The 56,812-nt window shown below is 43.5% G+C and carries 62 protein-coding genes, 4 tRNA genes and 1 other RNA gene (2 of these 67 cut by a window edge); 54 read left to right on the plus strand and 13 right to left on the minus strand.

Annotation, left to right across the window (positions count from 1 at the left end; all coding sequences use genetic code 11):
- The 4 genes in view from OKX56_RS05360 to rpmH are tightly spaced (at most 60 nt apart) and all read right to left on the minus strand, a layout consistent with a single transcriptional unit that may run on beyond the window.
- Window positions 1-9: the beginning of a YidC/Oxa1 family membrane protein insertase gene (locus OKX56_RS05360; RefSeq protein ID WP_019224902.1), read on the minus strand. Its footprint begins 711 nt before the window's first position; only the first 9 of its 720 coding nucleotides appear in the window; the start codon lies at window positions 7-9; its stop codon lies off the left edge, out of view.
- An 11-nt stretch (window positions 10-20) separates the two neighbouring features.
- Window positions 21-248 (minus strand): membrane protein insertion efficiency factor YidD, encoded by a 228-nt coding sequence (gene yidD, locus OKX56_RS05365; protein WP_034361735.1) that lies wholly within the window; start codon window positions 246-248, stop codon window positions 21-23.
- Window positions 232-576 (minus strand): ribonuclease P protein component, encoded by a 345-nt coding sequence (gene rnpA, locus OKX56_RS05370; protein ID WP_019224900.1) that lies wholly within the window; start codon window positions 574-576, stop codon window positions 232-234. The genes yidD and rnpA overlap by 17 nt, the downstream gene beginning before the upstream one ends.
- Before the next feature lie 60 nt (window positions 577-636).
- Window positions 637-771, minus strand: a complete 135-nt coding sequence (rpmH, locus tag OKX56_RS05375; protein WP_081580541.1) for a 50S ribosomal protein L34 — start codon at window positions 769-771, stop codon at window positions 637-639.
- Window positions 772-1,206: 435 nt separating this feature from the next.
- Here rpmH and dnaA point away from each other — a divergent pair, with 435 nt between their 5' ends.
- The 13 genes from dnaA to OKX56_RS05440 all read left to right on the plus strand — a co-directional run bounded on the left by dnaA (window position 1,207) and on the right by OKX56_RS05440 (window position 13,778).
- A complete protein-coding gene (gene dnaA / locus OKX56_RS05380) occupies window positions 1,207-2,544 on the plus strand; it encodes a chromosomal replication initiator protein DnaA (protein ID WP_019224899.1) in 1,338 nt (445 codons plus the stop codon).
- Between the two features lie 254 nt (window positions 2,545-2,798).
- On the plus strand, window positions 2,799-3,896 hold the full coding sequence (dnaN, locus tag OKX56_RS05385) for a DNA polymerase III subunit beta (RefSeq protein WP_019224898.1): 1,098 nt from the start codon (window positions 2,799-2,801) through the stop codon (window positions 3,894-3,896).
- 21 nt (window positions 3,897-3,917) lie between these two features.
- A complete protein-coding gene (gene recF, locus OKX56_RS05390; protein WP_019224897.1) occupies window positions 3,918-5,015 on the plus strand; it encodes a DNA replication/repair protein RecF in 1,098 nt (365 codons plus the stop codon).
- A gap of 3 nt (window positions 5,016-5,018) precedes the next feature.
- Entirely contained in the window at window positions 5,019-5,270 is a 252-nt protein-coding gene (gene remB / locus OKX56_RS05395) for an extracellular matrix regulator RemB (protein ID WP_019224896.1), read from the plus strand.
- Window positions 5,271-5,473: 203 nt separating this feature from the next.
- The gene (gene gyrB / locus OKX56_RS05400; RefSeq protein ID WP_019224895.1) at window positions 5,474-7,408 is read left to right on the plus strand and encodes a DNA topoisomerase (ATP-hydrolyzing) subunit B; all 1,935 of its coding nucleotides are present in this window, start codon (window positions 5,474-5,476) and stop codon (window positions 7,406-7,408) included.
- A 14-nt stretch (window positions 7,409-7,422) separates the two neighbouring features.
- A complete protein-coding gene (gyrA, locus tag OKX56_RS05405; protein WP_019224894.1) occupies window positions 7,423-9,891 on the plus strand; it encodes a DNA gyrase subunit A in 2,469 nt (822 codons plus the stop codon).
- 68 nt (window positions 9,892-9,959) lie between these two features.
- Entirely contained in the window at window positions 9,960-10,844 is an 885-nt protein-coding gene (gene pdxS, locus OKX56_RS05410; RefSeq protein WP_019224893.1) for a pyridoxal 5'-phosphate synthase lyase subunit PdxS, read from the plus strand.
- Window positions 10,841-11,431, plus strand: a complete 591-nt coding sequence (pdxT, locus tag OKX56_RS05415; protein ID WP_019224892.1) for a pyridoxal 5'-phosphate synthase glutaminase subunit PdxT — start codon at window positions 10,841-10,843, stop codon at window positions 11,429-11,431. The genes pdxS and pdxT overlap by 4 nt, the downstream gene beginning before the upstream one ends.
- 12 nt (window positions 11,432-11,443) lie before the next feature.
- A complete protein-coding gene (gene serS / locus OKX56_RS05420) occupies window positions 11,444-12,709 on the plus strand; it encodes a serine--tRNA ligase (RefSeq protein WP_019224891.1) in 1,266 nt (421 codons plus the stop codon).
- A 147-nt stretch (window positions 12,710-12,856) separates the two neighbouring features.
- Window positions 12,857-12,945: transfer RNA gene (locus tag OKX56_RS05425), tRNA-Ser, on the plus strand.
- A 12-nt stretch (window positions 12,946-12,957) separates the two neighbouring features.
- Window positions 12,958-13,036: transfer RNA gene (locus OKX56_RS05430), tRNA-Arg, on the plus strand.
- 157 nt (window positions 13,037-13,193) lie between these two features.
- Window positions 13,194-13,649, plus strand: a complete 456-nt coding sequence (tadA, locus tag OKX56_RS05435) for a tRNA adenosine(34) deaminase TadA (protein ID WP_019224890.1) — start codon at window positions 13,194-13,196, stop codon at window positions 13,647-13,649.
- Window positions 13,650-13,689: 40 nt separating this feature from the next.
- Window positions 13,690-13,778: transfer RNA gene (locus OKX56_RS05440), tRNA-Ser, on the plus strand.
- A 107-nt stretch (window positions 13,779-13,885) separates the two neighbouring features.
- Here the strand turns inward: OKX56_RS05440 and OKX56_RS05445 are convergent.
- A complete protein-coding gene (locus OKX56_RS05445) occupies window positions 13,886-15,292 on the minus strand; it encodes a sensor domain-containing diguanylate cyclase (RefSeq protein ID WP_287895792.1) in 1,407 nt (468 codons plus the stop codon).
- Between the two features lie 285 nt (window positions 15,293-15,577).
- On the opposite strand from OKX56_RS05445, the gene OKX56_RS05450 reads away from it, so the two are divergent.
- Both OKX56_RS05450 and OKX56_RS05455 read left to right on the plus strand, forming a co-directional pair.
- Window positions 15,578-16,852: a hypothetical protein gene (locus OKX56_RS05450; RefSeq protein ID WP_019224888.1), complete on the plus strand. Its 1,275-nt coding sequence runs from the start codon at window positions 15,578-15,580 to the stop codon at window positions 16,850-16,852.
- A 183-nt stretch (window positions 16,853-17,035) separates the two neighbouring features.
- A complete protein-coding gene (locus OKX56_RS05455; RefSeq protein ID WP_019224887.1) occupies window positions 17,036-18,643 on the plus strand; it encodes an L-lactate permease in 1,608 nt (535 codons plus the stop codon).
- A 158-nt stretch (window positions 18,644-18,801) separates the two neighbouring features.
- Here OKX56_RS05455 and OKX56_RS05460 read toward each other — a convergent pair whose 3' ends face one another.
- Both OKX56_RS05460 and OKX56_RS05465 read right to left on the minus strand, forming a co-directional pair.
- Window positions 18,802-20,163, minus strand: coding sequence for an MATE family efflux transporter (locus tag OKX56_RS05460; protein WP_019224886.1), 1,362 nt, complete (start codon window positions 20,161-20,163; stop codon window positions 18,802-18,804).
- Window positions 20,164-20,426: 263 nt separating this feature from the next.
- Window positions 20,427-20,630, minus strand: coding sequence for a helix-turn-helix domain-containing protein (locus tag OKX56_RS05465; protein WP_015042261.1), 204 nt, complete (start codon window positions 20,628-20,630; stop codon window positions 20,427-20,429).
- Between the two features lie 220 nt (window positions 20,631-20,850).
- Between OKX56_RS05465 and OKX56_RS05470 the strand changes: the two genes are divergently transcribed.
- Both OKX56_RS05470 and OKX56_RS05475 read left to right on the plus strand, forming a co-directional pair.
- Complete coding sequence (locus tag OKX56_RS05470; RefSeq protein WP_019224885.1) at window positions 20,851-21,219, plus strand: helix-turn-helix domain-containing protein; 369 nt, start codon at window positions 20,851-20,853, stop codon at window positions 21,217-21,219.
- Between the two features lie 284 nt (window positions 21,220-21,503).
- Window positions 21,504-22,145, plus strand: a complete 642-nt coding sequence (locus OKX56_RS05475) for a hypothetical protein (RefSeq protein ID WP_019224884.1) — start codon at window positions 21,504-21,506, stop codon at window positions 22,143-22,145.
- A gap of 146 nt (window positions 22,146-22,291) precedes the next feature.
- On the opposite strand, the gene OKX56_RS05480 is transcribed toward OKX56_RS05475, so the two are convergent.
- Window positions 22,292-23,554, minus strand: coding sequence for an ammonium transporter (locus tag OKX56_RS05480; protein ID WP_019224883.1), 1,263 nt, complete (start codon window positions 23,552-23,554; stop codon window positions 22,292-22,294).
- Between the two features lie 308 nt (window positions 23,555-23,862).
- Complete coding sequence (locus OKX56_RS05485; RefSeq protein ID WP_019224882.1) at window positions 23,863-25,110, minus strand: CapA family protein; 1,248 nt, start codon at window positions 25,108-25,110, stop codon at window positions 23,863-23,865.
- 116 nt (window positions 25,111-25,226) lie between these two features.
- Here OKX56_RS05485 and OKX56_RS05490 point away from each other — a divergent pair, with 116 nt between their 5' ends.
- The 3 genes from OKX56_RS05490 to OKX56_RS05500 all read left to right on the plus strand — a co-directional run bounded on the left by OKX56_RS05490 (window position 25,227) and on the right by OKX56_RS05500 (window position 28,519).
- Window positions 25,227-25,907, plus strand: coding sequence for a polyphosphate polymerase domain-containing protein (locus tag OKX56_RS05490; protein WP_019224881.1), 681 nt, complete (start codon window positions 25,227-25,229; stop codon window positions 25,905-25,907).
- Window positions 25,908-26,005: 98 nt separating this feature from the next.
- The gene (locus OKX56_RS05495) at window positions 26,006-26,731 is read left to right on the plus strand and encodes a DUF4956 domain-containing protein (RefSeq protein WP_019224880.1); all 726 of its coding nucleotides are present in this window, start codon (window positions 26,006-26,008) and stop codon (window positions 26,729-26,731) included.
- Window positions 26,732-26,782: 51 nt separating this feature from the next.
- Window positions 26,783-28,519: a CotH kinase family protein gene (locus OKX56_RS05500; RefSeq protein WP_019224879.1), complete on the plus strand. Its 1,737-nt coding sequence runs from the start codon at window positions 26,783-26,785 to the stop codon at window positions 28,517-28,519.
- 182 nt (window positions 28,520-28,701) lie between these two features.
- On the opposite strand, the gene OKX56_RS05505 is transcribed toward OKX56_RS05500, so the two are convergent.
- Window positions 28,702-29,370 (minus strand): hypothetical protein, encoded by a 669-nt coding sequence (locus OKX56_RS05505; RefSeq protein ID WP_019224878.1) that lies wholly within the window; start codon window positions 29,368-29,370, stop codon window positions 28,702-28,704.
- A 252-nt stretch (window positions 29,371-29,622) separates the two neighbouring features.
- Here OKX56_RS05505 and OKX56_RS05510 point away from each other — a divergent pair, with 252 nt between their 5' ends.
- The 11 genes from OKX56_RS05510 (at window position 29,623) to OKX56_RS05560 (ending at window position 37,968) form a co-directional block, all read left to right on the plus strand.
- A complete protein-coding gene (locus OKX56_RS05510; protein ID WP_019224877.1) occupies window positions 29,623-30,411 on the plus strand; it encodes an efflux RND transporter periplasmic adaptor subunit in 789 nt (262 codons plus the stop codon).
- Window positions 30,404-31,318 carry an ABC transporter ATP-binding protein gene (locus OKX56_RS05515; RefSeq protein ID WP_019224876.1) on the plus strand — a complete coding sequence of 305 codons (915 nt, stop codon included), beginning with the start codon at window positions 30,404-30,406 and terminating at the stop codon, window positions 31,316-31,318. Before OKX56_RS05510 ends, OKX56_RS05515 begins: the two co-directional genes overlap by 8 nt.
- On the plus strand, window positions 31,319-32,242 hold the full coding sequence (locus OKX56_RS05520; RefSeq protein ID WP_019224875.1) for an ABC transporter ATP-binding protein: 924 nt from the start codon (window positions 31,319-31,321) through the stop codon (window positions 32,240-32,242).
- Window positions 32,243-32,257: 15 nt separating this feature from the next.
- Window positions 32,258-33,373: an ABC transporter permease gene (locus OKX56_RS05525; RefSeq protein ID WP_019224874.1), complete on the plus strand. Its 1,116-nt coding sequence runs from the start codon at window positions 32,258-32,260 to the stop codon at window positions 33,371-33,373.
- 17 nt (window positions 33,374-33,390) lie between these two features.
- Window positions 33,391-34,017 (plus strand): TetR/AcrR family transcriptional regulator, encoded by a 627-nt coding sequence (locus OKX56_RS05530; RefSeq protein ID WP_019224873.1) that lies wholly within the window; start codon window positions 33,391-33,393, stop codon window positions 34,015-34,017.
- Between the two features lie 127 nt (window positions 34,018-34,144).
- Window positions 34,145-34,238, plus strand: a tRNA-Ser gene (locus OKX56_RS05535).
- Window positions 34,239-34,315: 77 nt separating this feature from the next.
- Window positions 34,316-34,582: signal recognition particle sRNA large type (ffs, locus tag OKX56_RS05540), an RNA gene on the plus strand.
- 184 nt (window positions 34,583-34,766) lie between these two features.
- A complete protein-coding gene (gene dnaX, locus OKX56_RS05545) occupies window positions 34,767-36,443 on the plus strand; it encodes a DNA polymerase III subunit gamma/tau (RefSeq protein WP_019224872.1) in 1,677 nt (558 codons plus the stop codon).
- 108 nt (window positions 36,444-36,551) lie between these two features.
- Window positions 36,552-36,890 carry a YbaB/EbfC family nucleoid-associated protein gene (locus tag OKX56_RS05550; RefSeq protein ID WP_015042278.1) on the plus strand — a complete coding sequence of 113 codons (339 nt, stop codon included), beginning with the start codon at window positions 36,552-36,554 and terminating at the stop codon, window positions 36,888-36,890.
- 81 nt (window positions 36,891-36,971) lie between these two features.
- Window positions 36,972-37,568 (plus strand): recombination mediator RecR, encoded by a 597-nt coding sequence (recR, locus tag OKX56_RS05555; RefSeq protein ID WP_015042279.1) that lies wholly within the window; start codon window positions 36,972-36,974, stop codon window positions 37,566-37,568.
- Between the two features lie 145 nt (window positions 37,569-37,713).
- On the plus strand, window positions 37,714-37,968 hold the full coding sequence (locus tag OKX56_RS05560; RefSeq protein ID WP_019224871.1) for a pro-sigmaK processing inhibitor BofA family protein: 255 nt from the start codon (window positions 37,714-37,716) through the stop codon (window positions 37,966-37,968).
- Window positions 37,969-38,083: 115 nt separating this feature from the next.
- On the opposite strand, the gene OKX56_RS05565 is transcribed toward OKX56_RS05560, so the two are convergent.
- The 3 genes from OKX56_RS05565 to OKX56_RS05575 all read right to left on the minus strand — a co-directional run bounded on the left by OKX56_RS05565 (window position 38,084) and on the right by OKX56_RS05575 (window position 40,101).
- Window positions 38,084-39,196 carry a tyrosine-type recombinase/integrase gene (locus tag OKX56_RS05565; RefSeq protein WP_287895797.1) on the minus strand — a complete coding sequence of 371 codons (1,113 nt, stop codon included), beginning with the start codon at window positions 39,194-39,196 and terminating at the stop codon, window positions 38,084-38,086.
- 94 nt (window positions 39,197-39,290) lie between these two features.
- The gene (locus OKX56_RS05570; protein ID WP_287895798.1) at window positions 39,291-39,758 is read right to left on the minus strand and encodes an ImmA/IrrE family metallo-endopeptidase; all 468 of its coding nucleotides are present in this window, start codon (window positions 39,756-39,758) and stop codon (window positions 39,291-39,293) included.
- A 19-nt stretch (window positions 39,759-39,777) separates the two neighbouring features.
- Window positions 39,778-40,101 carry a helix-turn-helix domain-containing protein gene (locus OKX56_RS05575; protein WP_287895799.1) on the minus strand — a complete coding sequence of 108 codons (324 nt, stop codon included), beginning with the start codon at window positions 40,099-40,101 and terminating at the stop codon, window positions 39,778-39,780.
- Window positions 40,102-40,364: 263 nt separating this feature from the next.
- On the opposite strand from OKX56_RS05575, the gene OKX56_RS05580 reads away from it, so the two are divergent.
- The 23 genes from OKX56_RS05580 to OKX56_RS05685 all read left to right on the plus strand — a co-directional run.
- Entirely contained in the window at window positions 40,365-40,562 is a 198-nt protein-coding gene (locus OKX56_RS05580; protein ID WP_287895800.1) for a helix-turn-helix domain-containing protein, read from the plus strand.
- A gap of 7 nt (window positions 40,563-40,569) precedes the next feature.
- Complete coding sequence (locus OKX56_RS05585) at window positions 40,570-40,785, plus strand: helix-turn-helix domain-containing protein (RefSeq protein WP_287895801.1); 216 nt, start codon at window positions 40,570-40,572, stop codon at window positions 40,783-40,785.
- A gap of 49 nt (window positions 40,786-40,834) precedes the next feature.
- On the plus strand, window positions 40,835-40,939 hold the full coding sequence (locus tag OKX56_RS15030) for a DUF6906 family protein (protein WP_502850840.1): 105 nt from the start codon (window positions 40,835-40,837) through the stop codon (window positions 40,937-40,939).
- Between the two features lie 167 nt (window positions 40,940-41,106).
- A complete protein-coding gene (locus OKX56_RS05590) occupies window positions 41,107-41,397 on the plus strand; it encodes a hypothetical protein (protein ID WP_287895802.1) in 291 nt (96 codons plus the stop codon).
- 240 nt (window positions 41,398-41,637) lie between these two features.
- A complete protein-coding gene (locus OKX56_RS05595) occupies window positions 41,638-42,147 on the plus strand; it encodes a 3D domain-containing protein (RefSeq protein WP_287895804.1) in 510 nt (169 codons plus the stop codon).
- 2 nt (window positions 42,148-42,149) lie between these two features.
- Complete coding sequence (locus tag OKX56_RS05600; protein ID WP_287895805.1) at window positions 42,150-43,502, plus strand: ParB/RepB/Spo0J family partition protein; 1,353 nt, start codon at window positions 42,150-42,152, stop codon at window positions 43,500-43,502.
- Between the two features lie 21 nt (window positions 43,503-43,523).
- Entirely contained in the window at window positions 43,524-44,057 is a 534-nt protein-coding gene (locus OKX56_RS05605; RefSeq protein WP_287895807.1) for a hypothetical protein, read from the plus strand.
- Window positions 44,058-44,059: 2 nt separating this feature from the next.
- Window positions 44,060-44,323 (plus strand): AbrB/MazE/SpoVT family DNA-binding domain-containing protein, encoded by a 264-nt coding sequence (locus OKX56_RS05610; RefSeq protein WP_287895809.1) that lies wholly within the window; start codon window positions 44,060-44,062, stop codon window positions 44,321-44,323.
- Window positions 44,323-44,709 (plus strand): hypothetical protein, encoded by a 387-nt coding sequence (locus OKX56_RS05615; protein ID WP_287895810.1) that lies wholly within the window; start codon window positions 44,323-44,325, stop codon window positions 44,707-44,709. Before OKX56_RS05610 ends, OKX56_RS05615 begins: the two co-directional genes overlap by 1 nt.
- 15 nt (window positions 44,710-44,724) lie before the next feature.
- Window positions 44,725-45,231: a siphovirus Gp157 family protein gene (locus OKX56_RS05620; RefSeq protein WP_287895812.1), complete on the plus strand. Its 507-nt coding sequence runs from the start codon at window positions 44,725-44,727 to the stop codon at window positions 45,229-45,231.
- A gap of 15 nt (window positions 45,232-45,246) precedes the next feature.
- Window positions 45,247-45,894, plus strand: a complete 648-nt coding sequence (locus OKX56_RS05625; protein WP_287895814.1) for an ERF family protein — start codon at window positions 45,247-45,249, stop codon at window positions 45,892-45,894.
- 13 nt (window positions 45,895-45,907) lie between these two features.
- Window positions 45,908-46,552 (plus strand): single-stranded DNA-binding protein, encoded by a 645-nt coding sequence (locus tag OKX56_RS05630; RefSeq protein ID WP_287895816.1) that lies wholly within the window; start codon window positions 45,908-45,910, stop codon window positions 46,550-46,552.
- A gap of 2 nt (window positions 46,553-46,554) precedes the next feature.
- Window positions 46,555-47,940 carry a DEAD/DEAH box helicase gene (locus OKX56_RS05635; protein WP_287895818.1) on the plus strand — a complete coding sequence of 462 codons (1,386 nt, stop codon included), beginning with the start codon at window positions 46,555-46,557 and terminating at the stop codon, window positions 47,938-47,940.
- Window positions 47,915-48,277, plus strand: a complete 363-nt coding sequence (locus OKX56_RS05640) for a VRR-NUC domain-containing protein (protein ID WP_287895820.1) — start codon at window positions 47,915-47,917, stop codon at window positions 48,275-48,277. Before OKX56_RS05635 ends, OKX56_RS05640 begins: the two co-directional genes overlap by 26 nt.
- 5 nt (window positions 48,278-48,282) lie before the next feature.
- A complete protein-coding gene (locus tag OKX56_RS05645; RefSeq protein ID WP_287895821.1) occupies window positions 48,283-51,177 on the plus strand; it encodes a DUF927 domain-containing protein in 2,895 nt (964 codons plus the stop codon).
- A 330-nt stretch (window positions 51,178-51,507) separates the two neighbouring features.
- A complete protein-coding gene (locus OKX56_RS05650; protein ID WP_287895823.1) occupies window positions 51,508-51,882 on the plus strand; it encodes a hypothetical protein in 375 nt (124 codons plus the stop codon).
- 6 nt (window positions 51,883-51,888) lie between these two features.
- Complete coding sequence (locus tag OKX56_RS05655) at window positions 51,889-52,209, plus strand: hypothetical protein (protein WP_287895825.1); 321 nt, start codon at window positions 51,889-51,891, stop codon at window positions 52,207-52,209.
- Complete coding sequence (locus OKX56_RS05660; RefSeq protein WP_287895827.1) at window positions 52,199-52,594, plus strand: hypothetical protein; 396 nt, start codon at window positions 52,199-52,201, stop codon at window positions 52,592-52,594. The genes OKX56_RS05655 and OKX56_RS05660 overlap by 11 nt, the downstream gene beginning before the upstream one ends.
- Window positions 52,591-53,061, plus strand: a complete 471-nt coding sequence (locus OKX56_RS05665) for a TIR domain-containing protein (protein WP_287895829.1) — start codon at window positions 52,591-52,593, stop codon at window positions 53,059-53,061. The genes OKX56_RS05660 and OKX56_RS05665 overlap by 4 nt, the downstream gene beginning before the upstream one ends.
- Before the next feature lie 86 nt (window positions 53,062-53,147).
- Window positions 53,148-53,711, plus strand: coding sequence for a sigma-70 RNA polymerase sigma factor region 4 domain-containing protein (locus OKX56_RS05670; RefSeq protein WP_287895831.1), 564 nt, complete (start codon window positions 53,148-53,150; stop codon window positions 53,709-53,711).
- 241 nt (window positions 53,712-53,952) lie between these two features.
- Window positions 53,953-54,738: a phage terminase small subunit gene (gene terS / locus OKX56_RS05675; RefSeq protein WP_287895833.1), complete on the plus strand. Its 786-nt coding sequence runs from the start codon at window positions 53,953-53,955 to the stop codon at window positions 54,736-54,738.
- Window positions 54,704-56,086 carry a terminase large subunit domain-containing protein gene (locus tag OKX56_RS05680; protein ID WP_287895835.1) on the plus strand — a complete coding sequence of 461 codons (1,383 nt, stop codon included), beginning with the start codon at window positions 54,704-54,706 and terminating at the stop codon, window positions 56,084-56,086. Before terS ends, OKX56_RS05680 begins: the two co-directional genes overlap by 35 nt.
- 7 nt (window positions 56,087-56,093) lie before the next feature.
- Window positions 56,094-56,812 carry the 5' end (the start) of a phage portal protein gene (locus OKX56_RS05685; RefSeq protein WP_287895837.1) on the plus strand. 748 nt of this gene lie beyond the right edge of the window, so 719 of the gene's 1,467 nt are visible here — the first part of the coding sequence; the start codon lies at window positions 56,094-56,096; its stop codon lies off the right edge, out of view.

The following is a 56,812-nucleotide window of genomic DNA, read 5'->3' on the forward strand; positions in this document are numbered from 1 at the left end:
GATATCCACAAGAACCCTCCTTAAACTGGGTCATATCCGCCGGGATGAAAAGGGTGGCATTTGGTAATTCGTATGAGCGATTTACCAATCCCTTTGATGATCCCGTACTTTTTAACTGATTGAATCGCATAATCCGAACATGTAGGATAAAATCTGCAGGTTCGTCCTTTCAGAGGTGAGACAAATCGTTGATAGAAAACGATGATGGAAACAAAAACAGTTTCCATGATTTTACGCATTCTTTCCATCATAAATTCCCGCTTTTCTCCAAATATATAGTACAGATTTTTCAACTTCCTGCAAGGTTGCTTTGTTGATTGCCGCACGGGCAATCAAAATCATTTCACAGTCCATCTTCAATCCGTCTATATTCAAACGAACAGCTTCGCGCATAAGCCTCTTCGCCCGGTTGCGCTTCACTGCATTGCCAACTTTTTTAGAAGCAATAAATCCAAATTTTTTATTATGTCCTCGAAAGATGTATATGACAACTTGTCTTGAGGCATAACTTTTTCCATTGGTAAAGATACTTTGAAAATCGGTCTTTTTTTTCAACCTGTAAGACTTCAGCAGCATATGGCCCTCCTTGCTTTGCTAAAGGGCGTTCAGTACAAAAAAGGCCACAAACCTGCGGCCCTATACTGCTAACTTCTTACGACCTTTCAAACGACGACGTCTTAAAACGTTTCTACCGCCAGTACTTTTCATCCGTTCTAAGAATCCATGAACTCTTTTATGGCGACGGGATTTAGGCTGATATGTTCTTTTCAAAGCAAACACCCCCTTATAATTCCAAGAATAAAAACTCAGCTGGCGCCAAGCTATTAGCGGCAACCTTAGCTGCACTTAGATCTATCGAAAAGATGTTAGAGCATTTCTGATAGAACTAACAAAAACGAAAGACAGACTACAGAAAATTATACTCCAATTATTTTTATTATGTCAAGAAAATAACTGGTTAATAACTAGGTGAATATAATATGAAGAAGTTCCGGATTGTTTGTGAAGTTTCCTGGATACTCTGAATTAACTGTTGATAACGAAATGAAAAGTTGTTATGATAAATGTACATGTTCGCTCATATTTTGATGATTGGATGTGTATAATTTTTTCTTCTTTATCCGGGGTGTTATCCACAAATAACCTGATATTTGTGAATAATTTTTTTTTACTGATGACTTTGCACTATCAATAAGGGGGTTCTCTATGTCTCCTAATATTATATATTTAAACGCTTTCTGGGAAAATATCCTTGAGAAACTGAAAGATGAATTATCTAAGCCCAGTTTTGAAACTTGGCTGTCTTCAACGAAGCTGGTTGATTTCTCCAACAATCGGCTGACCATCAGTGTTTCCAATGAGTTTGCAAAAGACTGGCTGGAAAGCAGGTATTCCTCGCTCGTTAAATCCACTGTTCAAAATTACCTGAATGCACCGGTTACTCTAAACTTTATCGCAGAGCAAGATCCTTCCGATATTCCTCCAATAGAAACCCCTGGTGTTAATTTTGGCGTTTTGTCTCATTCCCTGAACCCAAAGTATACGTTTGATACTTTTGTAATCGGCAACGGGAATCGTTTTGCCCATGCCGCAGCACTTGCAGTTGCGGAATCTCCTGCTAAATCCTATAACCCTTTATTTGTCTACGGCGGCAGCGGGCTTGGCAAAACGCATCTAATGCATGCGATCAGTCACGTGATCAGCAAGAATTTTCCTTCGATGAAAATTCTCTATGTCACCGGCGAACAGTTCACGAATGAAATGATTGATTCTATCCGTTATGAAAGACAGGTCGAATTCCGGAACACTTACCGGAAAATTGACATCTTATTAATTGACGATATTCAGTTCCTGGCAGGCAAAGAAGGCACCCAGGAAGAATTCTTTCATACGTTTAACACTCTTTATGAGGCCAACAAACAAATCATTATTTCTTCAGACCGTCCCCCGAGAGAAATACCAACACTTGAGGAAAGACTTCGTTCGCGATTTGAATGGGGTTTAACAACTGATATTAATCCGCCTGACTACGAAACAAGAATTGCTATTTTACGCAAAAAAGCTGAGCTGGAAAATTTTATTGTACCTGATGAAATTATTATTTTTATTGCTTCCGAGATTCAATCCAATATCCGGGAGCTGGAAGGTGCCTTAAGTAAAATAACAGCTTACTGCATGCTCACTAACCAACCGATAACCGTTACCCTGGCAGAAGAGATATTGAAGGATATGATCCCACAGAAAAATCAAAAATTGATTTCTCTTGATATGATTCAAAAAAGTGTTGCTGAACATTATAAGATGTCCATTCAGGAATTCAAACAGAAGAAAAGAACAAGAACCATTGCTTTTCCCAGACAAATTGCGATGTTCCTATGCCGCGAGATGACGGATCTTTCTTTGGAACAGATCGGTGACAAATTCGGAGGCCGGGATCATACGACAGTCATTCATGCCTGTGAAAAGATCAGCGAACTGAAAAAAAATGATCCGCTGGTTGAAAAGAGCATCAATGACATTATCAGTAAAATTAAATCAAGTTAGAGTCTGATGAACCTTTATTTTATTTACTTAAACACACCGTAAATTAATAATTGTGGATATCTTTCCATCATTTCCACATGATATCAATACATTTATCCAATCAGACAGAAACCATATTTGGCTTTATATATCCTTTTATCCACAATTATTACCGCTATACTACTACGGTTACTACTAAATTAATATCTTATTATGAATAGTGAATAAATATGGTATAATTTTGAAATAGAGTCAGAATACATAGGAGGTATCCGATGAAAGTCTTATGCAAAAAGGAAGATTTGATTTTAGGAATAAACACTGTACAAAGAGCCGTGTCCTCCAAAAATACGCTTCCTATACTTCAAGGAGTCAGACTGAGAGCAGAAAACCAAAATCTCTGGTTTGAAGCCACTGATCTAGAAATTGGTATTCGATGCCAAGTCCCAGTCAATGTTCAGGAAGAAGGACAAGTCGTTTTACCGGCTAGGCTTTTTTCGGAAATTGCCAGGAAGCTTCCGGATACCGAAATTAGAATTGAAAGTACTGACAATAATATTAATATCTTTTACGATTCCTCTGATTTTGCGGTGAACGGATATGATCCTGAAGAGTATCCTGAGATTTCCGATATTACTTCCAATGAAAGCATTGAACTTCCGGCTTTACTTTTTAAAAGTATGATTCGTAAGACCATATTCGCTTGTTCAGTCGAAGAAACCAGACCTGTTTTTACCGGCGTGCTACTTCAGGTGAATAAAGAAAATATAACACTTGTCGGAACAGATACGCACCGACTGGCACTCAGCAATGAAGTTTTGCAGGGAAATCAAAAAGAGTTCAACGGGATTATTCCAGCCAAGACGCTGCATGAGATTTATAGGCTAATGGAAGATGATGACAGTATTTTAATCAGTTTTAACAATTCCAGAATTATTTTTAAATTTAGCCAGGTTCAAATTGTCACCCGTCTGATTGAAGGACAGTTTCCAAGCTACAAACAGGTTATTCCAGCAACATGCAACACGAAACTTTTGATATATACTCGAAAATTGATGGATGCAGTAGAAAGAGCCTCTCTTTTATCCAAAGACAATTACTTGAAGACCAATACGGTCCGTTTTAATATTGAGAATTCCCATATTAACATCAATCATTTTTCGGAAATGGGTAAAGTATTTGAACAGCTCGAAGTTGAACAGAATGGAGAGGACGTTGCAATTTCTTTTAATGCCAAGTATATCATCGACCTGCTTAAAGTTGTAGACACCGAAAACGTGGTTATGGAAGTTTCTGGACCATCTAGTCCCTGTATCTTCAGGCCCGAAAGTAATGATAAATATTTATGTTTAGTTCTGCCGCTAAGAAATTAGCATGATGATTCGTTTTTAAACATGTATATTAAAGAATTATATTTGGTTAATTTCAGAAATTATCAAGAACAAAAGATTGACTTCCAGCCGGGAATCAACCTGCTAATGGGTTCCAACGGTCAGGGAAAAACGAACATCCTTGAAGGAATCGGGTATCTTATTAGCGGTAAATCGGCCCACTGTAAGTCAGAAAATGATTTAATACGCTGGGGGGAGAAAAATTTTTATCTCTCAGGTTCTTTTCTAGTTTCAGAAAGGCTCTTCATGCTGGAGGGTTATTACGAGACCGGAAAAAAAGTCATGAAGATTAACCAATTGGCTTGTAAACGTCTTTCAGATTACGTTGGTACAGTCAATGGGGTTTCTTTTTATCCGGATGATTTAAATATTGTTAAAAAAGGACCCAACGAAAGAAGGCGTTTTATTGATCTGCTGATTGCCCAGATTAGACCTACGCATTTTGCCCTGCTAAATGCTTATTTAAGGGCTGTTCACCAGAAAAATATTCTTTTGAAAAACGAAAGGAATATTAATCTGTTAAGAATTCAGCTCCAGGCATGGAATGAGCAAATTTGTGAGATCGGTTCCAAGATTATCATTAATCGATCTGAATTTACAGATAAACTGAATACCCACTGCAGAAAGATATTTCAAAGCATTTTTTCGGATGAGGACCATCTCGATATCGTTTATCAAGCCTTAGGAAAAAAGGATTTAGAGCAGGCTTTACAAAGCTTTCCGGAGATACTTGAGAAAAAAATGATACAGGAAATTGAGAGAAAAGCTGTATTGTTCGGACCCCACCGCGACGAAATAATTATTTATCTTAATGGAAATGATACAAGAATATTTGCATCTCAAGGTCAGCAGCGTTCTCTGGTGCTCAGTCTAAAGCTGGCTGAAATGGAAATCATCCGGAATGAAAAAGATGAATATCCGATTTTACTGCTGGATGATGTTCTTTCCGAATTGGATGAATATCGGAGGGACTATTTGATTGAGTATATTAATACCCTGCAAAAACAGACAATCATCACCATGACTGGTGCAGATGACAGGATTACGAATCAGAACGCAGTGGTATATCAGGTATCTAATGGAAATATAAGGAGGAAATAGTTGATGTTTCTGCACATCGGTAATAATATTATGGTGAGAAAAGACAAAGTCATTCTGATCCTTGATTTGGATACAGCAGGAAGCAACCAGATTTCCCGCAGTTTGTTGAATAAAATGATGAAAAAGGGAAACGTACAGAATATTACTGAAAAAGGAAAAGAAAAGTCCTTTGTGATGACGGATTCGGAATATTATCTGTCTCCGATTTCTTCGTCAACGTTAATGAAAAGATCACAAAGCGGAAGTATTCTTTAGTGTATTAGCAAGTGTAAGCACTTTTTGATACATCTAGACTTCTAGGACTTCTGCCAAAGGATTGGCGCCAGCCAAGTTTTCTTTAAGGAAGACGATTCGTTGTTTTATTGACCTCCGGAAGCTGGGAGGTCTTCATATTTGAATGAAAGCAGATTTTATAGTATAATATTAAGGTTAAAGGATAAATTTGGGAGGGAACAGCTTTGCAAAATGAATCGGAATTAGCAAATCAAATAAATCCCGGATCTGATTATAATGCCGGCCAGATAGAAGTACTCGAAGGATTAGAAGCTGTTCGGAAACGCCCCGGTATGTACATCGGTTCCACCAGCAGCCGTGGTTTGCACCATCTGGTTTATGAGATCGTTGACAATAGCATCGATGAGGCTATGGCTGGTTACTGCGATGAAATAGAAGTTATTATTCATCAGGGAGAGAGTATTACTGTTCAAGATAATGGCCGCGGCATACCGGTTGATATGCATGCAAAGATGCAAAAGCCGGCAGTGGAAGTTGCCTTGACAGTATTGCATGCCGGCGGAAAATTTAATAACGAGGCTTATAAGGTTTCTGGTGGCCTGCACGGGGTCGGCATGAGCGTTGTTAATGCGCTTTCCGTTAATTTGCGTGTCGAGATCAAAAAAGATGGGAAAAAGTACAGCCAGGAATATTCCCGCGGCAAAACACTGACGGAACTTAAGGAAATAGGTACGTACCAAGGAAGATCCGGGACAATGATTACTTTCCAGCCTGATCCGGAAATCTTTGAAGATATCGTTTATGACTATGAAGTTCTGGCGCATCGTTTGAAGGAGCTTTCATTTCTGAATAAAAATGTCATGATTACTCTGATTGACGAGCGGAGCGAGGCCAAAGATGTCTATAATCACAATAATGGGCTGATTGATTTTGTAGAATATTTAAATAAAAATAAAGATCCGATTCATCAGAAAGCGATTGTATTTGAGACGGAGAAAGATAATACAAAGGTTGAGATCGCCCTTCAGTATAACGAAAGTTATACCGAAACCTTATTTTCGTATGCTAATAATATCAATACCACAGAAGGCGGGACGCACGAAGCGGGATTTAAAGCGGCCCTGACCAGAGTTGTTAATGACTACGCGCGTAAAAACAATATTTTAAAAGGCAATGAGAATAACTTAAGCGGTGAGGATGTCAGAGAAGGCCTTACAGCCATTATTTCGGTTAAGATCATGGAACCTCAGTTTGAAGGACAGACAAAGACCAAGCTGGGTAACAGTGAAGTTAGATCCATTGTCGACAGCGTGGTTGGCGAAGGTTTAACGACCTTTTTTGAAGAAAATCCAGCCGTTGCCAAGAAGATTGTTGAAAAAGGCTTGCAGGCTACCCGGGCAAGGCTTGCCGCCCGTAAGGCCAGAGATCTTACCCGCAGAAAAAGTGCATTGGAAAGTACTTCTTTGCCGGGTAAACTGGCCGACTGCACCTGGAAAGATCCAAGGTACTGTGAAATGTACATTGTCGAAGGAGACAGCGCCGGCGGCTCAGCCAAACAAGGCAGGAATCAGAAATTTCAAGCGATTCTGCCGTTGCGCGGTAAAATTTTAAACGTCGAAAAAGCCCGATTGGACAGGATTCTGGGAAATATGGAAATAAGAGCAATGATCACAGCGCTTGGAACCGGCATATCTGAAGATTTTGATATTGAAAAAGCCCGCTATCATAAAGTTGTGATTATGACAGATGCCGATGTCGATGGCGCACATATCCGGATTCTCTTGTTGACATTTTTCTACAGGTTTATGAAACCGCTGATTGAAAATCATTATGTTTATATTGCGCAGCCACCGCTTTTTAAGATTAAAAACGGTAAACAAATTCAATATGCTTATAGTGATAAAGAATTGAGTAAGGTTATGGAAACTGTCGGCAGAGAAAAGACAGAAATCCAACGCTATAAAGGTCTTGGTGAAATGAATCCCGAACAGCTTTGGGAGACAACCATGGATCCTGAATCGCGGACCATGTTCCAGGTCGAAATGGAAGATGCCATGAAAGCGGATGAATTGTTCACGATGCTGATGGGCGATAAAGTGGAGCCCCGTAAGGAATTTATTCAAAAACATGCCAGGGATGTACGAAATCTGGATATTTAAAGGAGCGTTGAACCATGTCCATGGAACTTTTTAGCGGCAAGGTTTTGCCCATTGAAATTTCCGATGAATTAAAAAAATCATTTATAGATTATTCCATGAGCGTTATTGTCAGCCGAGCCTTGCCGGATGTACGCGACGGACTGAAACCGGTTCATCGCAGAATTCTTTATGCGATGAATGAATTAGGGATGACGCCGAATAAAGGGTATAGTAAATCGGCCAGACTGGTCGGGGATTGCATGGGGAAATATCACCCACATGGAGATTCATCGATCTATGATGCGTCTGTCAGGATGGCGCAGAATTTTTCCAGTCGTTATCCTTTAATTGACGGACATGGCAACTTTGGTTCCATCGATGGCGATTCAGCGGCTGCCATGCGTTATACAGAGATGAAGATGGCTTCGCTGGCTACGTATATGCTGGCTGATATTGATAAGGATACCGTCAACTTTAGTCCGAACTATGATGAAAGAGAAAAAGAGCCGGACGTTTTGCCGGCGAAATTTCCGAATTTATTGGTTAACGGTTCTTCCGGGATTGCTGTCGGGATGGCCACGAATATACCGCCGCACAATCTGGGAGAAGTCATCGATGGCGTCGTATATTTGATGGACAGTGAGGATAACGAAGATGGAGCACCTCGACCTGGAATCAGAGATCTGATGAAATTTATTAAAGGACCTGATTTTCCGACCGGTGCCCAAATCATGGGCACGGAAGGAATCATCAGCGCGTACACGACTGGCAGGGGATCAATCAAGGTCCGGGCGAAGGCCAATATCGAAAAAATCGAAAAAAACGGGAAAATGCAGATCGTTGTTACGGAAATTCCGTATGTGGTCAATAAGTCCCGGCTGATTGAAAAGATAGCTGAACTTGTTCAGGAAAAGAAAATCGAAGGTATTACCGATTTGCGCGATGAGACCACAATGAAAGGGATTCGTATTGTGATTGAACTGCGCAGGGATGTTACACCTCAGGTCATTCTGAATCAGTTGTATAAGCATACCCAGATGGAAGATAGTTTCGGGATCAATATGCTGGCGCTGGTTGACAATACCCCGAAAGTACTCAACCTGCAGGAAATTCTGGAATATTTTATCAAACACCAAAAGGAAGTTATTGTCCGGCGCAGCCGGTTTGAACTGAAGAAAGCAGAAGATGAGGCACATATTGTTGAAGGACTGCGCAAGGCGCTGGACTATATCGATGAAGTCATTGAGATCATTCGTTCTTCCAAGGATGATGACATTGCCAAAGCCAAACTGATCCTGCGCTTTGATTTCAGCGACAGACAGGCCCAGGCGATTATGGACATGCGCTTAAAGCGCCTGACTGGTTTGGAACGTGAAAAACTGGATGCCCAGTATCAAAGGCTGATGGATGAGATTGCTTACCTGACGGCAGTTTTGAATTCGGACAAAATGGTTCGTGGAATTATTAAAACTGAACTGAAGGAAATCAGGGATAAATTTGCGGACCCGAGACGTTCAGAAATTACCTTTGATGCGACGAAGATGGAAATTGAAGATCTGATCGCGGATGAGGACGTCGTAATTACGGTCACACACAGAGGGTATATCAAAAGACTGCCCTTAAACACCTATCACAGCCAGAGAAGAGGTGGACGTGGTGTCAACGGCATGTCTACCGGAGAAAATGATTTTGTGGAGAGCCTGTTTATTGCCTCTACACATCATCATATTCTTTTCTTCACTTCACGTGGCAAGGTTTACCGTCTGCGGGCGCATGAAATACCTGAGGCAAGCCGGACCGCTAAAGGGACTGCGATTGTGAACCTTTTGAGTCTTGCGCAGGATGAAAAAGTCACTGCGACGATTGCTGTCAAGGAGTTTAAAGACCAATTCAACCTGCTGACAGCAACGAAAAACGGGATTGTCAAAAAGACTTCGCTCCAGGATTACGACACAAAAAGAAGTGATGGCTTGATTGCGCTGACGCTGGATGAAAATGACGAACTGATCGGCGTGCGCCTCACGAAACAAGATGATGATGTCGTGATTGCAACCCGTCTGGGTTTGGCGATTCGTTTCTCTGAGGAAGATGTCAGAGCCATGGGACGGACAGCCCGCGGCGTAAGAGGAATCTCTCTCAGGAAAGATGACTATGTCATTGCCATGGATGTCGTGGATAAAACCGCTAGTGATTTGGAATTGCTGACCGTTACCGAGAATGGCTTTGCTAAACGAAGCGAACTCAGTGAATTCCGGATCCAGGGACGCGGTGGCAAAGGCATTATCGGGCACAGAGTCACTTCTAAGACTGGGCCTCTGGCCGCCGTCAAGGTCGTCACCGCCGATCAGGAACTGATGGTCATTACCGATGAAGGCATTGTGATCCGTCAGGAAGTCAGCGGCATCTCCGTCCAGGGGAGATCGGCCCAGGGAGTCACTGCCATGAGAACCGGTGAAAGCAAGGTCGTGGCCGTAGCTAAATTTGTAAGCAAAGAAGAAGAATAAACGATTAATAAAATGATGTTAGCAGGGAACAATAGGACGATTAACAGATCTATTAGGAGGAATCATTCATGGTTGAGGTAGCTTCATGGAAAGTAAAAACAGGCTTGGCGGAGATGTTAAAAGGCGGCGTCATTATGGATGTCACAACACCCGAGCAGGCAAAAATAGCGGAGGAAGCTGGGGCCTGTGCAGTTATGGCCCTGGAAAGAGTGCCCTCTGATATCCGGGCGGCAGGCGGTGTGGCAAGAATGGCCGATCCTACCATCGTTAAAAAAATCATGGAGGCTGTAACCATTCCGGTTATGGCTAAAGCAAGAATCGGACACTTTGTCGAAGCCCGGATCCTGGAAGCACTTGGCGCGGATTACATCGATGAGAGCGAAGTTCTGACTCCTGCCGACGACCTTTATCACATTGATAAGCATAATTTTAAAGTGCCATTTGTCTGCGGTGCGCGCAATCTCGGTGAAGCCCTGCGTCGGATTGGCGAGGGTGCTGCGATGATCCGCACCAAAGGTGAACCCGGAACAGGCAATGTGGTTGAGGCAGTGCGTCATATGCGGACGGTTATGGCCGATATCCGCCGTCTGACCACCATGCCGAAAGAGGAACTGATGACCGCAGCCAAGGAAATGGCTGCACCTTACGATTTAGTTCTATATGTTGCCGAACACGGCAAACTGCCGGTTGTAAATTTTGCCGCAGGCGGAATTGCAACACCGGCTGATGCAGCCCTCATGATGCAGCTGGGTTGCGACGGTATTTTTGTTGGCTCCGGCATATTTAAATCCTCTGAACCAGCCAAGAGAGCCAGAGCAATCGTTCTCGCAACTACTCATCACAATGATCCGGACATACTGGCCAAACTTTCCGAAGAAATCGGTGAAGCAATGCCTGGTCTGGAGATTTCCTCGATTGCTCCGGCGGAAAGAATGCAGGATCGGGGCTGGTGAGCATGAAAAAGAAGATTGGTGTCCTGGCTATCCAGGGCGCTTTTCGCGAGCACTGCAAATCTTTGGAAAAACTTGGAGTTGAAGCAGTTGAAGTCCGCAGTGTCGATGATTTAAAAGGAATCAGTGGGCTGATTATTCCCGGCGGGGAAAGCACAGCAATCGGTAAGCAGCTTGAAATTGACGGTTTTGGCGATAAAATTGTAGAAATGGCTGGTGAAGGTTTTCCCATTTTTGGGACGTGTGCCGGTATGATTCTGCTCAGTAAAAAAATTGACCGGAGTAACCAGTATTCTTTGGGGCTTCTGGATATCTCCGTCAAACGAAATGCTTTTGGCCGGCAGATTGCGAGTTTTGAAGCGGATATCCCGGTTAAGGGACTAAAAGGCGGAAATTTGCGAGCCGTATTCATCCGCGCGCCGTATGTGACGGAAGCAGGTCCGGAGCTTGATGTGCTGGCCGCATATGCCGGCAAGATTGTCTTGGTCCAGGATGATCATATTCTGGCCAGCGCGTTTCATCCCGAGCTTACCGACGATACCAGAATTCATGAATATTTCATTAACATCGTTGATCAGTATCGAAAATAGGAGGGGCCCGTTATGCTCGATCTAAAATTTGTGCGCAGCAATCCCGAGATTGTCAAAGAAGCGTTAGCGAAACGCTGTGCCGATATCAACCTGGATGATTTTTTGCGCCAAGAGGAAAAAAGACGGCAAATCTTATTTGAGGCGGAAAATCTGAAAGCGGAACGCAATAAGGTATCTGAAGAAGTTGCCCGGCGGAAGAAAAGCGGGCAGGATGCCGAGGAGCTGATCCTTCAAATGCGTGAGGTTGGTCAGAACATCAAAACGCTGGATGACAGTTTAAACGAGATCGAGCAAAAAATGCTGGAAGTACTCTATTTGATCCCGAATATTCCCGATGCATCTGTTCCGGTTGGTAAAGATGAAAATGATAACATCCAAGTCCGCAAATGGGGTGAACCCAGGAAGTTTGAATTTCAACCACTGGCCCACTATGAGCTGGGGGAAAACCTAGATATTTTAGATTTTGCCCGGGCCGGCAAAGTAACCGGGACTCGATTTACGTTCTACAAAGGGCTCGGAGCGCGCCTGGAAAGAGCCTTGATCAATTTTATGATGGACAGGCATGCTGCCAAAGGCTATACGGAGGTCTTTCCGCCGTTTATGGTCAACCGGCAGTCTATGATTTCCACCGGCCAGCTGCCCAAATTTGAAGAAGACGCTTTTAAAGTAGAAAAAACTGATTATTTCCTGATTCCTACAGCGGAAGTACCGGTCACCAATATTTACAGAGATGAGATCCTTGAAGCAGATATGCTTCCAATTAAATTTTGTGCCTACAGTGCGTGTTTCCGCGCCGAAGCCGGAGCGTCCGGGAGGGATACCCGCGGGCTGATCCGCCAGCATCAGTTTAATAAAGTCGAGCTTGTAAAATTCTCCTTTCCGGAGAACTCTTTCCAGGAGTTGGAGATGCTGACCGCGGATGCTGAAGCGATTTTGCAGGAACTGGAACTCTCTTACCGCGTTGTTGCCTTGTCCACCGGCGATCTTGGATTCAGCTCTGCTAAAACGTACGACATTGAAGTATGGCTGCCAAGCTTTAATCTGTACAGGGAAATATCTTCCTGCAGCAATTTTATTGATTTTCAGGCCAGAAGAGCGAATATTCGCTTTCGGCGCGGACCTAAGGAAAAACCGGAGTTTGTGCATACCTTGAACGGCAGCGGACTGGCCATCGGCAGGACCGTATCGGCCATTCTGGAGAACTACCAGGAAGAAGACGGCAGAATCAGGATTCCGAAAGTACTGGTTCCGTACATGGGCACGGAATTTATTGGTTAGATTAGAATAAAAGTTTTTTAGATTATGTTGAGAGCATTAATTCAATTAGATTATTATATTATTTGTTGCTTCATTATTTAAAATTGGCGCAAACAGCTTCTTGTTTAGTTATAAAGTTTATGTTATACTATCTTTCGTCTTACTGCTGGAGGGGTGTCCGAGCGGTTTAAGGAGCCGGTCTTGAAAACCGGTGACTCCGAAAGGGGCCGTGGGTTCGAATCCCACCCCCTCCGCCATGCAATCCATATGGCCTCGTAGCTCAGGTGGATAGAGCGGGGGTTTCCTAAACCCTGTCTTGCGGGGGTTCGAGTCCTCCCGGGGCCACCATTATATTGCAAAGGTTTTAAGGCCTTTTTTTTATTAGATTTGCCGTTGCAAACGTTTAGAAGTACTCGTACTATGTCAATCCTGAATCTGTATTTCCTGTCCAGCATATTTTGATTTTTCTGCGGACCTGGCAGGATGGTATTCGAGGCTGAGAGAAATGAAACATGAAGATTGGATGAGACTTGCGCTTGACCAAGCCCAAAAGGCGTATGACTGCAATGAGATTCCGGTTGGTGCGCTCGTTGTCGTGAATCAGCAGATTCTCTCTGTCGCCTTCAATGAAAAAGAGCAGAAACAAGACCCGACCGGACATGCCGAAATCCTTGCCATCCGGCGAGCAGCTGAAGTGATGGGTCACTGGCGGCTGACGGATGCGACGTTGTATGTCACCTTGGAACCCTGCCCGATGTGTGCCGGCGCGATTCTTCAAGCTAGGATCAAACACCTGATCTACGGAGCGACGGATGCCAAAGGCGGCGCTGTTGAGTCCGTGATGAATGTACTGAACAGAAACTGCTGGAATCACAAAGTTGAAGTCACGGCAGGCGTCTTGGAAGAAGAATGCTCAGTACTGTTAAAACAATATTTTCGGGAAAAACGTACCAAAGCCTAAAGCAAAACCCCATAAAGCATAAAAATATTATATTTATCATGGAGAAGTAGCGAAGTGGTCATAACGCGCCGCACTCGAAATGCGGTTGTCCGCAAGGGCACGTGGGTTCGAATCCCACCTTCTCCGCCACTGAAGATAAAGCTTCATCGCAAGATGAAGCTTATTTTAATAAAGAAGAAGGTGGGATTCGAACGGGCGGCCGCTCCGGCAGTACCATGGCCTGACGGCAAAGTAAATTAGTTATTAAATAGTTTGTCCCCATACTTAGCATATAACGAGTTGAACCAAAGCTTGTATTGCTCTCGCTTTTCTTGTTTATTTTTATACATCTCATTATCAGCATTCCTATAAATGTGGTCTAAGCTGTCATTATGAGCATCCCCTAATGCAGCACCAATGGAAAAACTCACAGGCAAATAAGAGCTTTCTTTGTTATGTTTTTCGAGTTCAAATTCGATTCTCTGACAGACCTCTTTTAATGAGCCAGGTGAGCAATTTGGTAAAACAATTGTAAATTCATCACCACCTACCCGGGCAGCAACGTCGTTTTCCCGGATAGAACGACGAAGTATTGAAGCAGTGGAAGTAATAAGCAAATCTCCGGCATGATGTCCCAAAGTATCGTTTACCACTTTAAGCCCGTCAACATCACATTCTATAATCGCTACTGGATTAGACCTGCCTGAACACAGTCTTAACAATTCTTCATTAAAGAATGCTCTGTTGTATAATCCTGTAAGATCATCGTGAAAACTGATAAATTTTAACCTGTCCTCAATTTGTTTTCTATATGTTAAATCCGTAAATATGATCACTGTACCTTTATATTTTTCACTTACGTCCAACATGCGGTGAAAGTTTATAACCAGATTCCTGGTTCCTAATTCGAGCATTTTCAAATTCTTTTCAATGGATACTTCAATATCATTTCCGTTGATAAAAGCAGTAAATTCTTCTGCAAGCCAAGGGAATACATGTACTAAATATATTTCATGTTTTTCATTGGAATAATAAGATGTCCCATCAATTCCCGCAGACTTGAGGAACTCTTTAGCTGCATTGTTCATGTTGTCAATCATATTATTACTATCCAAAATGATTGAAGGAGTTGGAATACTTTCAAATATTGTTAAATACTTATTTTTTTCATTCGTCATCATACGATTCGTATTTTGAAGACTTAACGTAAGTACTTCCTTCTTCTCGTTGATCCACTCACTGCTAAAAGCTAATTCTACACGATCAAAAAACCGATTAATAAACAATAAAAAGTAATCACAATCTATATTTTGTTTCCTATAGGTTTCTATTATCAGATCGAGATAGGATTGACGATAATATTTCATCAATCCTAAAAACATTTCCAGGGTAACTCCACGTTTGCGATGAAGCTGTGCCTCAAGTATCCCAAAAGAACCAATTGGATCATTTGCATAATCTTCATCCACATTTAATTCAGGTATAGATTCACAGGACTTGAGAACTGAGATTAAAGCTTCGGATAACCCGTTAATTGATGTACGCCAAGCTTCTTCCAGAGTAGAGGTATATTTTGTATAATTATGCATTTTTGCATATTCTAAGGTACGTCTAATTAAAAATGTTTGATTTGATTGGATCAACTCAACCGGTTCTTTCATCATATTCCCTCCTCTCCTTTAGAAAAATTAATTAAGTTTATTTAGAATCAATGATTCGACATTAAATGACATACTCCTTTCCATCGTATCAAACTATACATTTGGGATTATGCAGATCCATATTTCCTAATTTGATGGGACTTAATTCCTAAATATTAAGGAAGAAAAAGGAATTAAATTAATACTGTAGAATTATAGATTTTACATAGTTGATCTTATTTTTTACGTTATTTTTAGTTGAGAGTAAGTTACTCGTATGCAAACGGTGGTATGAAAGGAGAAAAGACCATGAAACCTCGTTTATCCAGAAATATTGCAATCGCGATATGTGCAGTCATTTTTTGTTTAGGCATAGTCACCTATGGTTATGCGCAAAATGCTTCCTGGCCCGGATTAAAAATAGGCGAGGATAAAACTCCTTATGTTGCTGTGGCAGTGAACGGGGAGATTTCTGGCGATAAAATTATCTTACATTGGGATCAGGTTGATCACCCCAAATTTTCCGGCTATAAAGTGGTGATTTCAAAGAGCAATCCGAATCCGAAGTATCCAGATGACGGGTATTTATACTACATTACTGAAAGGACCATGACCAGTGCGGTGATCAATAACAGTGAAGCCTATAAAAACGGAGACTTTGGCGAGAAACTTGTCCCTGGTGAAAAATACTATTTTAGCATCACGGTGCTTTATTCGGATAAGACCGTTCCGGGTGACAGCCTGCAACTGACGTATCCGATCGGTACGGCTGTCTCTTCACCGGAACCTGCCGAGGAAGCTATCGCAACGCCGGCCGAAACAACACAACCCACCAAGGAAACACCGGCTACAGAAACAAAACCTGCTGTCAAACCAGTTGTATCCTCCTCTTCCTCTTCAAAGGCGCCTCAGGTAACCGTTTCTACGGACAACAACCGGCTTATTGTCAAATGGAATCCGATTTACAGTGAAAGCTTCCAGGGCTATAAGGTCATTATTTCCAAAAATAATTCCAGGCCGGCCTATCCCAGCAGCGGTTATTTGACTTACATTACCAATCAAAGCACCAGCCAGTGGGTAATCGACAACAGCACAGCGTATCACGGCGGAGACTTTGGCAGTTATCTGACTCCCGGACAGGCATATTACGTTAGTGTGACGGCTTTATACAGCGATGGCAGGGTTGCCGGAAATGCCGTCCATGTCACGTATCCGGCCGATGGATACGATTCACTAGCTGAGAAGGAAGGTGTCCGACAGAGCCTAGATCCGATTGCCATATCGGCAACAGCCAGCGGCAGTAATTTGATTTTAAGCTGGACAGCTTCAGAAGCAGCAAATTTTGAAGGCTACAAAGTGGTCATTTCAAAGAGTAATCCTAACCCAAAATATCCAAATGACGGTTATCTGGAATGGATTACAGACCGGAACAGGACTTCGGTGACAATAAACGCCGACACTTATTATCAGGGTGATATCCAGGGTAATTTAGTTTCCGGTGAGTACTACTATTTCAGTATCAGCATCATTTACGACGGATGGATCATTGTTCCGGGACCCGCGCAATATGTCATGATCCCTTAGTTGAGGAAATCTTCAGTTTCGGCCCGTTTTTCATGGTGAAAAGCGGGCCTTTCTATTGGCTCGAAACATATAATGCAAAAAGTAAAAAGCTAAAAAAGTGCTTTTTTTTTTGAGCAAAATCATATATTATAAAGTAGGTAGTTATAAAAAATTTATACTTGTAGAATGGAAGGATGGGAGAGAATGTTGCCACTGCTGCTTGCACTGCTGCCGATAGCAGTCATTGTTGTTATGCTTATTGTGTTTAAAAAGCCAGCCCATACCAGCGGAATTGTGGGTTGGCTTGCTGTTTCTCTTGTGGCGTTTTTGTTTTTTCAGACGTCGGGAGAAGTCATTGTACGCTCGACGCTGGCCGGTCTGATTAAATCTTTTTCAGTATCACTGATCGTAGCCACATCGCTGCTGCAAATGGCCTATATGGAAAAGACAGGGGCCTTAAAACGAATTATTATATTTATTAAGACCTTAGCCAGTGAAAACAGAGCCGTTCAGATCATGATGATCAACATTGGATTTGGAACGCTGATGGTTGCCGTCGGGGCAACTCCTGTATCTCTTCTGCCGCCTATCTTGATTGCGATGGGATACTCTACGTATGTGGCCATAGCTTTACCGGCGATCGGATATGACTCCCTGTGTACGTATGCTTTACTCGGCGCCCCGATCGTGGTGTTTGTGGATATCGCGAACAGCTTTTTAGGAAAAGGCAATGAAATTACCCTTTCTCAAGCCGGAAGCATCTTCTTTATGTTTTTGCCGGTTGTATCTACCCTGATCGGCTTTTCGATGCTTTGGATTGTCGGAAAGTGGAAAGCCGTCAAAGAAGGGATCGTCCCGGTATTGGTTACGGGCATTACCATTTCGATTGTCGCTTATTTTACCAATCATTATGACAATCTGGTTGTCCTCACAGGAGTCTTAAGTGGTTTTGCAGTCATTCTTGTAATGATCCTGTACCTTAAGCTAACGGGTAAAAAAATTATTGATCGAAGCCGGCTGACGCCAGAAGAACTTGCCTATGAAAAAGAATATCCTTTGTGGAAAGCCATTATGCCCTGGCTGCTTTTGATCGTTCTGATTCTGGCACTTAACCTGCCGAAGGAATCTTTCGATTATTTATACCGGACACTGACGCTCAGCATTCCCGGCTTATCTGCAGACGGCAAGCCGATAGCAACCCGAGCTTTATGGAATGCCTACACCTGGATTCTGGTCAGCATCTTGATTTCGATCCCGATTATGCGCCCAAAAGCCGCCCAAATTAAAGATTCGATAAAAGTTTGGTGGCGAAGGGCACCAAAACCTGTTTTCTCAGCAGCGATCTTCTTTGCGATTGGTGAAGTCATGAATATGTCTGGATTTAATATGGCTTCCAATCTCAATGCCGCACTGCCGAAAACACTGTGCCCAAGTATGGTGAAAGTACTCGCAGACTATTCCGCGCAGGCTTTTCATGGAGCCTACGGAGCTATTGTAAGCTTTATTGGATTATTCGGAGGATTCATTACCGGAAGTGAAGCTTCGACGATTGCGATGTTTGCGAAATATACCATGTCAACAGCAACGAATCTTGACTGGGGACTTAAGGGTATTATCATCGTTACAGCCGGGTTAGCCTTTGGTGGAGGACTAGCCAGCGTAATTTCCCCGGCAAAACTCCAAAATGCGGCCGCATCTATTGATAAACTTGGTGAAGAAAACAAAGTGATGCGCGTTGCCTTTATTTTTGCGCTCATCATGTCAGCAGTGACTGCTGCTGTGGTGGTCGCCTTGCTTAAGTTCCTGGTGTAATCGGGAGATCATATCGTAAATAAGAGTCTATGCTAAAATATGATCCTTCAGTGTCCCGATCTCTGAGAAAGAACGGGTCATCTAAATACGAACAAGGACTTCACGGTTGTGAAGTCCTTGTTCGTATTTTAGATATATCAGTTTTATATCAGCCTGAATTATCCTACGCTGACAGCGGGCTGATTTTTGCTAAGCCGTTTCATTTCCAGCGTTATCAACGTTGCTGTGATCAGAACGGATAAGATATCTGCAATCGGGGTAGCCCGCCAGACACCCTCAATTCCCCAAAAATGAGGCAGGACCAAAAGAAGCGGTATATAGAGCAGTACCTGCCGTGAAAGGCTCAAAACAGATGATTGAAGCGGTTTGCCGACTGCCTGAAAGTAACTTGAGCAAATAATTTGAAAACCAATCAGTGGGAACATGGTAAAAAATACCAGTATCACGTGAGTTGCCAGTTCTGTAAGCGCCTTATCGTTGTCACTGAACAAGCCAATGATTTGTTCGGGCCAGAAATGTATGACCAGATAGCCGGCAACAGCAATACAGGTGCTCGCGATGATGGCCTTCTTCAATGCTGCCTTAACTCTTTCAAACTGCCCGGCTCCATAGTTAAAGCCTATGATAGGCTGAGCACCCTGGCTGACACCGATAATCGGCATAAAGAACAATGTTGAAATACTCATAATGACGCCGATGGCAGACAGCGCTAGGTCGCCGCCATAAAGCATGACACTCTTATTCAGAAGCATATTCTGCAAACTGTTGGCAAGTTGCATCGCAAACGGAGCAAAGCCAATAGACAATATGGCCAGATAGATCGGAAAATCCGGTTTTAAGTTTTTCAGGCGGAGCTTAAGCGTGCTGTGGCCGAGAAGAAAATAGCCCAATACCCAAAGCGTCGTAATGAATTGGCCCGAGACCGTTGCGAGTGCGGAACCCGCTATACCTAATCCCAAATGGAAAATAAAAATGTAATTCAATACCCCGTTAATCACAGCACCGAGAATTTGCGTCAGCATCGCAATTCTGGGGTTTCCTTCAGCTCTGATAAAATTGTTCATGCCAAAACCGATTGTGCTAAAAACGGATCCTGCAACAATAATATTGGTAAAATCAAGTGCATTGGGCAATACTTCCTGATTAGCACCAAAAAAGACTAAGAGCTGTTCTGCAAAGGAGAAATAGAAAGCCATAAAAAGGAGCGGAAGCATAATCAAGAGAGTAAGTGCATTACCTACAATTTTTTCGGCTTCTTCTTTTTTCTGTTCTCCGAGCCGGATGGAGATTAATGCTGTTGCACCAATACCAACTAGCATCGCGAGTGCCATAAACAGAAGCATAATTGGGAAGGCCACTGTCGTTGCAGCAATCGCAAGTGTACCGACGCCGCGGCCCACAAAAATCCGGTCAACAATATTATATAAGGCATTCACCAACATACCGACAATCGCCGGCCAGGAAAATTGCCATAATAGCTTCCCAATGCTTTTATTACCGAATTCAAAACTTTTATCCATGTACAGTCTCCTTCTACAGTTTCTTCATAAACTGGGCTACATTTTTACCTAAAGAACTCAGGTAAATAAAGATTTCCGCTTGTCGTTTTTATCCTCTGAACAGATTATCGGAAAAACGATAATTATTCATACTAGCATTTTTGTTTGAATATTTCAAGGAGTTTTTTTAAAATATTCTTGTATGCATTTGTCAAAAAAATAAAAGGACTTCATTCTATAGAAAAATCCTTTTCATTTTGAAAAATACTAATATTATTCTGTTCCTAATATTCCTGATCGCCGAGGAGCGTCGATAGACGGACCCCAAGGGCTTGAGTGAGATGGAAAAGTGTTTTAATAGATGGATTTGTTTTATCTCTTTCGATCTCACATAGATAAGAAACGGAAATACCGGCAATCTCAGCCAGTTCCTTTTGTTTTAAATGCTTTTTCTTCCGAATCTCCCGGATTTTTGAACCAAGGGACATAACACCACCTCCGTCTAATAATTACGCATATAGCGTAATTATGCAATGATTAAATTTAGCCGTCTGCTAAAAATAGGTTCCAATCCCAAGAAAATATAGGATATTCTTCCACATTGCGCGTGTTTACGTCAAAAATGTATAGCAGCTCAGTAGACCTGGCGTTTTTCAGCGATTATACTAGTATTAATTCGCTATTATCGAAAATTTGGAGGAAATTGCGTTGACTGTCGGGGATAGGATTAAAGAACAAAGAAAAGAAAAAAAGTTTACACTTCGTAAGCTTTCTGAAAGAAGCGGTATCTCCATCTCTTATTTGAGTGATATTGAACAAAACAGAAGAAGGCCTTCTTTAGACCGGCTGACAGATATTGCCCTGGGTCTAGGAGTATCGGTATCCTACCTTTTAGGTGAACAAACGATGGATGCGGGCTCAGAACCTGAGTATTATTCCCTGGCGGATAAAAGCGTTCATTTCAGGGAAGTTTTAGAGAAATTGGACGACTTTGATTTCTGGGAAGAAAAAGATCAGGAAGAACTGCTGACGTATCTGCAAATAAAAAAGAAGATCAGGGATTCCGACCTCTCCTGAGCTGCAGACCGGCCTTTAAACGGATACGAGGCGTTCTAAAGACACCTTTAATCAAAAAATAACCGCATATATAATGGTAAAAGAGGGAATTAATGGTCCTCTTTTTTTGCGTTTTTTGATTTGATGTGGTAAAATCGGTTAAAGTAAAAAAATGTAGAATTTTGTCACCTTGAGATACAGGACAAAGATTATGGGAGGATCTCAAGCATAGAAAGATTTTATTCTGACAAAATAACAAAAGATGATGGCGAAAAGCTGTCAAAAGTCCTTAAGGAGGAAAGACCGTGTTTCAACAGAAAAGGATTGGCCGTTTTCTGGCTATGTTCCTGGTAGCATTTACGATTGCTGCACAGGTGATGTTTGTCGGGACAGCCGCCTTTGCCGAAGACAGGGAAAAAGTAAGCCAAGAAGAATGTAACGTCGTTAGTGCAAAAGAAGATCAAACATACAGACAAGAGAATTTAGCACGAATTGCCAGAGACTATCAGGTCGACCCCGAATATCTAGCGTATATTGCGAGCGTTGAAGAGACCTTTCAGCTGGAACCTTATGAACTGTTTGCCTTAATTGCCCAAGAATCAAAATATGTGCCTGCCACCAATATGGATGGCGGATCCTTATCCTACAATACGACCCAAATGAAATTGGCTACAGCTAAAACGGCCTACATGGCCATCACCGAATATTATCATAAAGAGATCCCTTATCCGAACGGGGAACTCCTGTCGGCAGACAAATATTATGCGACCTACTTAGCCGGTGGATATCTGAAGTATTTAGAGGATGTCTATATGAATAAATATGAATCGTACACGGCATATCGATTGGGGATCAACGGCAGGTTAACCTTTTACGAGAATAATGGGCATTACAAATCGGCTTATGCAGTTCAAGTCGAATCTTTAAGCCGTTCCTTTGCCCAATAATTGTTACAATTAAAAATTCAAGTATACTTTTTCCTGGCAAAATTGAAAAGGGATTTTCACCGTGAACGCGGTGAAAATCCTTTTTTAATGGTTTAGTGGCTTATATAGAAGAATTTCTATCTGGTATATTTCGTTACAGCCATTTATTAATTCACCATATTCCAGGCGGAATCCGAAGTCATTCCTTCAATGTCTGGATAGGCGCTTTCGCCATGTTGGCTGATATCAAGGCCTGTTTCCTGTTCTTCAGTCGTTGCTGCAAGAGGAGTAATGAGACTGATGACTTTAAGGATCAAGAAGGTCATGACGCCGCAGTAAGCATAAGTTGCGAGGATGGCCAAAAGTTGTATCCCAACCTGGGAAAATGACCCGGAATAGAAAAGTCCATCCGCACCATTGGGGTTTAGAGCCGTGGTGCAAAAAATGCCGACAGCCAGGGTTCCCCAGGTCCCGCCAATACCATGAATACCAAAAGCATCAAGTGCATCATCGTAACCCAGTTTAACTTTCAGCCAAGCGACTGCAAAGTAGCACAAACCTGAAGAAACCAGTCCGATCAAGACCGCAGCAAGCGGAGTCACGTAAGCGCAGGCAGGTGTGATGGCGCCGAGCCCTGCAACCATGCCTGAGACAGCACCGAGTACGGTTGGTTTGCCATGAAGCAGTTTTTCAATAATTATCCATCCCAGTAGTCCGGCACAGGCAGACAGGTGCGTAGTAGTCGAGGCAAGCACAGCAATACCGTCTGCAGCCAGTTCACTACCGCCATTAAACCCGAACCAGCCAAACCACAGGAGACCTCCGCCAAGAATCACATATGGAATGTTATGTGGGATAGCCTGTTCTGAGTCTTTATGGTAGCGTTTGCCAATATACAAAGCGGCAATCAAGGCTGAAAAGCCCGAACTAATATGGACAACAATCCCTCCGGCAAAATCCAAGACGCCCAGATCAGCCAGCCAGCCTCCGCCCCATACCCAATGGGTAAGAGGCACATAAATCAAAAGGCTCCACAGGGAGATTAAAAGGATATAGGCTGGAAAGCGCAGTCTCTCCGCTGTTGCTCCGGTCATAATAGCTGGAGTAATGATTGCAAACATCATTTGATAGAGCATAAACAACATATGAGGAATTGTTGCACTTTCTGTTTTGGGATTCAGACCAACACCTCTTAAGCCTGCATAGTCCAATCCGCCAATCAAATGCCCGATATCCGGCCCAAAAGCCAGGGTATAACCGATAACAATCCAGAGAATCGAGATAATTCCGATTGCAGCGATGCTTTGCATCATGATCGACAGGACATGGCGTCTTTTGACGAGCCCTCCATAAAAAAAAGCGAGTCCGGGTATCATTAAAAAAACTAGGGCGGTGCTGAAAAGCATAAAGGCAATATCGCCATAATTCATTACAATCTCTCCTTTTTATCCTTGCCATCCTTGCCAGCAGATTTTTGACATTCATGGCATCGCGACATTGGTCCAGTCGAATTACTTTATCGTCCGTGACGTATTCAACACCGTGAAGGCTATTTAGACGCCTCCACGCTTCCTGTTCCGCCGTCCATAGACATCAAAAAAAGAAGCCCCCAAAAAACCGGCCTGCAGGCTGGCTTTTTTTGTGGCTCCTTTGCCTAAGAAAAATATAATGAACACTCAGCAGGCTGTAAAGAGATAATAATGATAAATAATGTATACAGACAAATATACTGTATACATTATTTGTTGGCGAAACGAATCTTATTTTCAGAAGGGATAGTTTGCTTAATTTGAGATACATAGGCCAGCATCTCTGCATAATCTGCACTGTCCAGCAGCGGATCCTGCCCTGACTGATAATTGGCCAGGGCCTTTGTCACATTTAAGACGCGATATGTCTTCGGACCGGCTCTTGGAGTTTCATCAATCCAGGTCGGATAGTATGCAACATGTGTGATAACTGGTTTTTCAGCAGAACGGATATCCAGAAAAATATCAACCATGATGCCCATATTCGCCGTATCTGTTTTTTGATCGGAAATAAAATTTCCCTGGGCATAGATCACCAATCCTTCTTTTTCTTTACCAGTGGACTTGCTTTTTACTTGGAGAAAGGTGATCGGCTGGACAGCATGGACATGATTGCCGGCGATGATATCAACCTCCGTATTTTCAAAGATCCAGGTGGCCAGATTAATCTGTTCAGCGGAGGGTTTTACGGCATACTCCGTTCCCCAGTGCAAAGAGGCAATAACTAAGTCTGCTCCCAGAGCGCGCGCCTTCTCAGCATCCCTAAGGATTTTTTCCCGATCCAGATAATTCACAGCAAAAGCTTTATCTTCAGGAAGGGTAACCCCATTGGTGCCATAGGTATAGCTTAAGAAAGCGATACGCAGGCCGGAAATTTCCTGGATCAGAATTTTCTGACTGTCTTCGGCGGTCTGATAGGTTCCCGTATGTTTCAGACCAGATTGATCCAGAAAATCGATCATCCGGCTTAGGCCCGAAAAATTCCGGTCTAAAGAGTGATTATTAGCGGTAGAGACAACATCTACACCAAGTGTTTTCCGGACAGCGTCAGCCACTTGTTCCGGGGTATTAAAAGAAGGATAACCGCTATAAGTCATTTCCTTCCCGGCCAGGGTCGTTTCAAGATTGGCAAGAGTCAGGTCGGCGAGCCTTGTATCCTCCCCGATTTCTTCAAAAGAAGGTCTAAAATCATAGCCTCCGCTTATCTTGGCTGCCTCGTATTGCGTTGGATGGCACATGATATCCCCAAGCAGCGTAAGTTTAATTTGCGTAGATTCAGCAGCCTCAGGTTCAGAAGCAGCGGTCTCTGACGAATTACTTTCAGAAACGGCATCATTGGCGGCAGGCATCAGTTCTGTGGATTCGGAAGCCAGCGGTGTCTTGGCTTTTTCCCAAACGGTAACACTAAGAAGTAAGATCACCGCTGCAAATATAGGAAGCCAACGTTTTCTTAACATAGCCATCACCTAAATTCTTCACAAATTTGTTAACCAGCGTTCACATTAATGACACATAGAGTGGATAAAATAGCATCATCAAAAGATCGTTGGAATATGCGACAGGGGGTGAGCATGTGAGCAAATATCGCCAGGAAATTAAAATGAGCATCAATAACTTCGACAGAGCAGTACTGGTCAACCGTTTAAATAGGGTGCTTCCCAAGGACAAACATACCGGGCCGGAAGGCTTTAATACCGTCAGAAGTCTTTACTTTGATGATATTAATGATACGGCATTATTGGAGAAGTTGATAGGGGCTAAATATCGGGAAAAATTTAGAATCAGAACATATGATCATTCTACAGCAATCATCCGGCTTGAGAAAAAAGTCAAGAACGATGGGTCAGGCTTTAAAGAGAGTGCGATTTTGACCGAAGAGGAATGTCAAGACTTAATCAACGGCAACTATCAATTTTTGAAAAATTGTCCGGAAGCTGTATGCCGGCATCTTTATACGAAAATGAGAACTGGCCTGTTTAAGCCAAAGACAATTGTAGAGTATCAACGGCAGGCCTACATATGGGAACCGGGTAGGGTAAGAATCACGATCGACGGTGATGTAAAAACCGGACTCGCTGCAACCAGCTTTTTGGATTTTACCACCCCACTGGCCTATGCTTTAGCGAGTGATACAGCGATTCTGGAAATTAAATATGACTGTTACCTGCCAAGTCATATTGCCAACCTGATTCAATTAGACAGCAGACAGAAGGCAGCAATCTCAAAATATGTTTTATGCCGGAAATACGGATAAAAACGCAAAAGATAAATAAATACAAAGAATGCGGATTAAATGCGCAAAATTGAACCTCAACATCAAAATAATTTAGAATCTTAATGGAGGATAGTATTATGGATGCAACAACGACTGCCGTTACAACGGCGGCTACAGATCAAACATTTACCTTTGCAGATATTTTTAAAAACAATTTTCTTGAAAACGCAGTCACAAATTTTTCTATTGTTGATGTGGCGATTACGTTACTGATTTCTTTTCTACTCGGACTGTTTATCTATGCGGTGTATAAGAAGACGTTCAATGGGGTCATGTATTCCAGGAACTTTAACGTTTCTCTTGTAGGGATGGCAATGATTACCACACTCATCATCATGGGTGTCACGTCTAACATCGTTCTTTCTCTCGGCATGGTTGGAGCTTTAAGTATCGTACGTTTCAGATCAGCAATCAAAGATCCAATGGACATTGTCTTTATCTTCTGGGCCATCGCAGCGGGAATCGTCAGCGGGGCAGGGCAGTATCTGCTGGCCATTAGCGGGTCGATTGTCGTCGGAATCATGCTGATTATTTTTACAAGTAAGACAACCAATGAAATTCCTTATATGGTGGTTGCAAACTGCAATAACGGCGAGGCAGAAAGAATGCTGCTGATAAAGCTGGCGGAGCATGTCAAAAGAATGAAAATTAAATCAAAAGCAGTTCGCGGTGGACAGGGAATCGAGCTTACCGTTGAAGTGCGATTAAGAGTTGATAACACAGATTTTGTCAATACCTTGGCAGCTATAGAAGGAGTAAACGATGTTGTCCTGGTAAGTTATAACGGAGAGCTTGCAGTGTAATCATCCTTTAAGCAGCATTGCATCCGACGCCTGAAAAAGAGGGGTTAAAACATGGACAAAAAAATTACAGGGATTGTTGCGGCCCTGCTTGCAGTATGCACCTTAACGACCGCCTATTCAGTACTGTCTTCCAAGCAGGGAGACAGTGCCGTCCATTTGAACACTGGAAGAACAGGAACAGGCAGCTCCTCCACAGGGTCAGTTTATTCTGCTTATATGGAACGTTTCTTCGATCCTGACAAAGTCATCGAAATTCGCATTTCAATCCCTGAGGCGGATTATCAGGACATGCTGCAAAATCCCGCAGAGGAAGAATATAAAGAGGCTCAGGTTGTGATTGATGGCTTGAAGACAAAAAGTGTCGGAATCCGCACCAAAGGCAATTCCAGCCTTAATTCAGTCCTGAAAAGCAATTCCGACCGCTACAGCTTTAAAATTGATTTTGATCATTATATTGAAGGGCAAAGCCTTTCGGGTCTGACCAAACTGAATTTGAACAATGGCTGGGGTGATGCGTCCTGTATGCGGGAATACCTATCCTACTCGCTGCTGAAAGAGATGAACGTTCCTGTTCCTGCTTATTGCTACGCGAACCTTTATATCAATAATCATCCAGCAGGTTTGTATCTGGCAGTTGAGGGCGTTGAAGAAGCATATGCGGAAAGGTACTTTGGCCAGGACCATGGGACACTCTATAAACCGTATGGCGATCGGGGTAAAGGAAACGATTTGGTTTACAGTGATGACAATATTGAATCCTACAGCGGCCTGCAAGCTGTGACCGCCTTGAAAGAAGGCAGCAATGAGGCTTTAGTTAAGATGATCAAAGCACTAGATGAGGGCGGGGATTTAGAAACGTACCTGAATATTGACGAGATCCTACGATATTTTGCAGTTAATACCGTACTTGTCAATATGGACAGCTATCAGGGACAGTTTACCCACAATTATTATTTATATGAGGAGAACGGAGTATTCAGTTTCCTCCCCTGGGATTATAATTTGTCCTTTGGTGGATTTGGCGGAGGTACTGCGCTGTCTATTGATCAGCCGGTTTCCGGAACGTCATTAGACCAGCGCCCACTGCTGGGCAAACTACTCGAAGTACAGGCGTATAAGGACGTCTATCACCAATACATGAAAGCTTTTATCCAAGGGCCTTTTGCTTTGGAGAAAATAACGGCTAAAATCGAGAAAACCGCTGATCTGATTAGACCTTATGTCGCAAGTGACCCAACCAAGTTCTATACGCTGGAACAATTTGAACAAGCAATCGGCGAAGGCTCTTCTCAGGAACCTATAACAGACAGTAAGACCACATCCCGAGGCGGCTTTGGGGCTGGAAAGAATATGCCGGGAAGCGGAGATTTGATAGGATTGGTTGCATTTATCCGGGACCGGATTGATAATGTCTCCAAACAGCTAAGCGGGGAACTACCTTCATCGGGAACAACAGAGGATGCGGCCGGTGAAAATGCAGGTGGGCTACAGCCGCCGCTGACAAGACAGGGACAACAGGCGCAATGGGGACAACGGGCAGAGCAAGGGCTGCAGGGAATACATCCCGATATAAGACAGGATCAAGGCATGCAGCCACCGGGAAATATGCCAGAAGGAATGGATTATAAGCAAAAGATACCGGGCATAAATTGGCAGGAAGCGCCCGGTCAGAATTCTAATAATAGATGGATAAACCGTCGAGAAGATTATCTTATTGGCGGTGCGGCATTCGTGCTTATAATTTTAAGTCTGGCTATCCTGAAAAAAAGGAACAAGCATTCGATTTAAGTATAAAGAGGGTTTGCTGTTTGAACATTGATTCAGAGCAAACCCTCTTTATTTAGTATCATGCCTATCCTAAATCTACATATCCCTACTGGTAAAATTTCAGTATACGGCGTTGTCTTGCAGCTCCTTGCCATACAGAGTTTTCCTCGGTGGTTTACATGAATTAGAGGGTTGACAAGGCACTAGTGCTGGACATCATATTCTTTAAGCTGCGAGACTACTTTTTCGTTTTCCGGCATCACATACTCAGATTTGATTAGACCGACGTCTTTCTTATAGTAATATAAGCTGTAATTTCCGCTTTCAGGATACGTGATTTTTACAGTCAGGCAATTTTCAAAAATCCCGGCTGGCACTTCTACCGTGGCGGCCGTGTCAATGATCTCATATGAATTTCCTTCACTGGTCCACGAATTGCCTGAGGTAAGCGGTGATTGCAGAAGGATAGCCTCAATATTTGATGGTTGATCCAAGATATTTTTATCTTCATAGAATTCAGACTGTCTAAAGGTATTAACAATACGGTCTGCTGCAACTTCATATCTGTTAGCTGTAACAGTGCCGCCATTGTCAATTATGACCTGGTATTGATTACGCTGCTGGTACGTAACTTTTTCTGTATAAGAAGCATATTCGTTACCGATTCCTTCATAGAACCAGTAATTGCCGACACTCAACGGAATGTACGCGGCAATATTTTCAGTCTGCTCGCTGGAGGGAGAAGGGGCCGGTTTCGGTTCCGGTTTGGCGAGAGAGCATCCGTTAAAAAACAAGAGAGCCAGAACGATAATGCTCCAGAGGGCATGCTTTTTCTTTAATACATGTGTAATAGGTTCGGGGACAATTTTCATTGAATTAGCCTCCTTTGCAGTCTAAAAAATGATACAACACTATTTTCAGTATGCCAAAAAAATAATAATATAGCCAACTTTTCATTCTGTTTGATTTTCTATCTTGCAAAACAATGTTGTCATGCTACAATGTCACTATAGTCATAAATTCGTGACTTCCGTATAAAATATAAATGGATAAACTGTATCACATCCTGTATGATATTGCTGAAACGGCAGAGAAAAAAGCATATTTGAAAAGGGGACGCGAAAATGGCGAAAAAAAAGAAAATCGTGGCAGCCATTATTGCTGCAGCTGTATTGCTTTCAGGCTATCTGGGGTGGGAATATTTTTATTCTTCTGATGACGAGACGGTTGAGGCATCCGGTACAATTGAAGCTACCACCGTGGACTTGCGTGTGATGATCGCCGGCAAGGTTCAGAATTTTCAGGTAAAATCCGGGGATAAGGTCAAGAAAGCAGATATCATTGCCGAGATACAGCGTAATGATTTGGCAGCCCAGCTGGAAAGGGATAAACTAAATGTAGCAATTGCTCAAAACAATCTGGATGCTTTGCCGTCGGGAAGCAGTGACCATACAATTACAGCTGCCCAAGATCAGGTAATGCTGATGCAGGCTGTCGTCAAAACAACGGAGGCGCAGCTGGCTGATCTGCAGATAAAATCTCCGATTGACGGGACCATTCAAGCCAAAGATTATGAAATTGGTGAATATGTCACGGCCGGATCCACGTTGGCCACGGTTGTCAATCTGGACCAGGTCTGGATTAACGTATATATACCGACAGATGACCTGCCTTTTTTAGAATTGGGAAGGGAAGCGAATTTCACGATCAGTGGTCTGGACAGGGTGTTTACAGGCACGATTGCTGAAATTGCCAGCCAGGGAGAATTTACGCCCAAAACGATTCAAACCAAAAGAGAAAGGGCCAATATTGTCTACAAAGTCAAAATTGCAGTGGATAATCCCGAAGGATTATTGAAACCAGGCATGCCGGCAGATGTTGTGATCAAAATGGTAGAGACGGCCAATGATTAAGGTAAATCAGCTGTCTAAAAAATTTGGATCTCTGCTGGCCGTTAACGATGTAAGTCTGAACGTCAGCGAGGGAGAGATTTTTGGTTTGATTGGTCCGGATGGAGCAGGTAAAACGACGCTCATTCGGGTTATCTGCGGGCTGTTGACCCCAGATGCCGGTGAAGTAAGGGTTTTGGGGCTCACGGACAGAGAACGGGAAAAAGGAAAAGACGCCGGTGCCAGAAATTTTGGTTATATGCCGCAGCGTTTCAGCCTCTATGGCGACCTTACGGTCATGGAGAACTTACTCTTTTTCGGGGAGATGTACAGCCTTAAAAAAGAAGTCATTATCCATCGTTCGGAAGAGATTCTGGAAATCACCAACCTGGTTGCGTTTAAAAAAAGATTTGCGGATCAACTTTCCGGCGGAATGAAGCAAAAACTGGCGCTGACCTGCGCGCTTGTCACCAGGCCGAAACTGTTGATTCTCGATGAACCGACCTATGGTGTTGATCCGGAATTCCGGAAGGAGTTCTGGAAGATTCTATACCAGTTGAACCGGGAAGGAATGACCATGCTGGTGTCTACCCCATATATGGATGAGGCGGAACTTTGTACCTGGGTAGCGTTCATGAATGAAGGAAGCGTTCATGTGCTGGATACGCCAGTGGGCCTGAAAGAAAAATTCCCTTATCAGGTCTGGGAGGTTATGGCTGATACAAAAGAACCCTGGCTGTTCGGGAAAACAGATGGAATCCTGGATTATTCCCTATTTGGAGACAAGTACCGTTTGATCATGGACAAGAACGTCGAGGCAGAAGCCTTTATTGAACAGACCCTTACGACAAAGGGCTGCACCTTTAGCCAGCTGCAAAAAGTGGCCCCTTCCATTGAAGATGTCTTTGTCATCATGGCAGGAGGAAAATAGATGGAAAATGTGATTATTACCGAAGGCCTGATAAAAAAATTTGGTGACTTTACCGCAGTTGACAACGTTTCGCTTCGGGTCGGAAGAGGGGAGATTTTTGGTTTTTTAGGACCGAATGGCGCGGGTAAATCGACGACAATCCGAATGCTCTGCGGCATTTTGGAACCAACCGGGGGCTCTGCGGTAGTTCTGGGCTATGATCTCCGAAAGGAAGCTGAAAAAATTAAACAAAGTATCGGCTATATGTCTCAAAAATTTAGCCTCTATGATGACCTTACAGTGAAAGAGAATTTAAAATTCTATGCAGGTCTGTATGGAATTCCGCGCAAAAATTTATCCGGGAGAATGGATGAAATGATTGCGATGGCCGATCTGACAGGAAGGGAAAATGAACTTGCCGGTAACTTAAGCGGGGGCTGGAAACAACGGCTTGCCTTGGGTTGCGCTATCATTGCCAAACCACCGCTGCTTTTCCTAGATGAGCCGACCAGCGGAGTTAGTCCGACCAGCCGCAGAATGTTCTTTCAGATCATCAAAAAAATGACGAATGAGGGAACCACGGTCATGGTAACAACCCACTTTATGGATGAAGCAGAACGCTGTCATCGGGCCGCGTTTATATCCGGCGGGAAACTGATGGCGGTGGATAGTCCGGACCAACTCAAGAAAAAATCAATTCAAGGTTGCATGGTTGAGCTAAAGCTCAAGGATGGCATGCAACGCGTGAAGGAAATCGAAAAACTGCCTTATGTTAAGGAGTGTACGATCCACGGGGCGCTCCTTCACGTCCTGCTGACAGGAGAGGATGATGTTTCGCAGCTGGAGCAGGACTTGGCCTGCGAACCTCAAATTATTATGCCTTCTCTGGAAGATGTTTTTGTAGCTTTGGCCAAACAGCAAAGAACCTCGGGATACGCCGAATAGACGAGGAGGATACGAATGGGAAGAATTCAGGCTGTTCTTTATAAGGAGTTTCTGCATATCCGCAGAGACAGACTGACACTGGGACTGGTGTTTATGCTTCCTCTGATTCAGCTGCTTCTATTTGGTTATGCGATCCAAACGGAAGTCAAACATATCCCGACGGTAGTATTTGATCAGTCTCTTAGCGAGGAGAGCAGAGATCTACTGGAGGCTTTCAGTGCTTCCGGATATTATGACGTCCTTTATGCGGCCAATAGCTTTCAGGAAGTCAATGATATGATTGACAGCGGTAACGCGAAGGTCGGGATCGTTTTTCCGCCAGGTTTTGCCAATAACGTGCAAAAAGGCGAATCTGCCCCTGTCCAGGTGATTGTCGATGCGAGCGACAATATGGTAGCGAACCAGGCCATGGCGACAGCTAATTCCATCGGCCTGCTGAAATCACAGGAAGTCATCACTCAGAAACTGCATATCGATCTGACTAATCCGCCGTACGACATCCGAGTACGGGCCTGGTATAATCCGGACGGAATTACCGCTTATTATATGGTGCCCGGGATCCTGGGAATTGTTGTGACACTTTCTATGGTGATGATGACATCGATGTCCCTGGTCCGGGAGAGGGAAAAGGGAACGCTCGAGCAGCTTATTGTTACGCCGATCAAGTCGTATGAGCTAATGATCGGAAAAATTATTCCTTATATCTTTCTGGGTTATATCCAGATTACCGTTGCCCTGCTGGTCGGGGTCCTGGTGTTTGGAGTTCCGATCAAAGGAAGTCTGCTGGAACTGTATGGCTTGACGCTTTTCTTTATCACAGCGTCCTTAGGTCTGGGTATCATGATATCCAATATTGCCAGAAATCAAATGCAGGCTTTCCAGATGTCCTTTTTTATCATGCTTCCGAGTATTATGCTTTCGGGTTTTCTTTTCCCGCGAGACGCCATGCCCAGGATCATTTACTATCTCAGCGATGTGATTCCGCTGACATATTACCTGGACATCATCAGAGGAATCGTTCTGAAAGGAATTGGTTTTTCCTACCTGGTCAGCCAGGTCATCTGCCTGATTTTATTTTCAGTGTTGTTTCTTACGATCAGTATTCTGAAGTTTAAGAAGAAAATAGCCTAAAAAGAGGAGTTAACATCGTGGATACGAGAGAAAAAATTATTCTGGCCTGTGAACAGCTTGCTATAAAGAATGCTCTGGGTTTTTCCCGTCTTTCCATGGAAGAACTGGCCAAAGCGGCCGGATTAAGTAAAAGAACGATCTATCGTCATTTTGCCAGCAAAGAAGACTTGTTTGAAGCAACAATTGATAAGGTAACGGATGAAATTATTGCCAGGAATTTGAGACTTTCCGATTCAAAAGATATCAACACGATCATTGCCGGGGTTCTTCAGAATATTTCTTATCTGATCAATCCTCAGTTTTTAGCTGACTTAAGCCATCATTATCCGATGCTCTGGCAAAAAATTGACCAGATCCGTCAGAAAAAGATTGACAGGCTGATCGATCACCTTCTGGTCAGCAGTAAACTGCGTTTACGAGTAGATTCCGGGATTTTTAAGACATCACTGTTAACAGCGATGTCAGAGATTCTCAGTCCTGAGTTTATCCTGAAGAGCGGCATGTCTTTTGAACAGGTCGGATTGGAATTCCTGAATATGTTCATTTTCGGGGCCGTTGAACCGTTAAGCAATACAAAGCAGGAAGCAAGTTTAGCTAATTTGACAGAACTGAAAGTAAATTTGGCTGATGAGCAGAACGGGTAAAAGCTGTAGAAACATTAATATTGAATTAGAGTTGACGTTCGCTGTCCGAGCCAGTATAATAACATTTGCGACTTTGTTAATCTTTTGCGAAAAACTGATATTAATGAATAATTGCTGTTTCAGACCCGGAGAGATGGCTGAGTTGGTCGAAGGCGCTCGCCTGGAAAGCGGGTACATGGTGATGAACTGTGTCGTGGGTTCGAATCCCACTCTCTCCGCCATTGACATTATTCGAAGCCTTGACATTTAAAGGCTTTTTATTTATTTACTTTCTTTTTCATGGTATAATAAAGTTTGACCGTGCTAGACGGGGAGTCAGCGGTTCCTTGTAACCCGCAATCCGCTATAGCGGGGTTTAATTCCTTTGATGAGGATCTGGTCGTCGGAGCAGTCCATGTTTGAATGTGATGAGTTTCTGGTCTTGCGCAACGGAACGCTTTGAACCGTGTCAGATCCTGACGGAAGCAGCACTAAGGAGTTAGTTCTGTGTGCCGCGAGGTGACCGGGAATGAACATTTGAGCAGGGTTAACGTCCGGAGGTTTTGGTTCGATCAAAGGTGCACGGTCTTTATTCATATAAGGTGGTTTTTGGAGACCATCTTTTTTGGTGTATCAGAAAATTCAAGTTTCTGGTCGTATATCCGAAAGTATATTGCTTTTTGATATATCTAAGTGCAACTAAGGCTTCCGCCAACGGCTTGGCGTCGGCCAAGTATTCTTTATGAATTTAGGAAGTGACGGGTGATAACATGGCATATCTTGCACTTTATCGAGAGTGGCGGCCCAAAAAGTTCAGTGAGATGGTGGGCCAGGAACATGTCAAAATAACCTTGACTAATGCACTGAACCAGAATAAGGTCGCGCATGCTTATATGTTCAGCGGCCCCCGGGGTACAGGAAAGACTTCGGCAGCGAAGATTTTGGCGAAAGCACTGAACTGCTCCGACCGGGATGGCGCTGAACCGTGCAGCCGGTGTGCATCGTGTCTGGATATTGAGCAAGGAAATGCGATGGATGTCCTGGAAATCGATGCCGCTTCCAACAGAGGCATTGATGAAATCCGGGATTTAAGAGAGAAAGTAAAGCTGGCGTCGTCTGGCGGCAAATATAAAGTATATATTATCGATGAAGTCCATATGCTCACACCTGAGGCTTTTAATGCTTTGCTCAAAACATTGGAGGAGCCACCGGTCAATGTTGTCTTTGTCTTGGCAACGACGGAGGCCCATAAAGTGCCACTGACGATTTTATCCAGAGTGCAGAGATTTGAGTTCCACCGCATTTCCGCGGAAGGCATTGCGATGAGACTGCAGGAGGTGTGTCAGGCTTTAGGGCGGGATATCGAGACCAAAGCACTGCGGGTTATCGCGGCTAAGGCCGAAGGTGGTTTGCGCGATGCATTAAGCATCCTGGACCAGTGTCTACTGCAGGATGATCCTATTAGGATGGAGCATGTTTATCAGGTGATCGGCATGGTTGGGGAAACTTTCAGTGCAGATCTGACGGATTCCCTGCTGAATCAAGATTATGCTTTGACCCTGGCTAAGCTCGGAGAAGGAATTTCTCTGGGTCGGGATCCCCGGCAAATCATCCGCGAACTGTTGGACTATCTGCGGCAGGCGCTTTTATATTTGGCCGGCGGTCAGGAACCTTTGATGGCACCTGAGATGACCCGGCGGCTTGTTGCGCAGAGTCAGGCAATCGGTCTGAACCGGCTTCTCTGCTGGATCAATGTCCTTCTGAAGGGTGAAGGGGAATTGCGCTACGCGACAAATGCCCGTCTGGCAGCGGAAATGATTCTGGTGCAGACCATTTTTGGAGCAGATATAGCGGGGGGTTCAACTGATTCAACCGAAAACCGGCCTAAAGAAACGCACGTTAAACAGCCGCAAAAGGCTGTGCAGACGGCCAGTAAACATCCGGCTGAAAGTAAGGATGAGGCTCCAACGAAGGCAGTTGAAACCACCGAACAGGACCAGAATATGGCTGAAACCTTACCTGCTGCTGAACAAGGCAGTGTCAACTTCCAGACGGTCCAGGATAAATGGCCGGAAATACTCGAGGAAGTCCGGAAACGAAAAAGATCTACTCATGCTTTCCTGCTGGAGGGAAAACCGCTTGCCGTAAAAGATGATCAGGTCTATTTGGTTTTTAAAGACGGCTATTCTTTCCACCGGGACAAATTCAATCAGGTAGAAAATAAAAATGTTGTGGAAGAAGTACTTCTGCAAACATTTGGTAGAAAACTCAGTCTGAACAACCTTATTGAAAGTGAGGTTCAGGCTCTGCCGGCTGAAGCTGCGGATTTTACAGAGTCAAAAAAAAGAGTAACGGACCGGATGGGACCAGCTGAAGACGACTATTTGGTCCAAAAAGCCCGCGAATTATTTGGAGATCAGCTTGTGCAGGTGCGAAAAGAAAAGTAATATAGATGATAGACAGCTTTAAGCGAGCCATAAGCGGGCAAACGAATGTTAGAAAAAAGAATCAAGCAATAGCAAAAAAAGAATAGTCGAATAAGGAGAGTGTTATTCATGGGATTTAAACAAGGCGGCGGCGGAATGGGCAATATGAACCAGATGCTGAAACAGGCACAGAAGATGCAAGAGAATATGATGAAAGCGAAGGAAGAACTGGAAAGTCAAAGTATTCAGGCATCTTCAGGCGGCGGCATGGTGGAAGTCGTTGTCAGCGGTAAAATGGAAGTTCTGGAACTCAAGATAAAGCCGGAAGCGATTGATCCGGATGACGCTGAACTACTCGAGGACATGATTAAAGCTGCAGTCAACCAGGGACTTAGGAATGCCCAGGCGATGGTCGAGAACGGCATGGCCAAAGCAACCGGAGGATTCAATATTCCCGGATTATTCTAAAACATTGATACCGTTTAACGCTAAATCTAATCAGTTTAAGGTTGACAAGGGACTAGAAAAATTCTGGAGAGTATACATTTTATGGATTATCTATATTATCCTCAGCCAGTATCCGATTTGATTGCGGCATTTTCTCGCTTGCCTGGAGTTGGGCCGAAGACTGCAGGGCGCCTTGCCTTTTATCTTTTGAGGCATCCGGATCAAGCCGGTGAACTGACGCAGGCAGTGACAAAAGCGTTGCAGGATATCAAACAATGCACGGTTTGCGGGAATTATACCGATATTGATCCATGTAAAATTTGTTCAGGGGAGCGCAGGGACAGAACGCTTCTTTGTGTCGTAGAACAGCCCCGCGATGTGATTGCGCTGGAGAAGACCGGCGAATATAAAGGGCTTTATCATGTCTTACACGGTGTACTGTCGCCAATGGAAGGGATCGGGCCGGAGCAGCTTAATCTATCTCCATTATTCCACCGGCTGGAAGGGGTTCAGGAAGTTGTACTGGCAGTGAATCCAACGGTTGAAGGTGAAGCCACCTCATTGTATATTTCAAAGCTCCTAAAACCCATCGAGATTAAAGTGACAAAGATCGCGCATGGCCTGCCGGTAGGCGGAGATTTAGAATACGCGGATGAAGTCACCATTGCCCGGGCGCTCGAAGGCAGACGTCAGCTGTAATTCAGATGTCGGTCCGTATTTTTAGATTATATTGATCATTGTGGGAGTATCTGAATTTGGGATACTCCCTTTGCTATTTTGGTTCTAACTTGTCCACTGTCGGCATAGCCTGATAACAGGATATACGGCGGGAGGAATCATCATCATGACGTTCGTTTTTTTAGGGTTGTTTATTGTCCTATTAATATTGGTGACCGTGGCCTCATTAAGAAAACCCAATAAACTGATTAACCTCTTCATTCACATCCTTGGCGGAATTGTTGGTTTATGGGTCGTGGATTTGCTGTTAAGCATTTTTTCATTTGAGATCCCGATTAATATTTTTACCGTGAGTGTTGTCGCAATACTTGGATTTCCTGGGGTAATTGTGCTTGCTGTTCTGCAATTAATAGGAATATAAAATTTTAAACTTTATAAAACCCTGAAACCCGCATATATCAAGGATTTTGCAGACTTTAACGTCTTGTAAAATGCCCTAAATTTCGGCTTGTAATATACACGTAAGATACAAAATTTTAGATCAAATCGATTGCTTTCTTTAATTCTTCGATATCCTTATGGGTGTACGTATTGGTAACATCTTTTTTTGTAGAATGCCCCATAATCCGTTTTATTGACGTCTTATTCGCGCCTGCGTTATCTAGCATAGTGCCTAAGGTGTGCCGACCGTCGTGGGGCAGATGAGACATATTCAGTTTAGCTATCATCGGATCCCAAATTTTTGTTCGGTAAGTGTCATAGGATATTTCTTTTCCCACGAAATAGATCAAATACTTGTTTCCCTCTTTCATACGTTTTGTGATAAGCGGAAGAATTTTTTTATGAATCGGAATAATTCGGTCTTTTCCGGATTCAGTTTTTATGCCGCCGCGCATTATGCGATTTTCGAGATCGATTTTATTTATTTCAAGTATAAGCATCTCAGTAGGTCGCAGCCCGGAATAGGCCATAATCAAAGCAGTATCAACCCCTTCAATTTCATTAACCTTACTCCAGAGGATGTCCAGCTCCTTATTGCTAAAGGGCTTATGAATCTCCTCTTTCTCATCTACAACATCAATTTCGAGGAACTGGGCATAATTTTTCTCCCCGATATCATTCATTAAAGCAAATTCATATAGCTGATTAAATAGAAGCCTAAGGTTCTGAAGCGATACAAGACCGTTTTCACATTCGTCGATAACGTCTTGCATATGAAGAGGCCGAATATCGAGCCATCGCATGTTATGCAATCTAGCCACTGTATTATACGATGCTCTATAGGAAGATTTACTTTGTTTAGAGAGCTGTTTCTTTCTTTTAGGATTAAACTTCCACGCATACCAAGCATCATAGACCTCTTTAAAGGTTATTGTGGCCGCATCTAAAGAATGTGGATCCTTTTTATACTCTACAAGGGCAGTCAGGGCTTCACCGCGAGTTTTAAATGATCCGATAGGTTTATAAAGCTGTTTTATTTTTGCACCAGGGGGGAGATCCTCGATCTTGTCTGTGCTCTCAACGATTTCCAGAATTTCGCCTGTTTCTTCGTCCACAACTCCCCAGCCAATAGTAACCCTGGCATAGAAGGGTTTTCTTCTCCTTCCTGAAAGTTTACATACCCCGCCGAATCCATTAGGATTTCTCATTTTTGTTTTCACCTCCTTTCAAATCAATATTATCGAACATATGTTCTGGTAAAAGGGTAAAAAATATATGCTCACCTGAATGCAGGGGAGTTTTTTATTTACCTTCGAACGACTCGAAAACTCCGAGAGGGTCAAAATATATAAGATAACTTGTCCACTCTACATATAGGCCGTACTTCTCTTTATAACGGCTAATTGCTGCATCTAAGAATTCTTCGGTTACTTCCAAAAATTCAGCCAGTTCATATCTATTGCGGATCCCTTCTTTATAAGCTTTCACGAAACTTTGAAGGGGGATAAGTTTTTCATATGCCCAGTTACGGGCACGTTTCTCCTGTTTACGGTTCCGGACATCGGTTAGGTCCAGGATGTTGCCGGATGTAGTGAGGTAGTGAGCATGCTCTTCGGCTATAGTACAAATTTTCTCTCTTTTATCCATCCTCTGATTGATGCAAATAATATTATCGGAGTATAGTCCTTTATTTCGAGGGTTCATTGGAACTTCGTATATTTTAATGCCTTGTTTACATATTTCCTGGCAAAGTGCTTCATATCGTGTCATTTGTCCACCTCTGCATTATCTATCTTTGCTTTTTCTTGGACTTTACAAATTCTTTAAATCTTTCAATCTCTTCCAGTTCTTCTTCTGTCCAGTCATCCCCGTCATGGTGGGCGGCAATGGTTTGGATGTCGTTATCTTCGGGGTCTGCAAAACCTTCTCTATCAAGTAAAAAATCTATTGACACATTGAAGTAATCTGCGACTTTTTGAAGTCTATCGACTGATGGAGAGTTTTTATCCCAATTGTAAATAGCACCATGACCAAAACTGAACTCATTTTCAAGCTTAGGAATTGATGTCTTATATTGTTTGCACAAAAGTTTGATATTTTCGACTATGCTCATTCAAACACTCCCTCTAAAAACATACAGATATTTTCGATTATACTATTGACCAACCTAAAATTTTAGTTTATTATAGTATCAACAGCTTCGATATTGGAAAAAAAGCCAAAAGAAAATAAGACAATAAATATAACCGTTAAAAAAACGTTGCCAGACGTGCTTAAATCGGTGTATTTCTTGTACTCAAATATTAGAATATTTTCGGTTATTTGTCAATAGAGAAGTTGGATTTATACAAATTATTTCCAGAAAGAGGTGAGAATATGAGCTTAGTTGAGAATGTGAAGCAGCATTGCAAGAATGCTGGAATCTCTATACCGAAATTAGAAAAAAAACTATGTTTTGGTAATGGTGCTATTTATAACTGGGACACCAGCACACCTGGCATTGACAAGGTGAAACAAGTTGCCGACTACTTTGGGGTCACAGTGGATGATTTAATACGAGAGAAAGCGGGGTGAAAACTCTATGGAAAACACTACATTGGAATCCTTGCCAGAAATTCTCACTGCGCAAGATATTGCTAATTATTTAAAAATTTCCAGGGGAAGTGTTTACGCACTTTTTAAAGTTAAACCTCAACAAGGGGGAATACCTAATATTTCCATAGGGCTTACGAAACGTGTTGAGAAGGCTGATTTTATTAAATGGATAAAGGAGCAAAAAATAAAAAAAGCCGGTTAACTATGAAAAATTTGATAATGAGAAATTTATCTTAAAAAGGGGGCCTTATATGCGAAAAAGTGGCAAGCGACCAACACGCCGGCAGAAGGGGGTGATTGAGGCCAAACGACTACAACCAAAGGATTGGCTGGTAAGAAAAGATACACTGGTCTGAATGGAAATCATTCACCGGGTAACAGGGTCAGTAAAAATCATTGAGAAGGTGAGGTGAACAATGCTGTTCTGGGAGATCATGGGTAAGATCTTCCCTGCGGTACTTATTATTTATTGGCTGATATTCATAATCGCCTTGAAGCGATGGAAGGGAAGGGGGTGAGAATCTTGTTATTAGTTTATAAACAAACCAGGGATGAGGTATTACCGATCACACGGGCCTGGATTACAGATCAGAATGAAATCTACGGAATGACAGCCTTAGGAAATGAGGTACTGCTGGCGGGGTATGACGATGACGGTCAGGCCCAGCAGGCTCTGGATCAACTATTTGATCTTATTCCCGGGCCAAAGTATGAAATGCCGGAGAACTTCACGGATGAATATTCTTATAACCTTGTAGAAAAATGCAAGGAAGTTTTATCAAGGTTTAGCCAAAAAGAAAAAGACCGCCAATAAAGAGCGGCCAATAAAAAATATTTCCAAACAAAGTATAAGTGAAAAGGGGGTAAATGCAATATGTTTCGCCCTCTATGTGTTTGTGGCCGGCCAGTACGTTTCAGGCGGGGGCAAAAAGAAAAGCGCTGCCCAGCCTGCCGGTCATTTTGTTACCGCGATAAAGCCGGATTCTGGTCGGTTAACTGTAATCAGACATTGTTTACACCCAAAGACATTTTTTTTAAATAGGAAGGTGGAAGCTTGAGAAAAAGACTCTATCCGTCAACAATTATGCTACTAATCATAACCGGTATGTTACTCGGTGTTTGCTTTCAGCTCAACCATAAAATCAATAATCTCAATAATCAGTTATCAGTTGTCCAAAGCCTTATGTTTTCCATGGCAGAGAACCAAAAGAATTTTTCAAAAGATTTTTACGCTTTCACGGATCAATGGCAAACAGGAACCTTTAAAGCATCTGCATATTCTCCCCTAGATGACAAGAACGGCCTTAACTCCTGGCGTGACGGCAAGGTTATGAACTCCGGAGTGATTACGGCTCAGAATATTAATACGGCTGTTTCCGTGGATCCTGATGTTATACCTTTGGGATCCCGGGTCTGGATCCAGGGAGTAGGATGGAGAACGGCCATGGACACTGGCGGAGTGATCAAAGGTAACCTGTTGGATATTCCGATGCAGACCTTTGACCAGGCCATGGAATACGGCCGACAGGATGTACTGGTGGTGTGGCCGCGAGAAAGGAGATAAACATGATAGGAATAGAGCTAAGCAGATTAGCCTACATTGATATAGCTGAAATACATCCTCATATCGATAATCCGCGCAAGGATCTCGGGGATCTGAACGAACTGGCAGAGAGTATCAAGGCCCAAGGAATCATGCAAAATCTGACGGTCGTACCGCGGATTATGGGGAGTAAGACAGATTATCCTTCTCAAGATGGCTATACAGTTATTATTGGCCATCGCAGGCTTGCGGCCGCAAAACTGGCTGGTCTAACAGATGTTCCCTGCGTGATATCCAATATGAGCCCTAAAGAGCAGATATCAACCATGCTCCTCGAGAATATGCAACGGAACGATCTAACCATTTATGAACAGGCCCAAGGTTTTCAGATGATGTTAGATTTCGGTGATTCTATTGATGATATTGCCGAGGCGACTGGTTTTTCAAAATCTACCGTACGGCATCGTGTGAGACTTTTGGAACTTGATCAGGAGAAGTTTAAGAAAGCTACGGAGCGTGGTGGAACACTCCAGGATTATATTGACCTGGAGAAGATCAAAAATGCCAAGACCAAAAACAAAGTATTAGAATCTATAGGCACATCCGACTTTAAATGGAAGCTGAAGCAGGCTATTGAAGATGAGGCTCGACCAGAACGAAAAGCAGCGTTAATCAAGGAACTTGAAGAATTCGCAAAGCGTGTCAAGGAAAGCAAAGGTCTTTCTTACGAAAGAGCTTTTTATGGCTTTGATAAAAATGACTGGAAAAAACCTAAGGATGCTGACAAGGCAGAATATTTTTTCACCGTCGATGATTACAGTATTACGTTATACAAAAAAGAACCAAAACAATCTCCTAAAAAACTGACAGCTGCAGAGAAGTCCTTCAAAGAGCGTGAATCCAAGTACAAAGAGCTGACCAGACAGGCCTATGAATCAAGATATGAATTTATCTACGAATTCAATGCTGCCAAACAATATATAAAAACAATCCAAGCTTTTGCGCTGAAAGGACTACTCTGTTATAGAGCTGCTGATGTGGACAAGGTTCTTGATCTGCTCAAGATTGAAAAGCCAGCATATGAGACAAACGGTTATCGTAAGAAAGCTGGTCGGGATCTAATAAATGACAAATTTCTAACGTCTCCGGAGCAAGTACTTTTGGCGGCAATCTACTGTAGTTACGATGATAAGCGCTCTAATGGTTATGGGTCATGCCGGGATTGGGAAAAGAAAATTATACGAGATGACCATAATGAAAGTCTGGACGAACTGTACGACATGCTTATCGAGTTGGGTTATGAACTTTCCGATGAGGAACAGTCGCTACGCGATGGTACGCATGAGCTGTTTGCAAATATTCAGGCAAATAAATAATTGTTAGAAAGGGGCATGGACATGATATATACTCCGTTAGGAACAAATGGCGATAAGGAAATTTCAAATAAAATTGATGAGATAGGATTTTCGGATAGAAAACATTCTGGGGTTCAGACTTCATTCCTTCCGGAATCCTTCGAGTGGATCCGGCCGGTGAGTGGAAAAACGATTGAAATTGGCTGCAATATAACACTTGCCAGAACTTACGTCAAACTATCTGCGCAAGCTATTGAAGAATCGGGCTTTGTAAAAACCGACAAAGTAGCTATTGGAATCAATAAGGCTTTTGTAGCCTTTCGAAAAGACGAAAAGGGTTTCAATCTGAAGAATCCGGCTAACTCAAAAAGCCAGGCATTGTTAATCAACTCTAAGCTTCTTGCGAATACTTTGATCTCGCTTGGCTTTGAGCGTGGCGAAAGTAATTCTGTATCCTGGGATCCTGGCAGCCAGATGTTAATTGCGAAGATTCCAAAGAAACAGCAAGTTACTGAAAATACAGAAATGAAAAAGCCAGGGCAAAAAACTGGATTACGAAAGGCAAGCGAGGTGTAATTATGAAATCTACAGGCATAGTTCGTAAATTGGATGAGCTAGGCAGAGTAGTTCTGCCGATCGAGCTCAGGCGAAATTTTAACATAAACGAAAAAGATTCCCTAGAGGTCTATGTGGATGAGGACAAAATAATTCTCCGGAAATACAACCCTGGCTGCAAATGCTGCGGAAGCGTTGAAAGAGTTATGGAAATTCAGGGTCTAAGGCTCTGCGAAAATTGTCTCAGTGCTATAAAAAAGGCAGCATTACAAAAGGTGACCGCCTAATGTCAAACGACAAGCAGCTTCTCAAATACCTCCAGCGCATTGAGAATAAATTAGATAAACGTTTCTCTGAACTGGACTCCAGGATCTTTAAACTCGAAGGGAAAACTCGGACAAATGACATCAATATCTCGAGAATTATGAATATTCTCCAGGACATAACCCAAGATCCAGACAGCGTTTATTTCCAGGACGATAATACCTTTATTCTCAATCGGGAGAAAGTATACTCCGAATTTGACCGTCACGACTTAGATCGCCAGAAAGCCCTTAGGGAACTGTATTCTGCAGGCCATCTCAAAAGAGATACCAGCAGGCACAATACGCGGCTCACCAAGCGGCCGGATGGCAAGGTAAAACGGGCGGTCGTAATCCAGATAAATATTTAAAATGAGGTGAAAGAGATGCCAAAACTCTATGAATTGACCAATGATTTTAATACTGTATTTAATTTCCTCGAACAGGAGAACGTCGGTACCGAAGTGCTTGAGACTCTGGAGAAGTACCTTCAGGGGATCGAGACTGATGTCGAAACCAAAATCGAAAATATAACCAAGATGATTCTTACATTCCAGGCCCAGGCTGAAGCTTATAAAGCTGAGTCAGACCGTCTCAGCAACAATGCCAAATCCATGGATAACAAAATTCATGGGCTTAAGGAATACGTCCTCACAAACATGCAGCAGCTGGGGAAAGACAAAATTCAAACAACTGTCGGCTCTGTACGTCGCCAGAGAAGCCCGCTCTCTGTTCAGATTTTATCGCAGAACAGTGTTCCGGATAAATACAAATATACGCCTGATCCGGTTGAGCAAGTGGATAGAAGGGCTATCCTTAAAGACTTTACCGAAAACGGCGAGGTAATTCCCGGCGTGGAATTTGTTCAAAACTATCATATGAGAATTTATTAGGGAGGAGGAATTATTTTGGTAAAGGAAATCCAGAGTCCAGAAAAAACTTCACACGGCCTGAATATTGCCCAGAAGCTGCTTAAGGTGATGGAGGCCACGTCCTACATCCAAAAAGATAAAGAAAACAAGGAGCAGCACTACAAATATGTTTCTGCGGCCGCAGTTTTTGATAAAATCACCGAGGCCTTGATCCAGAACAAGCTTATATCCAAGCCTGAGTATGACCTGGTTGAATCCAAGGAAAAACAGACAGCCAAAGGCGGTGTCTGGCAGCTGATAACCGTCAGCTGTGACCTCACCATCATTGATACTGAATCAGGAGAGATCCTTGTTACCCGGGCATACGGTACCGGTGTCGATCCTAACGACAAGGCCATTGCCAAGGCCCAGACCATGGCTCTCAAATATGCCTGGATGACCTGCCTGAACATCAGTACAGGGGATGATCCGGAAGCCGATCCGGAAACGGATAAACAGAATTTCGTGAGCATACCACCTGAAGTAGAACTGTCCACAAGGGTAATGAATATCTGGCTGTCAAAAGGATGGACAGATCAGCAGCTGCATCAATGGATTTTTCAAAGATTTAACCGGTCCATCCAGCAGCTCAGTCTTCCGGAACTGGAAGTAATTAAAAATGAATTAGAAACTTATCCAAAATAGGAGGAGAAAATTTATGAATAGCGTTCAAGTGTTGGGAAGACTCACCAGTGACCCGGAACTCAAATATACACAAGGAAGTAAGGCTGTTTGTCAATTCACCATAGCGCATAACCCATCAAAAGAAGAAGCCGATTTTTATGATTGCGTTGCCTGGGAAAAGACCGCCGAAAATATTTCGAACTACTTCAAAAAAGGTCAGAGAATTTTAATCGACGGCCGGCTGCAGCAGGACAAATGGAAAGATCAACAAAGCGGTGAAAACAGGTCAAAGATCAAGATTATTGTCAATCGGTTTGACTTTATCGAGCCGGCTTCAGAAAACACACAGAGACCAGCCACACAACAGAGCGCTCCACCTCCAGGAGCATACGCTCAGCCGCCAGCTGCACCGCCGGCAGGATATTATGGCCAAGCACCACAGGGCTATCCTCCACAGGCTCAGCCTCAGCAACATCAACAACAGCAAATGTTTAATCCTCCGCCGGCGCCTGCCCCTGGATATTACAGTGCTCCGCCTAACAGGCCGCCCCAGGGTAACCAGCCTGGAGCATATCCTCCACCAGCTCAAGCTCAGCAGCAGTCTCCATGGCTTTATGATCAACAGGGAAATGCAGTTGCCCGTGAAGTGCCTCCCGGTAGCATGGATGTTCCGTTTTAATCATGGAACTTAGAGATTATCAGAAAGATCTCATAGAGGAACTCCGGTATCTTATTGCCGGAGGTTCCTCCCGGATCTGTGCAGTGGCTCCGTGCGGGGCAGGTAAAACCGTATTGTTTTCATGGATAACCGGTCAAGTAAGACAGAACAAACAGAAGATCCTCATCGTGGTTCATCGACAGGAACTGATTGAACAGACTTCTAAGACGCTTGACCGGTTTTATATTCCCCATGAAATTCTAAATTCCCGAAACATTAATTCCTGCCAGGTCCATGTGGCCAGTGTCTATACTTTGGCCAAACGGCTGAATCAGTTCACAGAAGAGCCAGGATTAATCATTCTCGATGAAGCTCATCATGCGGTGGCAAATACATGGAAGAAACTTGTTGACCGTTTTAATAAGTCGTTGATTATCGGATTCACTGCAACACCGGCGCGGTTAAGCGGTGACGGCCTGGGAGCAATCTTTCAGAAACTGGCCCTCGGTCCTTCCGTAACGGAGCTTATTGAGATGGGAAGTCTATCACCCTATGACTACTATGCGCCGCCGGTCAAAGCTGATTTAGAGGGTATCCGGGTTAAATACGGTGATTACCAAAGGTCAGAGATTGCTCTCAGAATGGATAAATCCGAGATCATTGGTGACGCAATTGAAACCTATAAAAGACTTGCCATGGGTAAACGGGCAATTTGCTACTGTGCCAGCCGAATCCATGCAGAGCATGTGGCCAATGAGTTTAATAAAGCCGGTATTCCCTCAGCTTATATCGACGGAGAGACTCCTGATCCTGTCCGTAAGGCAGCAATAGATCAGTTCCGTTCCGGTACCATTAAAATCCTCACCAATGTGGACCTTATCTCAGAGGGTTTCGATGTTCCGGACATGGAAGCCGTAATTCTTCTTCGGCCGACACAATCAACCTGCCTGTTTATTCAGCAGGCGATGCGGGCCATGCGTGCCGATCCAGAAAACCCGGGAAAGAGAGCAATCATCATCGACCATGTCGGAAACGTTTACCGCCATGGTTTGCCGGATGAAGATCGGGAATGGTCCCTCGAGGGAAAAGTGAAGAAGCGGGATCCATCAGAGATTAAGATCCGCCAATGCCCCAAATGTTTCTTTACGCACAAGCCAAGACCGGTATGCCCAAAATGTGGCCATGTCTACGCCAAGCAGGAAGCCGAAGTGATTGAAGAACGCAAAGCCGGTGAGCTCCTGCAGATCAAAGACCTGGAACGGAAGAAGCAACGGCGTGAAGTAGCGCAGGCTCGTACCCGGGAAGATTTAGAGATGATTGCATTCAAACGAGGGTACTCCCTCAGATGGATTGACAAAATGTTGGAAGTAAGGGGACGGAGCAATGAAAGAACACGATATTCAAAATAAAATACGCCTTGAACTCGGCCAAAAAATACCTGATTCAGTGTTATTTCGAACCAATGTAGGTCAGGCCTGGATCGGCTCAAGGATCGAGGATAACAGATATCTCAATGGAACTGTCCTGATTCACGATGCCAGGCCATTTTTTACGGGGCTTCCTCAGGGATTTAGTGATCTGTTTGGAGTGCTCCCCGGAGGCCGGGCGGTATTTCTTGAGATCAAAGGACCGAAAGGTAAAGCCTCACAAGAACAACTTAACTTTCTTTCTCAGATGTTAAATTTAGGCGCAGCGGCCGGCGTGGCCAAGTCAATTGAAGACGCAATTTGGATAGCCCAGAGGTGAGATATTTGACTCAATTAGATCATACAGCTGAATTTCTTAAAGCTTTATATGGTGATTTCGAGTCTGGATATCTTTACCTTTGGACGCTTCCGGACAGAATCACCTGGTGTTTCTCAGTAAGCGAATTAAATACCATGATCACCGCGGCAAAGGCCATCCAGGATGAACGAGACGTCTACTTTGGGCTTGGTAGTTCAGTAAGAAAACTCGAACCTAAGGAGCGGATTAAACCGAAAGACGTTTCCTGCCTACCTGGCCTCTGGATGGACATTGATGTACTAGCTCCTGGTGCCCACGTTCAAAAAGCTTTGCCAACCACACCGGAAGAAGCCCTGGCCATCTTTCCGGATTTTCTTCAGCCTTCAATGGTTGTCTGGTCCGGATACGGACTGCACCTGTACTGGCTATTTAAAGAGCCCTGGATGCTTGAATCTCCGGAAGAGAATTCCCAAGCTGCAGATCTGGAAATCAGGCTGCAGGCTTATGTAAAATTCTTGGCCAGTGAACGCGGCTGGATGTTGGATTCCACTGCGGATCTATCCAGAGTTATGCGGGTACCTGGGACACTGAATCATAAGCTTGAGCCGGCAACGCAAGTCTACATTTACAAAACGGATCCTTCTCTCCGTTATGATCCGTCAACCCTTGAGGAGGATATTCCAGAAATAGATTTTAAGACAACGCTAACGTATCATGGAGACTTTGAGCGCCGGCCGACTGATGCAGTTTCAGATCTGATGATTGCAAACTGCCAGTTCCTGCAGCATTGTCTCATGGATGCCAAGAAGATCACTTATGGAGAATGGCTTTCAATGCTGACAAATGTGGTCAGAGGCACTGATGGGATCCAGAAATGCCATGAGATATCCAGTCATGATACAGATCGGTACCGGCCAAAGGATACAGATTTCAAATTATCTGAAGCTCTTAAAATGAATCCGCACACCTGCGAATATATCCGGGTAACCCATGGATTTCAGTGCCCTGAAAACGGGTGCGGCGTCAAGTCTCCATGCAGCTTCAGCCTGAGCAAAGTCGACCAGGCCCGGGCCAAAGTTAATATGATCGGGATCCCGGATTCTGAAAAAGTTTTTACCGATGAGATCTTGGATGCTTTGTCGATCGTCAAGAGGCAGGACACAGCGCTTTATGCTAAAACCAAGGCCAAATTCAAGGGATCAATAAACCTGCGAGATCTGGAAAATTCGATTAAACAGCGCTCACAGTCGGCCGCAAATTCTGAAATTGATATTCCGGAAACCGGTGAGGAAATAACGGATGCACCTATCCCAGGGATAACCTATCCGGCCGGATATTCAGTTACAGGAAACGGGGTCAATTATGTGAAGCTGACTGAGAACGGACCAAGATATTACCGAGCTTGCGGCTGCCCTACGATCATCAGCGCCAGGCTCTACAACCAGGATACGGATACTGAAAGCCTCAAAATCTCCTATAAGCACATGGGATACTGGCGGGACATCGTGGTACCGAGATCGACGGTAGTGAGCGACAGAAAGATCATCGCCCTGGCAGATAAAGGTCTGGCCGTGAGCTCTGAGGGGGCAAAATACCTGGCCAAATACTTTGATGAATTCTTGTATTGCAATCCACACATTCCGGTACAAAAAGCCGTTTCCAGGTTTGGATGGCGAGGAAAAGAGTTTATCTTTCCTGGCTTATCTCCGGAAATTGAGATCGATGTTGATGACATCGGGACTAAACACGCACTCAAAGGATTTACAACTGCTGGTACCCTGACAGACTGGGCACAGGTAGCAAGCATGGTCCGGAATACCTCTGTCAATGCCAGGTTTATTCTGGCAGCCGGTTTTACGGCGCCGCTTTTAAAACTTTTATCACAAAGGAACTTTATTATTCACAATCACGGGAATTCTCAAGACGGTAAAACAGCCACGCTTTGGCTGTCCATGTCCATCTGGGGAGATCCGGATATAATAATCAGCAGCTTTGACAATACCTCGACATCATTGGAGCGCCGGGCAAGCTTATTTTCTGATCTACCTCTTGGGATCAATGAACGTGAAGTCTTAAGCCAGCTAAAGAAACAGGACCTTTCTGCAACGCTCTACATGTTAGGTGAGGGAAAGGGCCGGGGCCGCGGAGGTAAAACAGGTCTGCAAGAGCTCAATACCTGGCGGACAGTAGTACTGACCACTGGAGAAGGTCCACTTACAACGAACAGCTCCATGGACGGACTAATGACCAGGACTATTGAAATTGAAGGGGGTCCCTTGGCCACGAATAAAGATCTTGCCCGGTACCTGTATGAATTTCTGCCGACCTGCCACGGCAATGCCGGCATTACGTTTCTGAATGGTCTGTTGGCTTCACAACGCGGCGATATTGTAGCTTTTTACCGTAAATCTCAAGGATGGCTCAGAAAGCATTACAGCAGTAAGATAGAAAGCCATCTTGATGCATTGGCTGCAGTAATGACGGCCGACTGGTGCGCGTCCGGTTGGGTCTTTGGACAGGATTGGACAGTTGGTCAGGATCAGGCTTATTTCATGGGCTCAGCAATCGCCGAGAAATTAATTTCCCGCCTGGAAGCAAGTGAGGCAGAGCGGGCCTGGCTGGAGTTTATGGACTGGATTGGGGAAAATCATGAGAAGTTGAGCAGCGTTTATACTAATGCAAAGATTGGCTTCAAGTTTGACGGCGTCATTTATGTTATCCGTCGGGTGGTCAATGAGTTTCTTGCTGGTTACTCATCCGCTCAGAAAATCATCCGGTCATGGGCTGACACAGGAAAAATCCAAATTTGGACAGATCCTACCGGAAAACAACGATTTGACACTCAGAAAAAAATGGGAGGGGCTGTGGTAAGGTGTATTGCGTTCCAGGAAGAACAGGACAATTTATTTCCTAATAGGTAGAATATTCTGACAAAAGGTAACCACTGGTAACCACTAGGTAACCACTCTTTAGAGGGTAGTGGTTACCCTAAAAAATCGCTGAAAGTATTGATAATACTAGACTTTTTATTAAGAAATATTAAGGTAACCACAGTAACCACTATAAAACAATCCCTATAGAAAAGTTTATTATATAAATTTTAATATATATGAATTAATATACATACCCTATTTTTTCAGAGTGGTTACCTCCCCAAAAAATGGTCTCAACCGTTGGTACATCAGTGTTTCAGCGGTAACCACTCCTATTTTCAGAGTGGTTACCTTTTGAGGAAAGGAGATAAATTTCACATGGTAAGCCCTGAATTACAAGTTTTGCTCCTCAGAAAAGTAAAAGCAGATGCCTTAAGTCCAGAGGTCAGGGCACAATATAATCATCAGTATATAGACCTACTGATACAAATAGCCTCTAAAGCAGAACAGGAGGCCCTACCATACTGGGATAATGATATTTGCCTTACGCTTCTGGTTCAATTCCTTAAGAGATTAGCATTTTATTATGAGTTGAATGAGGAGTGGAAAAATTACATTAAATGGCTATTCAATCAGTATGTAAAGCAAATTGATGGAGCTTTCGATTGTGAAGATATTTACACGTTGCAGAAATTATTTTGGGAAATGGCCATAAGGATTAAGCCTACCCAAGAGAATACGATGAGGAGGTAAAGAAAGATGACTACAAAAGGCGAAGCTTTAATCTCTGGCTTAGACCAGATCCGTGAAGGATTAGATATGATTGCGAAGTTAGGAGACGGGAATGACCTGGTTAAAAACATGATCGGATCCCAAGCCGGGGCCCAGCGGCTTAGAAATGTTATGCAAGAAAAAACGTTGGTATTCAACCTGGTTCTCAGTATGGCTGCAGCTAGAAATAGCCGGTTGACAGAAGAGACAGTAAGACGGGTAGTGACTGATTTCCTGGACGTGCTGTTTGATCTGTCAAAGCCTTACAGGGAAGAGACTGAGGACGGGGGTAACAGCAATGGAGATTGAGAACCTTAGAGAACGATTTTGGGAAGAAGCTGACAAGGAAGAAAGTTTTGATCTAGGCGAATTAGCACTATATTATGTTCCTGAACTAGAACATGAGATTAGCGTCCTCAATAAAAGCCTTAAGGAGGCCCATACCGGATACCTGGATCAAATATCTCAGCTACAAGCCAGGTTAACTGACATCAAAAATATGGTTGAACGATTAGAAATTGTATCAGCTGATAAGACAACTAAAGCAAAAGAAGATTGGCAGTACATGGCTTTGAGAGGGCATGAAAACACTTATGCTACTTCTCTGCGTTACGAAGTTTGGAGAGAAGCTGCGACGATGTTTGCGGATTTAGGTGCAGCGATTGATAAAGTCTTAGGAGGTACCGGAAAATGAAAATTTACGTCGCGTCATCATGGAGAAATAATATTCAGCCTAAGGTAGTCGAAGCCTTAAGAAAAGAAGGCCATGAGGTATATGATTTCAAGAACCCACAACCTGGTAGTAATGGATTCCATTGGTCAGAGATTGATCCCAATTGGCAGAATTGGACACCAGATGAGTTTAGGGTATCACTAAGTCATCCGGTCGCAAGAGATGGATTCTACTCGGATATGTATGCTTTGGCAGATTGTGAAGTATGTGTATTGGTACTTCCTTGTAACCGTAGTGCACATTTAGAGGCTGGGTATGCTATCGGAGCAGGAACGCCAACAATCATTCTTTTGGCGGAAGGCCAAGAACCGGAATTAATGTATAAGATGACAACAGCTATATGTGTAAGCATTGATGAGGTTTTATCTACAGTAGCAGACATTGAAGAAATACTTGATGCAGAACGAGCCTGTCATGACCAAGCTTAACACCGCAGACATCCAGGCAATGGTCAGGGCTCCAGACGGTGAAGTACTTGATTGGTTTTATTCAAACATAAAGAAGGAGGGCTCCAATGGCAAAGGTAACCCAGGAAGAAATACAGGAAATAGCAAAAACTGCAGCATTGGAAGCATTAAAGCTGCAAAAAGATGAAGAGCGCCGGCATGATCCTGCAGAGCGAAATTATTTTAGGGAGACCGAGATCTTGTTGTATAATTATCCAGCTTTAAAGCTAAAAGTCGAGCAGGATGAAGAATTCCTTTACAATCCGGAGGCAGAGACAGCGCCAAAGAGTAACTGGTCTAAAGATATTGTTATATTTTCAACCCGGAGCACGGGCAGCCACGGATTGGATATCGATCAGTATACTCAGGGCGTTAAGTCCAGCATGATGAGGACCAGACAAGAAGTGCTGCGGATTGAGCGGGCGCTTGAAACAGTCAAAGATGATCCGTATTATGACATTATTCCGTTCAAGTATTGGGACGGGATGACTATGCTTGAGATAGCGGATAGTTTTCAGTGTGAGGACAAAACAGCTAGGAGACACAAGAACCGATTGGTTAATAAAATTAAAATCATGCTTTTTGGTGCCGATGCGCTAAAGGAAAATGACCGATTGATGACCGATCGATGACCGAAACTGTGTCCTGTACAATACCTTTTTGACCTGTTATAATTTCTATAATGCGAAAAATATAAACGAAGACCGCCCAAATGGACGGTCTTTTTGTATTTAAATTATATTTATTTTATTGAAAGGGCCCCCCTTAAATATAAAAACCTCAATACATCAACCCCTTTCAAACAATATTATATCCTTAAGGACTCAGAATTATACCCAAAACAAACGAAGCAAAGACGGCAGGTGAGGTGATGTGGCAAAAGAGAAAAATCCTCTAAGGGATAAAGCCTTTGAGATCTTCCGAGAGTCAAATGGAAGTATTACCAATCGCGAGATTGCTAATATACTTGAGATACCCGAACGTACCGTCAGCGTATGGAAGCTGCGGGACAAATGGAATGAAAAAATAGATTGTAGTACTTCAAAAAATAAAAACTGTAGTACTACAAAACGAAAACACGGCGGACAGCCGAAAAATAAAAACGCCAAAGGCCATGGGGCTCCGGTCAAAAACAAAAATGCGGAGTCACATGGCTTTTTTAGTAAGTACCTCCCAGACGAGACACTGGAGATCATGCAGGTGATCCAAGAGAAGCACCCGCTGGACATCCTCTGGGAAAACATCACGATCCAGTATGCTGCGATCGTTCGAGCTCAGAGGATTATGAATGTTACTGGCAAAGATGAAATGATTAAAGAGCTTAAGCATGCTGAGTATATACCACTACCGGATCCAGATAAGGAAGGTGGAATAAGACTCAGCCCAATAAAAGAAGAGTATAATTTCCAGTTTGCATGGGATCGTCATGCAACGTTTTTGCAGGCCCAGTCCAGGGCAATGAAAACACTTGAGGGAATGCTTAAGCAATATGATGAGCTTTCCAGATCGAGCCTAGCCACTGAAGAGCAGAAGGAACGGATCAATAAACTCCGGGCTGAGGTTGCCAAGATTAAAGGAGAAGGTGCAGAGATTGAAGACTTAACGGAAACGGATGCTGATATCTATGGCTCAGAAAATAAAAAAGACGATACCATTTAACTTTGGGTATAAGCATAAGGCCTATATTCGGGCATGCGAACAGAGCACCTTCAATTTTGCAGAAGGTGCTGTCAGAGCAGGAAAAACGATAGATAATGTTTATGCCTTTGCCCATGAGCTGAAAACGACTCCGGATAAAATACACCTGGCTACAGGATCCACGGTCGCCAACGCAAAGATGAATATTGGAGATGCCAACGGCTTTGGCCTTGAGTACATTTTCCGCGGTCAGTGCAAATGGGGAAAATATAAGAGCAATGACTGCCTATTCGTTAGGGGTCCGGCTACTGGGGGAAAGCAAAAGGTAGTAATCTTTGCCGGCGGTGCCAAGCAGGACAGTTTTAAGAAAATCCGTGGTAACTCTTACGGTATGTGGATTGCTACTGAAATCAACCTGCACCATGACAATACCATCAAAGAAGCATTCAACAGGCAGCTGGCAGCGCAGCGTAGAAAGATATTTTGGGATCTCAATCCGGATAACCCGAAAGCTCCCATATATGTGGAGTATATTGATAAATATGCAAAGCTTAATCATGAAGGCAAATTACTCGGAGGCTATAACTTCGAGCAATTTACTATTTTTGATAACATCAATATCTCCCAGGATAGGATTAAGGAGATTATCAGTCAGTATGATCCTGAAAGCATTTGGTACAAAAGGGATATCCTTGGCAAGCGCTGCATTGCAGAAGGCCTGATTTACAGGCAGTTTGCAGATAGCCCAGAGAAGTATATTGTCCGGTTCAAGGATCAGGAAGAAAAGCGCAAGTACTGCCTGGATATTGAATTTGTCAGTATAGGAGTAGACTTTGGCGGGAACCGGTCTCTGACAACCTTTGTAGCAACGGGAATCCACAGAAGGTTTACCAAGATTACGGCTCTTATGGATCATCATATTGAAGGCCAAAAGGGCGACATTGACAGCGATAAGGTGAACAGCGAATTTATTGGATTCTATGAGAGATTGCAGGCGGAATACCCGGGAGTATATATCAGATACTGCTTTGCTGACAGTGAGGCCCAATACTTGATTAACGGTCTGATCAAAGCCTGCCGAAAAAAGGGTCTGCCGATCCAGATCGGGGATAGTGCCAAGAATGAGATAACGCAGCGCATTATCTGCGGCAACACGCTCTTAAACACTAACCGGATGTTTATCCATGAAAACTGTGGACTGGTCAGGGGTGGCCTGGAAAACGCTATCTGGGACAAAGAAGCCAGCGAAGAAGGCAAGGATATTCGACTGGACAACTTCAGTACTGATATCGATATCCTGGACGGTTATGAGTACAGCTGGGAGCGCTTCATGAAACAGCTGCTGCCGGATCTAAAAGGAAAGGGGTAAGAAATTATTGAACATATCAGCAGTAATTGACTATCTGAATAAGACATATAAATATGACCTGGCCGGCGATTACTATGAACACATTATGAAATGGAAAGCCTGGTGGAAAGGGTTTTATAAGCCGTTTCATCATTATTCTGAAAGAGGGTATAACGGCAAGCTCATTGAGCGGAAACTCTACACGCTGAAAATGGCCAAAAAGATCTGTGAGGACTGGGCAAGTATTCTCCTGAATGAAAAGACTGAAATCGTGATTGAGGATAAAGCCGGTTCTCAATTTATTTTGGGCAAAGATGAGAATTCTGACGACGGCGTGTTCCAGGAAAACAGTTTCTGGATGAAAGCAAATGAACTGGTGGAGAAAGCGTTCTATTCCGGTACCGGCGCTTTCGTCCTTAGGCTTGAGGATATGAAGGTTCAGGGTGAAAAGATCCTTAGAGACAGTAAGACCAAGATTAGGATTGAATACCTGACAGCCTTAAACATTGTGCCGCTTACCGTTAAGCGCGGAAAGATCATTGACGTGGCTTTCGTCTCGGAAGTGCTGCTGGCTGGTGAGAAGTACGTTTATATTGAAACACATCTGCTTCAAAACGGCAGCTATACGATCCGAAACCAGTATTTCAAGGAGGAAGAAGGTGTCTTTCAGGAAAAACCTCTTCCGGATGGGATACTTCCAGAATTCAGCACAGGCTCGGATGTCCCGCTCTTCGCTATCCTGCGGCC

This window comes from Dehalobacter sp., assembly GCF_030063005.1.
In the GTDB taxonomy this organism is placed as follows: domain Bacteria; phylum Bacillota; class Desulfitobacteriia; order Desulfitobacteriales; family Syntrophobotulaceae; genus Dehalobacter; species Dehalobacter restrictus.

What these genes read in the sequence shown, in the direction of transcription:
- OKX56_RS05570 (WP_287895798.1), bottom strand. Translation starts at nt 39,758, where the DNA reads ATGACACGATATGAAGCACTTTGCCAGGAAATATGTAAACAAGGCATT.
- OKX56_RS05665 (WP_287895829.1), top strand. Translation starts at nt 52,591, where the DNA reads ATGAAAATTTACGTCGCGTCATCATGGAGAAATAATATTCAGCCTAAG.
- OKX56_RS05655 (WP_287895825.1), top strand. Translation starts at nt 51,889, where the DNA reads ATGACTACAAAAGGCGAAGCTTTAATCTCTGGCTTAGACCAGATCCGT.
- OKX56_RS05680 (WP_287895835.1), top strand. Translation starts at nt 54,704, where the DNA reads ATGGCTCAGAAAATAAAAAAGACGATACCATTTAACTTTGGGTATAAG.
- OKX56_RS05635 (WP_287895818.1), top strand. Translation starts at nt 46,555, where the DNA reads ATGGAACTTAGAGATTATCAGAAAGATCTCATAGAGGAACTCCGGTAT.
- gyrA (WP_019224894.1), top strand. Translation starts at nt 7,423, where the DNA reads ATGTCCATGGAACTTTTTAGCGGCAAGGTTTTGCCCATTGAAATTTCC.
- pdxS (WP_019224893.1), top strand. Translation starts at nt 9,960, where the DNA reads ATGGTTGAGGTAGCTTCATGGAAAGTAAAAACAGGCTTGGCGGAGATG.
- OKX56_RS05450 (WP_019224888.1), top strand. Translation starts at nt 15,578, where the DNA reads ATGAAACCTCGTTTATCCAGAAATATTGCAATCGCGATATGTGCAGTC.
- OKX56_RS05515 (WP_019224876.1), top strand. Translation starts at nt 30,404, where the DNA reads ATGATTAAGGTAAATCAGCTGTCTAAAAAATTTGGATCTCTGCTGGCC.
- OKX56_RS05615 (WP_287895810.1), top strand. Translation starts at nt 44,323, where the DNA reads ATGTCAAACGACAAGCAGCTTCTCAAATACCTCCAGCGCATTGAGAAT.
- OKX56_RS05620 (WP_287895812.1), top strand. Translation starts at nt 44,725, where the DNA reads ATGCCAAAACTCTATGAATTGACCAATGATTTTAATACTGTATTTAAT.
- OKX56_RS05630 (WP_287895816.1), top strand. Translation starts at nt 45,908, where the DNA reads ATGAATAGCGTTCAAGTGTTGGGAAGACTCACCAGTGACCCGGAACTC.
- serS (WP_019224891.1), top strand. Translation starts at nt 11,444, where the DNA reads ATGCTCGATCTAAAATTTGTGCGCAGCAATCCCGAGATTGTCAAAGAA.
- dnaN (WP_019224898.1), top strand. Translation starts at nt 2,799, where the DNA reads ATGAAAGTCTTATGCAAAAAGGAAGATTTGATTTTAGGAATAAACACT.
- OKX56_RS05500 (WP_019224879.1), top strand. Translation starts at nt 26,783, where the DNA reads ATGGACAAAAAAATTACAGGGATTGTTGCGGCCCTGCTTGCAGTATGC.
- OKX56_RS05495 (WP_019224880.1), top strand. Translation starts at nt 26,006, where the DNA reads ATGGATGCAACAACGACTGCCGTTACAACGGCGGCTACAGATCAAACA.
- OKX56_RS05465 (WP_015042261.1), bottom strand. Translation starts at nt 20,630, where the DNA reads ATGTCCCTTGGTTCAAAAATCCGGGAGATTCGGAAGAAAAAGCATTTA.
- OKX56_RS05605 (WP_287895807.1), top strand. Translation starts at nt 43,524, where the DNA reads ATGATATATACTCCGTTAGGAACAAATGGCGATAAGGAAATTTCAAAT.
- OKX56_RS05550 (WP_015042278.1), top strand. Translation starts at nt 36,552, where the DNA reads ATGGGATTTAAACAAGGCGGCGGCGGAATGGGCAATATGAACCAGATG.
- OKX56_RS05520 (WP_019224875.1), top strand. Translation starts at nt 31,319, where the DNA reads ATGGAAAATGTGATTATTACCGAAGGCCTGATAAAAAAATTTGGTGAC.
- OKX56_RS05660 (WP_287895827.1), top strand. Translation starts at nt 52,199, where the DNA reads ATGGAGATTGAGAACCTTAGAGAACGATTTTGGGAAGAAGCTGACAAG.
- recF (WP_019224897.1), top strand. Translation starts at nt 3,918, where the DNA reads ATGTATATTAAAGAATTATATTTGGTTAATTTCAGAAATTATCAAGAA.
- OKX56_RS05455 (WP_019224887.1), top strand. Translation starts at nt 17,036, where the DNA reads ATGTTGCCACTGCTGCTTGCACTGCTGCCGATAGCAGTCATTGTTGTT.
- OKX56_RS05445 (WP_287895792.1), bottom strand. Translation starts at nt 15,292, where the DNA reads ATGATGAAAGAACCGGTTGAGTTGATCCAATCAAATCAAACATTTTTA.
- OKX56_RS05580 (WP_287895800.1), top strand. Translation starts at nt 40,365, where the DNA reads ATGAGCTTAGTTGAGAATGTGAAGCAGCATTGCAAGAATGCTGGAATC.
- OKX56_RS05480 (WP_019224883.1), bottom strand. Translation starts at nt 23,554, where the DNA reads ATGAATTATGGCGATATTGCCTTTATGCTTTTCAGCACCGCCCTAGTT.
- OKX56_RS05565 (WP_287895797.1), bottom strand. Translation starts at nt 39,196, where the DNA reads ATGAGAAATCCTAATGGATTCGGCGGGGTATGTAAACTTTCAGGAAGG.
- tadA (WP_019224890.1), top strand. Translation starts at nt 13,194, where the DNA reads ATGAAACATGAAGATTGGATGAGACTTGCGCTTGACCAAGCCCAAAAG.
- OKX56_RS05670 (WP_287895831.1), top strand. Translation starts at nt 53,148, where the DNA reads ATGGCAAAGGTAACCCAGGAAGAAATACAGGAAATAGCAAAAACTGCA.
- recR (WP_015042279.1), top strand. Translation starts at nt 36,972, where the DNA reads ATGGATTATCTATATTATCCTCAGCCAGTATCCGATTTGATTGCGGCA.
- OKX56_RS05485 (WP_019224882.1), bottom strand. Translation starts at nt 25,110, where the DNA reads ATGTTAAGAAAACGTTGGCTTCCTATATTTGCAGCGGTGATCTTACTT.
- OKX56_RS05650 (WP_287895823.1), top strand. Translation starts at nt 51,508, where the DNA reads ATGGTAAGCCCTGAATTACAAGTTTTGCTCCTCAGAAAAGTAAAAGCA.
- OKX56_RS05560 (WP_019224871.1), top strand. Translation starts at nt 37,714, where the DNA reads ATGACGTTCGTTTTTTTAGGGTTGTTTATTGTCCTATTAATATTGGTG.
- OKX56_RS05510 (WP_019224877.1), top strand. Translation starts at nt 29,623, where the DNA reads ATGGCGAAAAAAAAGAAAATCGTGGCAGCCATTATTGCTGCAGCTGTA.
- OKX56_RS05460 (WP_019224886.1), bottom strand. Translation starts at nt 20,163, where the DNA reads ATGGATAAAAGTTTTGAATTCGGTAATAAAAGCATTGGGAAGCTATTA.
- OKX56_RS05525 (WP_019224874.1), top strand. Translation starts at nt 32,258, where the DNA reads ATGGGAAGAATTCAGGCTGTTCTTTATAAGGAGTTTCTGCATATCCGC.
- OKX56_RS05600 (WP_287895805.1), top strand. Translation starts at nt 42,150, where the DNA reads ATGATAGGAATAGAGCTAAGCAGATTAGCCTACATTGATATAGCTGAA.
- OKX56_RS05575 (WP_287895799.1), bottom strand. Translation starts at nt 40,101, where the DNA reads ATGAGCATAGTCGAAAATATCAAACTTTTGTGCAAACAATATAAGACA.
- rnpA (WP_019224900.1), bottom strand. Translation starts at nt 576, where the DNA reads ATGCTGCTGAAGTCTTACAGGTTGAAAAAAAAGACCGATTTTCAAAGT.
- OKX56_RS05585 (WP_287895801.1), top strand. Translation starts at nt 40,570, where the DNA reads ATGGAAAACACTACATTGGAATCCTTGCCAGAAATTCTCACTGCGCAA.
- yidD (WP_034361735.1), bottom strand. Translation starts at nt 248, where the DNA reads ATGGAAAGAATGCGTAAAATCATGGAAACTGTTTTTGTTTCCATCATC.
- OKX56_RS05610 (WP_287895809.1), top strand. Translation starts at nt 44,060, where the DNA reads ATGAAATCTACAGGCATAGTTCGTAAATTGGATGAGCTAGGCAGAGTA.
- OKX56_RS15030 (WP_502850840.1), top strand. Translation starts at nt 40,835, where the DNA reads ATGCGAAAAAGTGGCAAGCGACCAACACGCCGGCAGAAGGGGGTGATT.
- dnaA (WP_019224899.1), top strand. Translation starts at nt 1,207, where the DNA reads ATGTCTCCTAATATTATATATTTAAACGCTTTCTGGGAAAATATCCTT.
- dnaX (WP_019224872.1), top strand. Translation starts at nt 34,767, where the DNA reads ATGGCATATCTTGCACTTTATCGAGAGTGGCGGCCCAAAAAGTTCAGT.
- OKX56_RS05505 (WP_019224878.1), bottom strand. Translation starts at nt 29,370, where the DNA reads ATGAAAATTGTCCCCGAACCTATTACACATGTATTAAAGAAAAAGCAT.
- OKX56_RS05640 (WP_287895820.1), top strand. Translation starts at nt 47,915, where the DNA reads ATGAAAGAACACGATATTCAAAATAAAATACGCCTTGAACTCGGCCAA.
- remB (WP_019224896.1), top strand. Translation starts at nt 5,019, where the DNA reads ATGTTTCTGCACATCGGTAATAATATTATGGTGAGAAAAGACAAAGTC.